The 40,577-nt window shown below is 42.0% G+C and carries 38 protein-coding genes and 2 pseudogenes; 18 read left to right on the forward strand and 22 right to left on the reverse strand.

What is annotated here, in order from left to right; genetic code table 11:
* The first annotated feature begins 336 nt into the window (after window positions 1-336).
* Window positions 337-720 carry a DUF4346 domain-containing protein gene (locus IQ246_RS13340; protein WP_194003761.1) on the forward strand — a complete coding sequence of 128 codons (384 nt, stop codon included), beginning with the start codon at window positions 337-339 and terminating at the stop codon, window positions 718-720.
* 43 nt (window positions 721-763) lie between these two features.
* Here the strand turns inward: IQ246_RS13340 and psb32 are convergent, their stop codons facing one another.
* A complete protein-coding gene (psb32, locus tag IQ246_RS13345) occupies window positions 764-1,501 on the reverse strand; it encodes a photosystem II repair protein Psb32 (protein ID WP_194003763.1) in 738 nt (245 codons plus the stop codon).
* 574 nt (window positions 1,502-2,075) lie between these two features.
* Here psb32 and surE point away from each other — a divergent pair.
* Entirely contained in the window at window positions 2,076-2,756 is a 681-nt protein-coding gene (surE, locus tag IQ246_RS13350) for a 5'/3'-nucleotidase SurE (RefSeq protein WP_194003765.1), read from the forward strand.
* A 372-nt stretch (window positions 2,757-3,128) separates the two neighbouring features.
* On the opposite strand, the gene IQ246_RS13355 is transcribed toward surE, so the two are convergent.
* A complete protein-coding gene (locus IQ246_RS13355) occupies window positions 3,129-3,425 on the reverse strand; it encodes a hypothetical protein (RefSeq protein WP_194003767.1) in 297 nt (98 codons plus the stop codon).
* A gap of 722 nt (window positions 3,426-4,147) precedes the next feature.
* Here IQ246_RS13355 and IQ246_RS13360 point away from each other — a divergent pair.
* Both IQ246_RS13360 and IQ246_RS13365 read left to right on the forward strand, forming a co-directional pair.
* On the forward strand, window positions 4,148-4,825 hold the full coding sequence (locus IQ246_RS13360; RefSeq protein ID WP_194003769.1) for a sugar transferase: 678 nt from the start codon (window positions 4,148-4,150) through the stop codon (window positions 4,823-4,825).
* Between the two features lie 354 nt (window positions 4,826-5,179).
* Window positions 5,180-5,464: a type II toxin-antitoxin system ParD family antitoxin gene (locus IQ246_RS13365; protein WP_194003771.1), complete on the forward strand. Its 285-nt coding sequence runs from the start codon at window positions 5,180-5,182 to the stop codon at window positions 5,462-5,464.
* Window positions 5,465-5,635: 171 nt separating this feature from the next.
* On the opposite strand, the gene IQ246_RS13370 is transcribed toward IQ246_RS13365, so the two are convergent.
* Window positions 5,636-7,387: an ABC transporter ATP-binding protein gene (locus tag IQ246_RS13370; RefSeq protein WP_194003773.1), complete on the reverse strand. Its 1,752-nt coding sequence runs from the start codon at window positions 7,385-7,387 to the stop codon at window positions 5,636-5,638.
* 119 nt (window positions 7,388-7,506) lie between these two features.
* Window positions 7,507-8,157: a hypothetical protein gene (locus tag IQ246_RS13375; RefSeq protein WP_194003775.1), complete on the reverse strand. Its 651-nt coding sequence runs from the start codon at window positions 8,155-8,157 to the stop codon at window positions 7,507-7,509.
* A gap of 249 nt (window positions 8,158-8,406) precedes the next feature.
* On the opposite strand from IQ246_RS13375, the gene galE reads away from it, so the two are divergent.
* Complete coding sequence (galE, locus tag IQ246_RS13380) at window positions 8,407-9,405, forward strand: UDP-glucose 4-epimerase GalE (protein WP_194003777.1); 999 nt, start codon at window positions 8,407-8,409, stop codon at window positions 9,403-9,405.
* A gap of 85 nt (window positions 9,406-9,490) precedes the next feature.
* Here galE and IQ246_RS13385 read toward each other — a convergent pair whose 3' ends face one another.
* The 3 genes from IQ246_RS13385 to IQ246_RS13395 all read right to left on the reverse strand — a co-directional run bounded on the left by IQ246_RS13385 (window position 9,491) and on the right by IQ246_RS13395 (window position 11,708).
* The gene (locus IQ246_RS13385; RefSeq protein WP_244142021.1) at window positions 9,491-10,165 is read right to left on the reverse strand and encodes a hypothetical protein; all 675 of its coding nucleotides are present in this window, start codon (window positions 10,163-10,165) and stop codon (window positions 9,491-9,493) included.
* Entirely contained in the window at window positions 10,143-11,366 is a 1,224-nt protein-coding gene (locus tag IQ246_RS13390; protein ID WP_194003779.1) for a sulfite exporter TauE/SafE family protein, read from the reverse strand. The genes IQ246_RS13385 and IQ246_RS13390 overlap by 23 nt, the downstream gene beginning before the upstream one ends.
* A 174-nt stretch (window positions 11,367-11,540) precedes the next feature.
* Window positions 11,541-11,708: a hypothetical protein gene (locus tag IQ246_RS13395; RefSeq protein WP_194003780.1), complete on the reverse strand. Its 168-nt coding sequence runs from the start codon at window positions 11,706-11,708 to the stop codon at window positions 11,541-11,543.
* 163 nt (window positions 11,709-11,871) lie between these two features.
* Between IQ246_RS13395 and IQ246_RS13400 the strand changes: the two genes are divergently transcribed.
* Window positions 11,872-12,954 carry a M28 family peptidase gene (locus IQ246_RS13400; protein ID WP_194003782.1) on the forward strand — a complete coding sequence of 361 codons (1,083 nt, stop codon included), beginning with the start codon at window positions 11,872-11,874 and terminating at the stop codon, window positions 12,952-12,954.
* 45 nt (window positions 12,955-12,999) lie between these two features.
* Here IQ246_RS13400 and IQ246_RS13405 read toward each other — a convergent pair whose 3' ends face one another.
* The 5 genes from IQ246_RS13405 to IQ246_RS13425 all read right to left on the reverse strand — a co-directional run bounded on the left by IQ246_RS13405 (window position 13,000) and on the right by IQ246_RS13425 (window position 17,906).
* Window positions 13,000-13,455: a hypothetical protein gene (locus IQ246_RS13405; RefSeq protein ID WP_194003784.1), complete on the reverse strand. Its 456-nt coding sequence runs from the start codon at window positions 13,453-13,455 to the stop codon at window positions 13,000-13,002.
* A gap of 611 nt (window positions 13,456-14,066) precedes the next feature.
* The gene (locus IQ246_RS13410) at window positions 14,067-14,924 is read right to left on the reverse strand and encodes an HIT family protein (protein ID WP_194003786.1); all 858 of its coding nucleotides are present in this window, start codon (window positions 14,922-14,924) and stop codon (window positions 14,067-14,069) included.
* Window positions 14,925-15,001: 77 nt separating this feature from the next.
* Window positions 15,002-15,832 (reverse strand): Uma2 family endonuclease, encoded by an 831-nt coding sequence (locus IQ246_RS13415; protein ID WP_194003788.1) that lies wholly within the window; start codon window positions 15,830-15,832, stop codon window positions 15,002-15,004.
* A 52-nt stretch (window positions 15,833-15,884) separates the two neighbouring features.
* Window positions 15,885-16,655: a 3-methyl-2-oxobutanoate hydroxymethyltransferase gene (gene panB, locus IQ246_RS13420; protein ID WP_194003790.1), complete on the reverse strand. Its 771-nt coding sequence runs from the start codon at window positions 16,653-16,655 to the stop codon at window positions 15,885-15,887.
* Window positions 16,656-16,742: 87 nt separating this feature from the next.
* A complete protein-coding gene (locus IQ246_RS13425; protein WP_194003792.1) occupies window positions 16,743-17,906 on the reverse strand; it encodes a two-component regulator propeller domain-containing protein in 1,164 nt (387 codons plus the stop codon).
* Window positions 17,907-18,816: 910 nt separating this feature from the next.
* Here IQ246_RS13425 and IQ246_RS13430 point away from each other — a divergent pair.
* The 6 genes from IQ246_RS13430 (at window position 18,817) to IQ246_RS13455 (ending at window position 24,414) form a co-directional block, all read left to right on the forward strand.
* Complete coding sequence (locus IQ246_RS13430) at window positions 18,817-20,247, forward strand: form I ribulose bisphosphate carboxylase large subunit (RefSeq protein WP_194003793.1); 1,431 nt, start codon at window positions 18,817-18,819, stop codon at window positions 20,245-20,247.
* 101 nt (window positions 20,248-20,348) lie between these two features.
* Complete coding sequence (locus IQ246_RS13435; RefSeq protein WP_194003795.1) at window positions 20,349-20,756, forward strand: chaperonin family protein RbcX; 408 nt, start codon at window positions 20,349-20,351, stop codon at window positions 20,754-20,756.
* Between the two features lie 43 nt (window positions 20,757-20,799).
* Complete coding sequence (locus IQ246_RS13440) at window positions 20,800-21,135, forward strand: ribulose bisphosphate carboxylase small subunit (RefSeq protein WP_194003797.1); 336 nt, start codon at window positions 20,800-20,802, stop codon at window positions 21,133-21,135.
* A gap of 212 nt (window positions 21,136-21,347) precedes the next feature.
* Window positions 21,348-21,950: a GDSL-type esterase/lipase family protein gene (locus IQ246_RS13445; RefSeq protein WP_194003799.1), complete on the forward strand. Its 603-nt coding sequence runs from the start codon at window positions 21,348-21,350 to the stop codon at window positions 21,948-21,950.
* 108 nt (window positions 21,951-22,058) lie between these two features.
* The gene (locus tag IQ246_RS13450) at window positions 22,059-22,766 is read left to right on the forward strand and encodes a Uma2 family endonuclease (RefSeq protein WP_194003801.1); all 708 of its coding nucleotides are present in this window, start codon (window positions 22,059-22,061) and stop codon (window positions 22,764-22,766) included.
* 391 nt (window positions 22,767-23,157) lie between these two features.
* Window positions 23,158-24,414: a ribulose bisphosphate carboxylase small subunit gene (locus IQ246_RS13455; protein ID WP_194003803.1), complete on the forward strand. Its 1,257-nt coding sequence runs from the start codon at window positions 23,158-23,160 to the stop codon at window positions 24,412-24,414.
* Window positions 24,415-24,441: 27 nt separating this feature from the next.
* Here IQ246_RS13455 and IQ246_RS13460 read toward each other — a convergent pair whose 3' ends face one another.
* Together IQ246_RS13460 and IQ246_RS13465 are read right to left on the reverse strand one after the other, a co-directional pair.
* Window positions 24,442-25,020 carry an NADPH-dependent FMN reductase gene (locus IQ246_RS13460; protein WP_194003805.1) on the reverse strand — a complete coding sequence of 193 codons (579 nt, stop codon included), beginning with the start codon at window positions 25,018-25,020 and terminating at the stop codon, window positions 24,442-24,444.
* 110 nt (window positions 25,021-25,130) lie between these two features.
* A pseudogene (locus IQ246_RS13465) lies at window positions 25,131-25,274 on the reverse strand (MvdC/MvdD family ATP grasp protein); the annotation flags it as partial.
* Between the two features lie 398 nt (window positions 25,275-25,672).
* On the opposite strand from IQ246_RS13465, the gene IQ246_RS13470 reads away from it, so the two are divergent.
* Both IQ246_RS13470 and IQ246_RS13475 read left to right on the forward strand, forming a co-directional pair.
* The gene (locus IQ246_RS13470) at window positions 25,673-26,260 is read left to right on the forward strand and encodes a hypothetical protein (RefSeq protein ID WP_194003807.1); all 588 of its coding nucleotides are present in this window, start codon (window positions 25,673-25,675) and stop codon (window positions 26,258-26,260) included.
* Window positions 26,261-26,396: 136 nt separating this feature from the next.
* Window positions 26,397-27,464: a DUF1350 family protein gene (locus IQ246_RS13475; protein ID WP_194003825.1), complete on the forward strand. Its 1,068-nt coding sequence runs from the start codon at window positions 26,397-26,399 to the stop codon at window positions 27,462-27,464.
* Window positions 27,465-27,622: 158 nt separating this feature from the next.
* On the opposite strand, the gene IQ246_RS13480 is transcribed toward IQ246_RS13475, so the two are convergent.
* The 3 genes from IQ246_RS13480 to IQ246_RS13485 are packed head-to-tail and all read right to left on the reverse strand — an operon-like array spanning window position 27,623 to window position 28,484.
* Window positions 27,623-27,994 (reverse strand): hypothetical protein, encoded by a 372-nt coding sequence (locus tag IQ246_RS13480; protein WP_244142022.1) that lies wholly within the window; start codon window positions 27,992-27,994, stop codon window positions 27,623-27,625.
* Between the two features lie 48 nt (window positions 27,995-28,042).
* Window positions 28,043-28,180 (reverse strand): hypothetical protein, encoded by a 138-nt coding sequence (locus IQ246_RS30370; protein WP_244142023.1) that lies wholly within the window; start codon window positions 28,178-28,180, stop codon window positions 28,043-28,045.
* Window positions 28,181-28,232: 52 nt separating this feature from the next.
* Window positions 28,233-28,484, reverse strand: a complete 252-nt coding sequence (locus IQ246_RS13485; protein WP_194003809.1) for a microviridin/marinostatin family tricyclic proteinase inhibitor — start codon at window positions 28,482-28,484, stop codon at window positions 28,233-28,235.
* Window positions 28,485-28,646: 162 nt separating this feature from the next.
* On the opposite strand from IQ246_RS13485, the gene IQ246_RS30885 reads away from it, so the two are divergent.
* Window positions 28,647-28,769: a hypothetical protein gene (locus IQ246_RS30885; protein ID WP_255515545.1), complete on the forward strand. Its 123-nt coding sequence runs from the start codon at window positions 28,647-28,649 to the stop codon at window positions 28,767-28,769.
* An 87-nt stretch (window positions 28,770-28,856) separates the two neighbouring features.
* Here IQ246_RS30885 and murD read toward each other — a convergent pair whose 3' ends face one another.
* The 4 genes from murD to IQ246_RS13505 form a co-directional block, all read right to left on the reverse strand.
* On the reverse strand, window positions 28,857-30,347 hold the full coding sequence (gene murD / locus IQ246_RS13490) for a UDP-N-acetylmuramoyl-L-alanine--D-glutamate ligase (RefSeq protein ID WP_194003811.1): 1,491 nt from the start codon (window positions 30,345-30,347) through the stop codon (window positions 28,857-28,859).
* A gap of 81 nt (window positions 30,348-30,428) precedes the next feature.
* The gene (gene glyS, locus IQ246_RS13495) at window positions 30,429-32,615 is read right to left on the reverse strand and encodes a glycine--tRNA ligase subunit beta (protein WP_194003813.1); all 2,187 of its coding nucleotides are present in this window, start codon (window positions 32,613-32,615) and stop codon (window positions 30,429-30,431) included.
* A gap of 149 nt (window positions 32,616-32,764) precedes the next feature.
* Window positions 32,765-37,003 (reverse strand): trypsin-like peptidase domain-containing protein, encoded by a 4,239-nt coding sequence (locus IQ246_RS13500; protein WP_194003815.1) that lies wholly within the window; start codon window positions 37,001-37,003, stop codon window positions 32,765-32,767.
* The gene (locus IQ246_RS13505) at window positions 36,987-37,325 is read right to left on the reverse strand and encodes a CU044_2847 family protein (protein ID WP_194003817.1); all 339 of its coding nucleotides are present in this window, start codon (window positions 37,323-37,325) and stop codon (window positions 36,987-36,989) included. The genes IQ246_RS13500 and IQ246_RS13505 overlap by 17 nt, the downstream gene beginning before the upstream one ends.
* A 232-nt stretch (window positions 37,326-37,557) precedes the next feature.
* Between IQ246_RS13505 and IQ246_RS13510 the strand changes: the two genes are divergently transcribed.
* The 3 genes and pseudogenes from IQ246_RS13510 to IQ246_RS13520 all read left to right on the forward strand — a co-directional run.
* Window positions 37,558-38,847, forward strand: a complete 1,290-nt coding sequence (locus IQ246_RS13510; RefSeq protein ID WP_194003819.1) for a glycosyltransferase family 4 protein — start codon at window positions 37,558-37,560, stop codon at window positions 38,845-38,847.
* Between the two features lie 2 nt (window positions 38,848-38,849).
* Window positions 38,850-39,191, forward strand: coding sequence for a transposase (locus IQ246_RS13515; RefSeq protein ID WP_194003821.1), 342 nt, complete (start codon window positions 38,850-38,852; stop codon window positions 39,189-39,191).
* 11 nt (window positions 39,192-39,202) lie between these two features.
* Window positions 39,203-39,529, forward strand: a pseudogene (locus IQ246_RS13520) (Uma2 family endonuclease); the annotation flags it as partial.
* Window positions 39,530-39,680: 151 nt separating this feature from the next.
* Here IQ246_RS13520 and IQ246_RS13525 read toward each other — a convergent pair.
* Window positions 39,681-40,490 carry a superoxide dismutase gene (locus IQ246_RS13525; RefSeq protein WP_304952581.1) on the reverse strand — a complete coding sequence of 270 codons (810 nt, stop codon included), beginning with the start codon at window positions 40,488-40,490 and terminating at the stop codon, window positions 39,681-39,683.
* Window positions 40,491-40,577: the final 87 nt, after the last annotated feature.

Here is a 40,577-nt window from a genome sequence, read left to right on the forward strand (position 1 = left end):
TTCCCGACCTACCTGTGTTGCGCTTTTTCCATTACATATCTCATACAGTGCCATCAAACGTTCGCGGGTACGAGCATGATTTGCTTTTAACGCCTCTTGTCTCAATATTGAGCTACTTTGATTCCAACGAGCGCACTCTACTTTAAGCATCCTCGTTTTGTTCTCTACTACACCTACTTCTTCAGAGTAATATTTCTTCTGGCAAAACTCCAGTTCTCAAGATGGATGAGGTTTAATAATATATTTAAAGATATAAAGAATGCTATGGAAGATAAGAATTACACTTGATATAAAGTGTAAAAACCTCAAGAAAGAAATTTGCTTTTTAGAATGCTTATGGATTTGATGGTTGAAGATTTAGCGGCAATTGATAATAAACTTTCTGGGCGTCATATTGACCTTGACCCTGGTGGATATTTCATTATCTACTTGGATCAACAGGCAAAGTTAATTTATGCCAAGCATTTCACAAATGTGATTGATGAGCGTGGTTTAGCTGTCGATCCAAAAACAGGAAAGGTAATTCCCGCAAAAGGAAAAGTGGAACGAACTCACACGACAGTTTTTAGTGGGAGGACGGCGAAAGAACTTTGCGTGAAGATTTTTGAAGAAACTCAGCCCTGTCCAGTAACTCAGTTAGACCATGCAGCCTATTTAGGTCGAGAATTTGTCCGAGCTGAGATGGCTTTAGTGGCAGGGCAAGAGTATATTCAAGATTAGAAAAAAGGATGAAATTTTATACTTCATCCTTTATCGTGTCACATTACCCATCAGATGACGGCTGATTTATCTGGTAGATATAGTAAGTTGCCATTGGGATAACAGTCGCGGCAATTAACAGTCCTACTACCCAAGCAGTGGCGTTACCTCGGTCGGTTTCTCCTGCTTTTTTAAAAGTGCCTTCTACCTGTACTTTATCAGCGATTTTGGGTGGGCCTGGATCAGGATTGCCAGAAAGGACGGCGACTAAGCGATCGCTAGCATCTAAAAATGCCTGATTGTATTTGTTACCATCCCGTAATGGCGCACTCAATGTTTCAGTTGCTACACTCTCGGCAATAGAGTCTGTTAGCAATGATTTGACTTTATCTCCGGTAATAATGGCGGTACCATTGGTAACTGTATCCAGCACCAATAAGGTTTGATTGGCTTGGGCTTCTTTAGTGGGAAACCATTTTTCAAATAATGCTTTGGCGAAGCTTTCGGGTGTTTCTCCGTAGTCTAGGCGGCGAATGGTGACGATTCTAGTTTCATTACCAGTTTGCTTTGCCAAATTCTCTAAGACGCTGCCAATTTTACCTTCATTCAGACGGCTGATAATTTCACCTTGATCTACAATCCAGGTGTGGTCATTAGCTACAAGGTTGGGCATTTGATACACACCTGTGGCTAAAGCGGGTGTGACAAACAGCGAAACCGCTAGAATGATTGTCACTAAGGGTAGAAGTAGCCTAATCAGGTGTTTTTGACTGTTAAATACTTGCTTGAGGAGCTGTTTCATTGTATAAACTCTAAGACAGACTTGCACCAAAAATACTATACAACTACTGTAAAAATCACCTTGTTCATGTTTTTCTCAAACAAGAAGTTTTTGATAGAGCTAGCAAATAGATATTATTCTGGAGTTTTTATTGCACAAATATTTCCTGATTGTCACTACAAACGTTAACTTCCAACGCCAGTTATAAAGCTAGTGACAAAAAATACCGCCCTTTTCGGGAATTAACCCAAATATTGAGGGCGGAATTTGCAAACCATCTAGAAATATTATCATAATTATGATGAAAATTTTTGGCGCAATTATCCACGTTTTTTTATATCTGCGACAAATCTTCCTGCGGGGCTGAATTAAGGCATGATAACTACATTCTTCTACTGAATGTAGCAAGCAATGTCTACGACGGGCGTAGATGCAGCACTTTGCAACAGCAAAATAATTTAGGAAGTGGCGATCGCAGCTATTACAGCAGGTTTTTTATGAGTAAATCACAGTATGGTGGGTATTACAATGCCCACCATACAAACTATTCCCTATCTCTACGAGTCAGTTCACAAATCAAATCGCATTACTATACATGACCCTAATTTTAACTAACGACGACGGTATCGATGCTCCTGGTATTCAAGCTCTGGCCAAAGCTGTGAACGACAAAAATGCAATTATCGCAGCTCCTAAAGACCATCAATCGGGCTGCGGACATCAAGTTACCACAACTCACCCCATCAACCTCCATCGGCGTTCTGATACCGAGTATGCGATCGCCGGCACTCCCGCCGATTGTGTCAGAATTGCAATTACACAAATTAGCAAAGATATCAAATTTGTTTTATCAGGTATTAACGCTGGCGGCAACTTAGGAGTGGATGCTTACATTTCTGGAACTGTTGCTGCTGTGCGAGAAGCCGCAATGCATGGTATTCCGGGAATTGCCATTTCTCACTATCGCAAAGCTAAGCTGAATTTTGATTGGGATATGGCTGCAAACTTAACCGCTGAAGTTTTAGTGGACTTACTCAAGCGTCCCCTGGAAGCAGGAAGCTACTGGAATGTGAATCTACCGCATTTGCAACAGGGAGAACCCTCTCCAGAAGTAGTGTTTTGTAAACCTTGTACTAAACCTTTGCCGATTAACTATCGCATTGATGGCGAAAACTTTTATTATGTGGGGGAATATAGTAAGCGCGATCGCACTCCTGGTAGCGATGTGGATGTATGTTTTTCTGGCAACATCGCCGTAACTCAGTTAAGGGTTTAACATCTGTTATCAGTAAATAGTAACTATAGGATTCTTATTTGATTTTTGAAAAAAATTCATTACACATTTATCGAAGAAGGCAGTCTTGCTGAGGGCAGCTTTGCTGGAGGAAAACTGCCCTCAGCAAGACTGCCGCGACCAGAGGGAGCAAGGGTTTAAGACCCCCTCCAAATTTTCAATTTGGTGGCTCTTTTTCAGGAGGGATTTGAATCCTATAAGTGAAAAAAAAAACCTTCTGCCTCCTGCCTCCTGCCTCCTGCCTCCTTCAATACTTATTCCATATTCCCTATTCCTAATTCCCTGTCTCTACGAGTGATTCAGTAATCAAACCAGATTACTACAGTTGTTAGGCTGATAACTGATAACTGCCACTCAATCTGACCCTTGAATTAATGACGTCAGCTGATCTAAAGTTTTTGTTAGTTGGTTGAGTTTTTGTAGTGAATTATCCTGAGATTCAGCAAGAATTTGTACAGCATCACATAAAGCAAAAATTTGATAGCCTTGTTGCTGAACTTGCTTTCCCTGTGCTTCGACTTGCACGCTGAGAGTCTCCAATCGTTCTGCGAGGCGTTCAATTGTCTCAGTTGTAGAAAGTACTGCTTCTCCAATTTGCTCAACAATGGATTCCAATCGACTGATTTTTGCTTCAATCCCTGCTGAAATCATTTCTTTACCACCCTAACTTTGAGAGATTATCTTAGTAGAATTACTAATAAAGTTTGGAATAATTTAATACTATTATAACTACCAAATAGCCACTACCATTCCTATACTAGTTTTGATTTTACTCTCGACTGACTTTTGCCTAATTATAGAGGCATTATTGTGTCACTAACTTATAATTTAGATGCCTTAACTTAACTTCTATCTATTTATATTTGTTATGTGGCAACACAGGTTATCTGATACTTTCTTCGGGAGATTTGTTTGGCTTACTTCTGATTATTATACGAAGTTATGTTCTAAGATATTACTTGTTGTTAAGACAGCAGCTTGATGCTAATTCAACTTTTAATATTACTTATTTAGTAGTTAAATTTAGTACTAAACCGCGTCTACCTTGAAAACCATAGTTTTTTGGAATTAGAGTAAAGCTCAGAACTCAAGCCACAAGAGAATAATACACTCTCCTTAAAAACTCCAGGTTTCAAAATAGACGGGGTTTAATAATTTTTTATTTAAACTTAGAATACTTAAGTCAAACTCCCTAAGACATACTTGTATTTGGTTTATCGTAAATTTATATAAAGCCGTGATCCCCGGAATATTGATGAAGATTAAGTAAATATACGGTAAAGATGAATCACTTTCAATAACGCTAAGTCTATAGTCATAATAAGCTAAGCAATTATACTTTTGGCACTAAATAATATTTATTTGACCTGACAATGTATCAAACACGAGTAACAGGTATTTGCACAAGCGCAAATTCTAAAACATGGGAATTAAAGTACACTGAGCATCCCTCGGTACAGTCTAAATTTAAGCGTTGTTTGGACATCACAGGGAGTTTGGTGGGACTATTGGTTTTGGCGATTTTGTTTGTGCCAATAGCGATCGCCATTAAAATCGATAGCCGTGGTTCAATTTTCTTCACTCAAGAACGCTACGGACTCCAAGGTCAACCCTTTCGGATTCGGAAATTCCGCTCAATGGTCAGTGATGCGGAACAATTAAAATCTTTAGTGAGTAACGAAGCTAACGGACTCATCTTTAAAAACAAGAATGATTTCCGAATAACAAAGATAGGGCGCTTTTTGCGAAGCACTAGCTTGGACGAACTACCTCAGTTTTGGAATGTCTTGGTAGGCGAAATGAGTTTAGTAGGGACACGTCCGCCTACGGGTGATGAGGTTATGAAATATACCCACCATCACTGGAAACGCTTAAATGTCAAGCCTGGTTTAACAGGTGAATGGCAAGTTAGTGGTCGTTCTCAAGTGAAAGATTTTGAACAAATAGTTGACTTAGATCTGCGATATCAAGAAAATTGGTATCCTCTGTATGATTTGTTGTTAATTGCAAAAACCTTCTACGTGTTATTTGGCCGAATTGGAGCTTTTTAAATGAAGAGTTCCAAATGGGTAATTGCTTAAACCTTTCCCCAAGAGCAATTACCCATCAGCTATTGCTGAAATCGAAAAAACTCGACCAATTGACATTACCAGCAACGAACTCAGCACGCTAATTATCCCTCTGCTAAGAAACCATTCTGTTTTCTTAGCAGAGGGATATCACTGGCAGGAAAAGGCGCAGAAAAAGAACAACTGTTAAGTAGTCAGATAGCAAAGAAGAGCGAATATGTTTATTGCGTTGTAGGTATTGGTATATCTGTTTTTTCAACTAGAGTAACAAAAATTGACAATTCTTGTTAATATTGACAGTATGGCTGTAGAGAAAACAGTTTCTAGAGATTGCTTATGAACGTACATCTAGGTCAGACATTTGATAATTTTGTCGCCGAACTCATTGCTAGCGGATTATATCAATCGCAAAGTGAGGTCATCCGCGATGGGTTAAGGCTACTCAAGGAACGTGAAGACATACGCAAACTTAGACTTGAAGAGTTGCGCCGTGAGGTTCAACTAGGAATAGATCAAATATCGCAGGGAGAATTTACTACTTATACTTCTACGAATGAACTGGCTGATGAAATCAAAGCAGCTAGTCGGCGGCGGCAAAAGAACTCAAAACAAAAGCACTAAAAAATGAAGCAGCTGCGAGTTACTGATGAAGCGAAGTCCGACTTTTGGAAGTAAGTACTAAATTGCTGTATATTTGCTATATACTTATGATGGCTGGAAACCTGCTTAATTCCAATGCTACGCCCAGGTGAGTTGGTAATTGTGGATAATGCAATCCAAATCTTCAAAAAACTAACGCAATAATTCTTCTACTTGATGCTGACTCCACAAAGTTCTGTAAAGACCCTCTTGCTGCACAAGTTCTAAGTGATTACCTATTTGGACAATTTTTCCCTTTTCCATTACAAAAATTCGATCAGCAGCAGCAGCAGCAGATAATTGATGTGTAATAAAAATTACTGTTTTGCGCTGTGTACCACTAGAGAGATTGTTTAGGATTTGTGTTGCTGTTTGATTATCTACGCTAGAGAGAGCATCATCCAAAATTAACAACTTAGCATTGACCAGCATTGCCCTAGCCAAGGCAGTACGTTGCCGCTGACCGCCAGAAAGAGTAATACCACGTTCACCAACGATGGTTTCATATTGCTGGGGAAAATTACTAATTTCTGCATCAATTTGGGCAAGTTTGGCGACGGCTTCTACATTTTCTTGTTCACTAACTGGGTCGCCATAGCGGATATTATTTTTGATTGTAGTGCTAAATAGAAAGCTATCTTGAGGAACATAGGCGATCGCACTTCGTAAATCTGCCAATGCTATCTTCGTAATATCCAAATCATCCAAAAACAACTGCCCCGCCTCAATATCCAACAAGCGCGGCAAAGCATTTGCCAAAGTTGACTTCCCAGAACCAATTGCTCCAACAATTGCCACTGTTTCCCCAGCAGCAATACTAAAGTTGACATTTTCTAAAGCCGGGGTAGTAGCACCAGGGTAAGCGTAGTTGAGATTTTTAGCTGTCAGTTCTCCTTTAACTTTATCCAGTGATAGATGTACGGCATCAGTTGCATCTTGAATTTTTGGTGTGACAGTGAGGATAGACTCAAGGCGGTCAATACTAACTTCACCTCGTTGGTAAGCAGTAATTGTGAATCCTAAAAGAGTAGTAGGAAAAACTAAACGCTCTACATAAATCAACAGTGCCAAAAAGTCGCCAACAGCAAGCGTCCCAGAAGACATACGCGTCGCTCCTAGCCAAATAATTACCAACGAACTGACATTGGCTAGTCCACCTATTAATGGAAACAGTGTATTTCGGCTTTTTGCCAGTTCCAAGTTAGCCGTCAATAGCTGTTGATTCTTCTTAGCAAAAGCTCGGCGCTCATTTTCTTCTTGAGCGTAGATTTTAATCAGGGCCATGCCACTGATATCTTCTTGGATGAGTTCACTGATATCGGAGAGTTTTTCCTGTACTGATGCTTGTTGTTTACGTAAGCGATTGCTAAACAGATGTACCAACAAGAACATTAGAGGATAAACTGCCAATGATGCTAACGTCAGATCTACACTAATCGATAGCATCACTGGTAGCGTCAGCGTATAAGCAAAAATCGTATTTGCCAAACTGAGTACGGCAAAACCTAATAACCGCCGGATATTATCCACATCACTGGTAGCCCTACTAATCAAATCACCGGCAGTGTTGCTGGCAAAATAAGACGGCTCCAGCTTGAGTAAATGCTGAAAAATCCGTTGTTTGAGATCAAATTCTACCTGACGCCCCACTCCGAACAGCCAGATGCGGGAAGCCATACGCATTAGCCACATCGCTGAACTAAGTAAAACGATTGGCACTACGTAATGTAGGACTTGATTCCATCTGAAGGTTCCCGATAGTTGGTCAACTGCTGAGCGAATCAACAAGGGTATGTAAACGCCCAGCCCATTGACAGACAACAGAGCAAGAATACCTAAAGTAGCCTCCCGCCAATGGGGACGCAGGTAAGCACCAAGTTTAGCGATTCTTCGAGATTTTGCCATTAAAGCAATTTTGCAACTTTATCATCCTAGACTAACTGCTGATAAGTCTGTGCTTGATAGCGGCGAGAGGAATAATATTCTGACTTTTGACTCCTTTGATAGTTCCTTTTTTAACTGGATTACCGCTGAACCCGCAAAAATCTGTAAACTTCGGTGAGATAACTTTCCCAAGTTCTCGTTGTAAATTGCAACGTTTCCGCACTGGGTACAAAGTCTTCAATCCGTAAACCACGTGTCCGAATATCTTGAGGATTTCCTTGCAACAAGTAGGGAGGCACTTTCATCTGAGAAAGGATGCTATCTCCTAATACATCTGAGATGCTTGCTGTAGTGGTTTGTTGACCTAATGCCACGAGTGTCCCCGATGTAGGTGTAGCAATTGCGTAGTTATCACCTGCCATTGTTACTAGAGGTGCCCTATACAAAAAGTAGGCGACAGCTGGTGTACTTGCCAACAGTAAAATTGTTAGCGCCCAACCTACTAAGTAACCTCCTGGTTTATCTATTCCTCCTCCTTTAATCCTCTGAGCAGCAAAAATCATCAGCAAAACAGAGGCTCCTAAAGGCTTGAGCGGGAAAGATACCATCTTCCACAACGACGCCACAGCTGGTTCATTGGGGTTGATAAACGACAGAGCTACGACTATCAACAGAATAACTAAAACTAATCGTCCTACAAAAGTTCCGGAAGGATAGAATCTCTGGAACAGAGAGTATACGATAGTGCCAATAAGCAGCCACAGCAATACCCGGCTTAGCAGTAAAAACATAGATTAACTCTCGAATTTTCTGGTGCAGTCAGCCTAGAGCGTTCGGGAAGTGGACTTATTTTATCGTCAAACTGTAATCGCACCATTACCTGACTTAAAATACCTCTAACCTCACACCAAAAGACTACCGTCGTAGTGATTTTAGTGCAATTTTTTGATACTGCGTCCATTATTTGAAATTTTCCACATGAGTAATGTGGCACCAGTGAATTAAATTAATTGAGTATTATCAACTCAAAAGGAAAAACTATGTCGTCTGGAAAGCCTACCATTCTAGTGACAGGGGGAGCTGGATATATTGGTTCCCATACAGTGCTTGCTCTCAAGCGAGCGGGTTATGACGTTCTTGTACTTGATAATTTGGTGTATGGACATCGGGACTTGGTAGAAAAGGTTTTACAGGTAGAACTGATAGTGGGTGATACAAGCGATCGCCCGCTGCTAGATCACCTATTCAAAACCCGCGATCTTGCCGCTGTGATGCACTTTTCTGCCTATGCCTACGTAGGAGAATCGGTTACTGATCCTGCCAAATACTACCGTAACAACGTTCTGGGTACTCTAACTCTGTTAGAAGCCATGCTCGCAGCCTCTGTGAAGAAATTTGTCTTTTCTTCTACTTGCGCCACTTATGGTGTGCCAGAATATGTGCCGATTCCAGAAAACCATCCCCAAAATCCGATCAATCCCTATGGCGCTACTAAGCTGATGGTGGAGCGGATTCTTTCTGATTTTGATGTTGCTTATGATTTTAAATCGGTGCGTTTCCGCTATTTTAATGCTGCTGGTGCTGATCCCAGTGGATTGCTGGGCGAGGATCATAATCCAGAAACCCATTTAATTCCCTTAGTACTGATGACAGCTTTAGGCAAACGGGATTCCATCTCGATTTTCGGCACTGATTACCCGACGCCTGATGGTACTTGTATTCGCGATTATATCCACGTGAGTGACTTGGCAGACGCTCACGTTTTGGGATTGGAATATCTATTAAAAGGTGGCGAGAGTGAAATTTTCAATTTGGGCAATGGTAACGGCTTCTCTGTTAGAGAAGTAATTGCATCTGCCCAGATGGTTACAGGAGTTTCGATACCAGTAGAAGAACGCGATCGCCGTCCTGGCGATCCACCAACTCTCATCGGCTCTAGCGAAAAAGCTAGAACCATCCTCAACTGGCAACCTCAGTACCCATCCATCAAAGATATAGTCGCTCACGCATGGCAGTGGCATCAACAGCGACATCAGTAGAGTCCTGCCTGAGTGCTGAGCTAAAAGACAGGAGTAGAGACGCAATTATACTCTTCCCCTGCTCTCTCTCTCCTGCACTCCTCCCCTACTCCCTACGCCCTCTCATACTTTGCAGGACGACAAACAAGATACCGACAAATCCCAAAATGGGGAGGGCGATCGCTAAAAGTGGTAACTGTCTAGATTCACTTTGTGTTACACCGCTATTGACATCTTGCAAATCTTGTGAACTATTAGAAGTTCCAGCGGCTACGGTAACTTCAAATTGGAACTTAAAAGGTTTGAAACTTGCTCCAGAGACTGGTTTACCATTCAGTTGCAGCTGATAAATCCCTGGCTTGGGGAAGACAATTTCTGCACCTGGTATGCCTTGATACCGCTCAGCCGCCACAGGGTTCAAGGATGGCTCCAGTAGTGGCGGCTCTCCTGGTGCATAGGGTTGGGCATAAACAGCTAGCTGGCAATTACACTGTGCTAGGGGAATCACCCTTCCGCCTTTGCGGGTAAGCGCGAACCAGGCTTGTGTGGGTTCCCCAGCACGGGGATTATCATTTGGTTCAATGTGGAGAGTACCGCCGACATCTGCTGCTATTTTCACACTATGGGCAGAGGCGGCGTGAATATTAGTTATCGATATAACTAAGCAATTCAACAATAATAAATACTTTATTGTTCCTTGGTTATGCCTTTGCTTTTGACTCGTTAGATGTTTGTTGGTTGAGTTAGGAAAGTGTGGTTTACCGGGATTTTGGGGGGACATAAAACTTTTCAAGAGTTAATTTTGACCAAAACAAGCGCGAACGCACTAGCAACACACCAAGGGTGACAATTCCCATCAGCACTGCCGCTAATTTATTCCCCCAATGTGATTGTAAGGAACCCAAGTAATGGGAACCAATTAGTACAGCATGAATGGCACTCAAGAGCAAAGCTGGCACACCCAATAGATGAATCTGTCGCCAACGCTTGCCCAAAGATTTCTGCAACGATTCCAAACTTGTGAAAGCAGCGGGGGTCATTAATATTAATGCTACAGCACCCGCAGCCATGCCCCACTGAAACTCTGACGGTAAGAAAAAGAAAGCGGCAAAATTCCATTGCAATGAGTGTTCCAGCATGTGGGCGGTGTGAACCACAGAAAGTACAAAAGCTCCCACTCCCAGAGCGCGACGGTAACGCAGAGGCGACGCCCACAACTTACTGATGGGGCGAGCGATTAGGGTCATTATTAAGCAGATCAATGCAGCGTGCCCGGTGTAGTCTACCATTGTGTCACCAGTTCGCAGCAAAGTAATGAGGCCAATGGTGATAGTAACCCAGCCACCTAGCCGAAATAACTGACTACGCCTGTCTTTATTTACCAATGACGTAGAGACGCCTACACCTAACATAGTGGGCAAGGTTCCTAAGCCAAAAGCTAGCATAGTTGCTGCGCCCATCCACCAATTCCCGGTTTCTGCGGCTTTAATCTGGGCAGTATATAGAAACCCACAAGGCATCAAACCCCAAGTCATTCCCAAAAGTGCTGGCGTCCACCATCTAGTTTGTAAGGAAAGCTTGAGCATTCCTGCACTCAGGCGATTGTGTAAACTGCCCTGTAATAAGGGATGTAACACGGGAATACGTGGTAGTAGCTCAGGTTTAATTTGTCCTAACCCAAACCAAATCAGCATCACACCAGTGATAATTGCCATCCAACGGCGTAAATCGCTGCCAACACCCGCTAGCTGTCCACTTTCTACTAATACCGAACCTAGTGCCCCAATGCCAGCACCGACTAGAGCATAGCTCAACATCCGCCCTAGGTTTAGCAGGGTGTGAAATTTAAATTGCTGTCGCCAATTGGGCGTTTTCTGCTGATGAGAAAGGGAAAACGCCACTGTTAGGGGGCCACACATCCCAAAGCAATGTCCGAAACTGCCCAGGAACCCCAGGGTAATGATGAGCAATAAATCTAGCATAGATAAAGTTCTTATACCAATTGGAGAAATGATTGCGATCGCGTTTTGGAAAGTTTATGTACGGAAGAAACTCTTACAAAGTCACCTCAGCTGATACTTTCCGCAAAATCCAAAATGGTATTAGTCCTGAGTCTTGAGAATAGTCTTGACTGCTCATAACTCAGAAATTTTTGATTAATTCATGGCATGTTGCACGTGCAACTCCAGTGATGGCACAGGTTGAGCGGGAGTAATTTCGATGATTTTGTGATTATTGACGCGATCGCCATCTAGAGTATCACTTCTAGCAATTGTCAAACTATTCCCTAGTATCGTGAGGAAAACTAATGCAGTCGATGCCAAGAAAAATTTTGGGAACATAGTAATTAACAGCAGCATCTTTGTGCGGAACTTTAATTCAAGTTTTCGCTTCTGTCAAAAGACAAGCGGTCAAACTTGCCTGTAGCGTGGCTTTTAGCAAAGAAGTTCGCGTTACCCTAAGTCTGGGAGACAGAAATAAATTCACATGAAAAAATGGATTTGGCTGATGCTATTGGTGTTGATAGCAGTTGCTGTAGTGGGTAGTAGGGGTACTGCCCTCAACGGGTTGTTTCAGCATCCCTCGCCTGAAATTGTTGAGAGCATTCCAGTAGAAACAGCCCAACCACAGCCAGAGTTGCAGAAAGTGAAAATTGCCCCGCAAGTATCTGCGGGGCAATTGGTAGCTCACATCGAAAAGTTAAATTTTCAGCGTTATACCATAGCAGAGCGATCGCGTACTCGCACTTATATTACAACTGAACTGAAAAAATTAGGCTGGAAACCCAAGCTAGAAAACTTCTCTGAAGGTGTTAACATCTTTGCCGAACGCTTGGGGACAGACAAAGCAGCCGGAGCTATTCTTGTAGCAGCGCATTACGATACTGTTGCTTTATCTCATGGTGCTGATGATAACGCCAGTGGTATGGCTGTGGTGTTGGAAGTTGCCCGACTTTTCGGTTCACGTCCAACGCCACGGACTTTGCAGTTAGCTTTTTTTGACAAAGAAGAAGCAGGACTTTTGGGTAGTAAAGCTTTTGTGAGCAAAGCGACACGCTTGCAAAATCTGCGTGGGGTAATTGTTATGGATATGGTGGGATATGCTTGCTACACTGCTGGATGTCAGCAGTATCCTGTTGGATTACCTGTTACTCCACCTAGTGACAAAGGCGATTTTTTAGCAGTAGTTGGTGATACCGAACATTTACCTTTGCTGAATGCTTTTCAAAACTCACAGATGAACCCTCCAACAGCTTTAAATAAGGAGGGATCAAATCTTCCACCAGTCCTAACATTGCCGATTCCTCTTAAAGGTTTGCTAGCACCTGATACTTTACGTAGTGACCATGCACCATTCTGGTATCAGGGAGTGGGTGCAGTACTGGTAACTGATACTGCCAATCTCCGTACTCCCCACTACCATCAACCCAGCGATATCCCAGCTACCATAGAGCGATCGTTTTTTAAGGGAGCAGCCCAGATTGTGGTAAACGCTACTACCACATTGCTAGAACAGAGTAAGGTTTTGCAAACTCAACTATCAACCTTACCGAAGAGGGGAAAAGGGTAAGGGTTAAAATAGGAAAAAGAATATTCTTCGCCTTTAACCTTTTCCCTACCCCAATGGTATCTGACTACTCTTTGATCGAGGAAAAGTTAAAGTCCAGTTTTGTTTATCATTGAGTTGAAAGTACAAACCTTGGAGAATGAGCCGCAAAGCAATGCGAGTTCTAACAAAGTATCTCACTAGATGAGTTCCCGGTTCAGCAGAGATGTCATCAAAGTTCTGGCTGTAGCCAAATGGTCTTGAGCAGTGGTTACTAGCACCTTTAACTGTCAACACAAAAAATGGAGTTTGCTTATATTCATTGGGAACTATAAAAATACCATATACTTGATGTTTTCCATGCCAGGGTTGAACAACAACCTTAGTAGCTTGTACTTGGAATTTTTGGGTTTTTGATGCCCAAAAAGCCTCAGAGTTACAATCAGAATCATTGATGGGCCACCAAAGTGTAATAATACTCAGTGAAAGCAGTAAAATTAGAATAAAGGTGAATTGGTGACGCATAAAGCCAAGAAAAAGTATTGATCCGGCTGTTATTATTTAGTGAACAATTGTATAGCAACAGCAGTAAAAGTATGTGCTATAAGCTATCACTACAAAAATTCCCACAGAGCAAAAAAAAGACATCGCCCACTTCGAGAACCTAATGACAGTATTAAAGGATGTTTGAAAAGTCCGTTTTCATGTATCTTGACCATTAGAAATCACGCGCCACTTGCTACAAGTCGGGGAATCCTTGACGCTCGTTCGCCCTTGGCGTCTCCCCTTGGGAGAAGACTCGCTACCGCTTCTCTACGAGACGCTGCGCGAACGCTAACACCAACACAGTGGCTTGGCTACACGAGACAAAACTAGCCTCCGCAGGTTAACAAACCCTTGATTTGGTGTTAGTTCATGCAGGTAGAATTTGCTTGTGTAGTAGCGAATTATATTCGGCGAAAACTTTTAAAACATCCTCTTAAACCTAAATTATAATCAAGTGTTTTTTTGTGGTTTTAAACACCGTTTTTTGTAAAATTATAGACGTTTTCACCACTTTTTTTAGTCTATATAAAAGTGTTCAAAGGTTTGTTTGACCACCTGCGTTTCAAGCCGCCTGTCATCTGATACCAAATTTAAAACCGCTGTGTAGGAATGACATTCCTGATTCCGCTTTTAGTACTGACAGTATCACCTTTGTAACGGGGAATGATATGAATACTGGTATGCATAATATTTTGACCTGCTTCTCGATTAATATTCATTCCAACATTAAAGCCATCAGGTTCAAATTCTGTTTTGAGAACTTCTTGTACCTTGTTCACCATAAACCAGCAAGCAGATTGTTCTTTAAATGGTAGTTCAAAATAACTACCAACATGACGTTTAGGAATTACTAAAATATGTCCTTTACTTATAGGATAACCGTCGAAAATAGCATAAGCAGTGGCTGATTCAGTTAATAACTTTAACTTTTTATAAGGATTACAAAATATACAATTATTCAATGAATTGCGTTGGTGATTATAATGAATATACTCATAAAATTCCCGATTTTCATCTAAATAAATTGAATGAAAAGGAAGCTTTACAATACATTGATACGTAGGCTTTTTGTGGACATAATGTTCCCTAAAACCTTCTTTCTTGATATCTCTTCTCACGATATAATAAGCTTTGCCACCTGGTTTTAATAAGTGCGACACTTCCATAAGAACATTAGCTTGTTCTTCAGGCAATAAAACATTTAAAACATAAAAGCAAATTATTGTATCGAACTTATCATGAGGATAATCCGGAAAATAATAAGGATCATAACCTGTAATATCACAACCTTTTTGGCGCAATACTTTAACATCGTTACCAAAGCCACAACCAAAATCTAAAATTTTGCCTTGAAGCAAGTTTTGATTTAATAAAAACTTTGCAGGGAATGATAGGTAAGTTCTTTCAATTGCTGTGAGATGACTAAATTGATTTTTTTGCTGTTTCATGGAATTTCAATGCTGATGTCTCCTTGACTGATGTCAGGAGATCAGGGAGCAATTATTATTTACTGTTATTTTTTTAATTACGCGATCGCATCAGGGTCAATATTTAGCTCACGTAACTTAGCTGCTAATATATCAGCGCGTTGGCGTTCTTGTTCAGCGCGTTGGTGTTCTTGTTCAGCGCGTTGGTGTTCTTGTTCAGCGCGTTGGCGTTCTTGTTCAGCGCGTTGGCGTTCTTGTTCAGCACGTTGGCGTTCTTGTTCAGCTTGTTCGCTGCTCCATAACAGCAAATTTTCTTCTCTGTCCCACCACCGCAGCCAATTCATAGTTTTGCACAATCTTTCACCTTGCCAATTTCCGAGAAATAACTCTAACTCAGGAATCCAAAAACGTCCATTAACATCTGCTTGCTGCAAATTATATTGTCCATTTTGCAAGCAGCGCACTTCTAAACTGGGTTCGTAGGGATCGTAGGTTACGTAGGTTGGAACCTTGAGAATCTGCTCATAAAAATAGAGCTTACCGTAGGGTGGACTTGAGCGGACTGATAATTCTCCACCCTCGGTGTCTGATAGAAATTCCATCACCACAGCCACAGCAGCGCCTTCTAAATTCGGGGTATAACTGCGACGAATCACATCGGCGGCTACAGGCTGCACTTGAGGGACGTAAAGCCAGTCTGGTGCTTTGACGACAATTTTTTTGTTGACTGTGGCTACGAGTCCAAAATTAGAGCCAATCAGCATCTGAGGTTGGATGCGTCCTGAGCTTCCCAAAGCATCGGTAAGCGCCGCAGCAAGAGATGGTTGCTGAATATTTTCCACTGGATCGTCAGGTAAAATGAAGTCGGCTGGAAGTGGCTCCCAAGTAACAGTTGGTTCTTTTTGGATCGGGTGAACTTGTAGAACCATAGAACTACTCCTAATATCAATTCACATTTAGAGAATGGCTTCTGATTATTTATTATGGAAACTTTCGCTCTCGCACTTCCATAGTATAATCTTGCACGGCTTTGGTAATCGTCTCCCGCAGATTTGTATAAACTTTGGCAAAGGGGGGATGCTTCTCTGCAAGTCCGAGGACATCAGAGGTAACTAAAACTTGTCCATCACAATTTTGTCCTGCACCAATACCAATAGTAGGAATGCTAAGTTTTTGGGTAATCTGCATTGCCAAATCTGCGGGTATATGCTCTAACACTAGAGAAAATACACCCGCTTGTTGTAGAGCGATCGCTTCATGTAAAATTCTCTCAGCCGTTTCCTGGGTCTTACCCTGTTGTCGCAAACCAAGTTGATGTACTGATTGTGGTGTCAAACCTACATGACCCATGACGGGAATTCCAGCTTCTACTAATCTGGCGATAGTTTCTGCGATCGCTGGATACCCTCCTTCTAACTTTACCGCTTGAGCACCTGTTTCTTTCAGTACTCGCCCAGCTGAGTGCATCGCTTGTTGCAGACTTTCTTGATACGTCAAAAATGGTAAATCTACCACTACTAATGCGCGTTTTACTCCACGGCGCACAGCTTTGGCATGATACAGCATCTCTTCTAGGGTGATTGGTAGTGTTGTTTCATACCCTAAAACTGCTGCCATTGAGTCTCCCACGAGGATTAAGTCTACACCAGCGGCGTCGAGGAGTTGAGCGATCGCGTAATCCCAAGCAGTTAACGCCACAATTGAACGTCCCTGTTGTTTCCATTGAATTAATTGCTGGGTGGTGACTACCATTTTTTTTTAGTGCTGAGTAATGAGTGCTGAGTAAAACAGATCAGGAGAAGGGGTAGTCTTTTCTTCTCATTCCCCATTCCCCAATCCCTACTTAACGGCGCGACTGAAAGCAATATGGGGTTTTGCACTGCCCATTTTGGGCATTAACCAAGCCAAACCTTCACTAGTCCCAATCCACAATTTGTTGCCAACATCAGACACAAGAGCAAGAACTCGACTAGAAGGAAGTCCGGTAACTTCTTCGTCTAACACAGCTCCTGTATTTGGATTTAATCGTAACAAACCATTGTTAGTCCCGACCCAGATACTACCATCTTTGGCAAAACGCACCGAAGTAACCTCACGCCCACGCAGACGGGTTACAGACCGTAACACAACTCCAGTTGTTGGGTTGATAACTAACAAATTATTGGGCATTCCCGCCCAAATTAACCCTTCTGGACTGATGGCTAAAGCTTGTACAGTTGTTCCTGGTAAATCACCAATCCGCTTCATTATCAAAGCATTGGCAGTATTAACCCGCACTAATCCATCAAGCGTGCCGACCCACAACTGACCTTCAGCATCTAAAGTTAGGGTGTTGGCGCTAACACCAGGTAGATTTTTTAATGTTGTCATCATCAAGCCTTGGTCGGGACTAATTAAAGCTAAGCCGTTATCAGTTCCAGCCCACAAATAACCCCGTTTGTCAAGTAATAGTGACAATACTCGTTTGGAAGGCAAAAATAAATTCTGCGCTGTAATTTCATTAGTGCGGGGTTCTACTCTTATCAGTCCCTCATAACTTCCCACCCACAGGCGTCCAACTTTGTCTTGGGCTAAAGCACCAATGGCAACATTCGGTAAATTAACACGAGCGATAATCTTGCCAGTATTAGGGTCAATCCGCGATAATCCTCGCCAAGAACCCACCCAGAGATTACCTGTAAAATCTGCCAGCAAGTTGCTAACACGATAATCGGTTTCTTGCGTATGCTCTTGCACTCCCCGCTGATTGGGTAAGGAATCTACTTGTGGTGGCGGTGGGGAAGCCGGATAAGCAGGAGTTAAATTAGACGGCTCCATGTCAGGGGTTTTTTGTGACGGAACACTATTACTTATTTTTTGTGCCTTCGCTGGAGTTACCATTGCTACAATACTCATGCTTGGCAAACCTATCAACCCCAGCAAGATAGAAGTAATCAATAAATTAGTACGCTTGCGAATTAATACCACGGTGACATTTCCTTGGGAGACAATACCCATAGCCATTACCTAAGCTGGCTTTGGATTAATTTCAGTGTTCCCCTAGCTTGAATTTTTTAAACGTCATAGGTAATTTTTCTCAGGCTCAAAGCTCCAAAAGCATCGCAATTATCTTCTCGCAGATCAAGAAACTCTTGTAAATAAAGGCTCCATACAGTTAGAGATGAACCTTTGTAAATCATTCTTAACAAAATGTTTAAATCTTTATGTAATAACAAATCTATATATTTAAGTTAAAAAGTTTCAAACAATAACTTATCGAATTCTTGATATATTGTGAAACAAGCTACAAATTACGTGGTGTGCAATTTTTTATCTTTACGCTCACAACTGTGTTAAATCTCTGTGTGGGAAAGTTTTGTTCGCCCACCGAAGTTAAAAGCGGAGGAAGCTCCCGCTCTGACTTCTTGGAAGTCGGCGCTTAGAGTTCTCAAAAACCTCAGTTCAGACTTTCCGCTGTCAAGTAAATTCTCTTGTAGTCTTTTTTCTGTCAAGGGAAAAGATAAGAGAAATACAGAGGCAAGAACGTGTGCCAGCCAGCCCACTCCCCTGAATGCCCCGATTTGTAGGAAAATTATCTAATATATTGCCGCACTTTGCGGGTAGTTTTGGTGGAATTCAAAAGGTTTAGTAGGGTGCGAGAAAAAGATAAAAAAATTTTGATACTAGCAGGACGAGGGGAAAGTATAAGCGCTAGGTCGTGTGCCCTTAGAAGGGGATTACACGGGTGAGGAGGCTTACCACCGCTACCAAAGTGTCCGCCGCAGAAAGACTGCTACCCTCTACTAAAGGCAACCCCTAGCAGGAAATTTCCCTGATATTCTCCTCGCTGGAGGGCGGAAAGAGCGGGGGTGAGGAGAAGTTGCACGGCACGTAATTTGATAAGTAAAAAGATGACTTCTGGGAAGGATAAAATATGTCTTACGCTCAAACTAAGACTCAGAGCAAAACTGGGTATCAAGCCGGTGTTAAAGATTACAGACTAACTTATTACACACCTGATTACACACCCAAAGATACAGATATTCTGGCGGCATTCCGGGTTACACCCCAGCCTGGAGTTCCCTACGAAGAAGCCGCAGCGGCTGTGGCGGCTGAGTCTTCCACTGGTACTTGGACAACTGTATGGACAGACTTGCTCACCGACCTAGATCGCTACAAAGGTCGTTGCTACGATATTGAACCAGTTCCCGGCGAAGATAACCAATTTATTGCTTACATTGCCTATCCCCTGGATCTGTTTGAAGAAGGCTCTGTAACCAACATGTTGACCTCTATTGTAGGTAACGTATTTGGTTTCAAAGCATTGCGGGCGCTGCGTCTGGAAGACTTACGGATTCCTGTAGCTTACCTCAAGACCTTCCAAGGACCTCCCCACGGTATCCAAGTTGAGCGTGACAAGTTAAACAAATACGGTCGTCCTTTGCTGGGTTGTACAATTAAGCCCAAATTAGGTCTTTCGGCTAAGAATTACGGACGCGCTGTATACGAGTGCTTACGCGGTGGTTTGGACTTCACCAAAGACGACGAAAACATTAACTCCGCACCATTCCAACGGTGGCGCGATCGCTTCTTGTTCGTTGCTGAAGCTATCCACAAAGCTCAAGCTGAAACCGGTGAAATCAAAGGTCACTACCTAAACGTCACCGCTCCCACCTGTGAAGAAATGCTGAAACGGGCTGAGTACGCTAAAGAACTCAAAATGCCCATCATCATGCACGACTACCTCACCGCAGGTTTCACCGCCAACACCACATTGGCTCATTGGTGTCGTGACAACGGTCTGTTGCTGCACATCCACCGTGCTATGCACGCCGTTATTGACCGTCAAAAGAACCATGGTATCCACTTCCGCGTTTTAGCTAAAGCGCTGCGGATGTCCGGTGGTGACCACATCCACACTGGAACAGTGGTTGGTAAGCTGGAAGGTGAACGTGGGATCACAATGGGCTTCGTTGACCTACTACGTGAAAACTATGTTGAGCAAGACAAGTCTCGCGGTATCTACTTTACCCAAGACTGGGCTTCTCTACCTGGTGTAATGGCAGTTGCTTCCGGTGGTATCCACATCTGGCACATGCCGGCACTCGTAGAAATCTTTGGTGATGACTCCGTACTGCAATTTGGTGGTGGTACTCTAGGACACCCCTGGGGTAATGCTCCTGGTGCTACTGCTAACCGTGTAGCTTTAGAAGCTTGTGTCCAAGCTCGTAATGAAGGTCGCAACTTGGCTCGTGAAGGTAACGACATTATCCGCGAAGCCGCTAAGTGGTCTCCTGAATTGGCCGTTGCTTGCGAACTTTGGAAAGAAATCAAGTTCGAGTTTGAAGCAATGGATACCGTCTGATAAAGGCTGAAGGTGGAAGGATAAAGGCTGAATGTTAAATTACTTTAATCACTTCATCCTTCATCCTTCATACTTCATACTTTTAAGGGCTGGGGTCAAGCATGAATCTCAAGCAAATTGCGAAAGACACAGCCAAGACTCTCCAAAGCTACCTGACTTATCAGGCTCTAAGGACAGTACTGGCACAGCTAGGCGAGACTAATCCTCCATTAGAACTTTGGCTGCATAACTTTTCTGCTGGCAAAATTCAGGACGGAGAAGCATACATTGAGCAACTGTTCCGAGAAAAGCCAGATTTGGCATTGCGGATCATGACTGTCAGGGAACACATTGCGGAGGAAATCGCGGAATTTTTACCGGAAATGGTTTGTACTGGCATTCAGCAAGCCAATATAGAACAGCGTCGCCAGCATCTAGAACGCATCACACTAATTGATACATTAAACCCCAGTCTGCAATCAGAACAGCAAACAACCTTAGATCAGAACTTGGATAACTCATCCAGTTAGTTAGTCAACCAGTAGTAAAAATCGCAACCCATCATCAACAGCTATGCAAACTTTACCAAAAGAGCGTCGTTACGAAACCCTTTCTTATCTGCCTCCCCTTTCTGACGCTCAAATTGCCAAGCAGATCCAATATATTTTGAGTCAAGGTTATATTCCTGCGATCGAGTTTAACGAAACTTCTGAGCCAACGGAATTATTCTGGACAATGTGGAAACTGCCTTTGTTTGGTGCTAAATCCACTCAAGAAGTACTGAGCGAAGTCCAAGGCTGCCGTTCTCAGTTTAGCAACTCCTATATCCGTGTTGTGGGTTTTGATAACATCAAGCAGTGCCAAGTTCTCAGCTTTCTTGTTCACAAACCCAACACCAGCAGATACTAAAGTTTACACGCTTTAAGTAATTAATATGAGAGGTGGAATTATCTGCCTCTCTTGTTTAATTTGTTTTAAACGCATAGGCGCTTCTCTACGAGACGCTACGCGAACGCCTTACCGCAGGGCAGGGTAGACACGCAGAGGTTTACGCAAAGGAACGCGGAGCTACTCTGCGTTTTCCTCCGCGTGTCTCTGCGTTTTTTTAGGTTCTACGATAAGTGAGAATTTGTTTTGTTGGTGACTCTTTTGTCAACGGGACTGGCGATCCAGAATGTCTCGGTTGGACAGGCAGAATATGCGTTAATGCTAATAAAAAAGGTTATGACATTACTTACTATAATTTAGGAATTAGGCGAGATACGAGTACTGATATAGCAAAGCGCTGGATACAAGAAGTATCAGCTCGATTGCCTCAAGAATATGACGGTAGAGTTGTGTTCTCTTTTGGGCTGAATGACACGACTCTGGAAAATGGTCAAATCCGTGTGAGTTTTACAGAGTCTATCAAAAATGCTAGCAAAATTTTAAGTGAAGCTAAACAGTTATATCCTGTGTTAATGGTTGGGCCTGCGCCTTATGTAGATGAAGAAGACCCTCAAAGAAAGCAGAGAACTACCAATTTATCCAAACAGTTTGCTTTGATTTGTCAAGAATTTCATATACCTTATTTAGACGTTTTTCCAATATTAGAAAATTCAAATATCTGGGTAAAGGAAGCAAAAAATCATGACGGGGTTCATCCCAGAGCAGGAGGCTATACAGAATTTGCCCAAATAGTAGAAAATTGGGACGCTTGGTTAAATTGGTTTTCTCTAATTTAATAAGGCGATCGCTTTTAGTGTACGCTTTGGGCGATCGCCTGCCTTGATTTTCCTCAGAACAATCATCGGTATACTAGATGTAAAGACATTCCTTCCAGGAATCTGCTCATGACGGCATCAATCAAGCATAACCTAGGCAAAAACTCACTTATCCCACCTTTAGAAAGTGGGGATAGACTCACTCGCCATGAATTTGAGCGTCGATATCACGCCATGCCACATACTAAAAAAGCAGAACTAATAGAAGGAGTCGTCTACGTGGCATCACCCTTACGTTTCAGAAGTCATGGAAAACCTCATGGTGACTTGATCATCTGGTTAGGAACTTATAAAGTTTCCACCCCAGGTGTGGAGTTAGGTGATAATACCACAGTCCGCTTAGATTTAGATAACGAACCTCAGCCTGATGTTGTATTGTTAATTGATGAAATATTGGGTGGACAAGCACGCATTAGTGAAGATGACTACATCGAAGGCGCACCAGAATTAGTTGCTGAAGTTGCCGCAAGTAGTGCCGCTAATGATTTATATGATAAAAAGAAAGCCTACCGTCGCAACGGAGTAAAGGAATATATTGTCTGGCAAATTTTAGAAAATAAACTAGATTGGTTTTGCTTAGAAAATGGTGAATATATATCATTGGAACCGGATAAAAATGGTGTGATTAAAAGTCAGGTTTTTCCGGGTTTGTGGTTAAATATACAAGCATTATATACTGGAGATATGACAAGAGTTTTGGCTATGCTACGACAGGGTTTGAGTAGTGAAGCACACAGTGATTTTGTGCAGCAGTTAGCAATAAAGTCTCAGTCATAAATTTCTAAATTGATTATCTTTAAATAGCAGATATAAGCATTGATATTTTTGAGCGATCGCACTCATTATCATCAAATATGAAAGTGCAAATTTATATTCGCCAGATCCTCTGCTGCTTTGCGCCGTGCTTCTGTTTACTGACGCGATCGCCTCTGTGACACAAGTACAATCTTAATTAAAATTATTTCTCACTTATTGGTGCGATCGCTTAACTTATGGGCAGAGTAAAGATTTTAATTGGGTGCTTTCTGCTCTGTCCGGTATTATTTTACGCTCAGTATGTTAGTTCAAAGACATAGAAACACGGGAACGCGGCGAGAAAGCGCGATCGCTGTCCCCAGAAAAACTTAACATTATATTTAGAAGTGCTAACTATTTATAAGACAGGCTAATGGCTTACTACATTGCTCCTCGCTTTTTGGACAAACTTGCTGTTCACATCACCAAAAATTTCTTGAAACTTCCTGGTATTCGAGTACCCATAATTTTGGGAGTTCATGGACGCAAAGGTGAAGGTAAGTCCTTTCAATGTGAGTTGGTCTTTGAGAAAATGGGTATCGAAGTGACTCACATCTCTGGTGGAGAGTTGGAAAGTCCTGATGCAGGAGATCCAGCACGTTTAATTCGTCTGCGCTACCGCGAAACAGCAGAACTGATCAAAGTGCGCGGTAAAATGTGTGTTTTGATGATTAACGATTTAGATGCGGGTGCTGGCCGCTTTGATGAAGGCACTCAATATACTGTAAACACGCAGTTGGTAAATGCCACACTGATGAATATTGCTGATAATCCCACAGATGTGCAGTTACCTGGAAGCTACGATTCCACGCCTTTACATCGTGTACCGATTATTGTCACAGGGAATGATTTTTCCACTCTTTACGCGCCATTAATTCGAGATGGTCGGATGGATAAATTTTACTGGGAACCTGATAGAGATGATAAAGTGGGCATTGTTGAAGGGATTTTTGAACCAGATGGACTTTCGCGCCGGGAAATTGAACAGTTAGTTGATACCTTTGCGAATCAATCAATTGACTTTTTTAGCGCTTTGCGATCGCGCATTTATGATGAACAAATTCGCAACTTCATCTATCAGATAGGTTTTGAACGCGTATCCTTGCGTGTAGTTAACAGTCTAGAAGGGCCACCAGAATTTAAAAAGCCAAATTTCAGCTTATCTCACTTAATCGAGTCTGGTAACTTGATGGTTGGCGAACAAAAACGGGTAGAGAATTCCCAGTTAGTTGATGAGTACAACCGACTTAATAGAGGCAGAAATTATCAAGCTGCACCACCTGTTGTCACACCAATTAGTCAGCCATCAACTAAAGAAGCAGCTAATAAATCTCAGCAACAGGAAGTATCAAATACCCATTTAAGCTTGGAGACACAAGCACAAATTAGACAATTATTATCTCAAGGTTACAAAATTAGCATTGAACATGTAGATGAACGACGTTTCCGTACGGGTTCTTGGCAAAGTTGTGTTAATAGTCATATTGATGCAGAGTCGGACGCAATATCAAATCTGGAATCATCTCTGGCAGAATATAGCGGTGAGTATGTGCGCTTAGTAGGTATTGATCCAAAAGCTAAACGGCGGGTTTTGGAGACGATTATTCAACGACCGAATGGTAAAAACTAAAAGCGTCACTTTTCGTGTTTACAATATTTAATTGAGCTTCAGCAATATATTTGCTAGCTTCTCACCTAGCTTCTCAATAGATTCTTGCTGTTTACCATCTTTTAACGTGCCATCGGCATTGAAAGCTTCGTAAGCTTTGGGTACAGCAACCTGATCGGGAAGTACCAAAACTCTAATATTTCCTAGGATAGCCCGTAAGTGAACCAAGCCCCGTAGACCTCCCAGACCGCCTGGCGAAGCGCTCATAATCGCAGCAACCTTGTCTACAAAAGCAGCTAACGGGGGTTCATTAGGAGATGGACGAGATGCCCAGTCGATGGCATTCTTCAAAACTGCTGTCAGTGAACTATTATATTCAGGTGAAGCAATTAGCAACCCTTGATGAGAAATCAGTAAATCCTTAAACCTGTGGGCATTGGCAGGTAGACCTTCTTGAGCTTCTAGATCCTCATCAAAAAGAGGTAAGGGTAAATCACGCAGATCTAGATAAGTTACTTCTGCACCAACTGCCTTAGCACCATTTGTGGCAATTTTCACCAGTTTTTTGTTGTAGGAATCAGTGCGTGTGCTGCCAGCAAAAGCCAAGATTTTGGGCTTATGTACCATAAAAGTATCCGTTTAAGGGAATGGATTAGCCAATTCAAGTGCATTATCCAGTTTTGTTGCGATCGCCTTTTGCTTTTTTTAAATTTTCTTTACAAGCACCTGCTTCATTTCAGAATCACTCGTTCAGATTCTTCACTACAGTAAACATCTAACTGTACTTCTGTAGGAAATCGGTCTGTGTCAAAACGAAACGCTTTCCCACCTTGAGCCGCTATTGCTTGGAGAACCAAGGAAATGCTTTCGTTATCTTCGCTTTAAAATAGTCATAATTGCTTTTTTATTACAAAGAAAGGCAGAGGGTCGAGGGCAGCTATGCTGAAGGTTAAAAGTATTAATTAAAACTAAAGTTGCAGGGTTTAAAGCTCAGTTTAAATCAATAATTATACGGAGACTGTTTGCAGCGAGGTATAAAACGTCTTTGTAACAATCCCACTCTTTTAAGGGTGGGTTCCCTTCAGCATAGCTGCCTTTCTTGCTAAAAACAAGAAAGCCCGGCCACGAAATAGATAATTTATGCAAATACAGATTTTTGGCTAAAAATGAGGCTAATTTTCCGAAATAGCACTAAACAGTTTTGAAGTAATTTTTAGACTTAGACAAAGTTTTCTAAAGTTCAACAATAATTGCACGTCAAAAATTCAAGGTGAAAATTATGCTTGTCTCTACTTTTGAGCTTCTCGTCAAACGACAATTTCCTAAACAGGAAGATATTCCTGTAAAAGTACCATTGGATTTAAAAGCTAAGATTGGCAAGCTTAGTCGTACAGTTATCCAAGGCTATTTTCTAACTATTAGTAATGTTAATGCCTTTGATGTAACTGTTTCTCTTGTCTTCACGATAGTATCTAATCCTCCTGTAGATATTCAGGAACTTGTCGGCTTTATTGATGTAGATGAGAGTAATATGTTGGCTACTATTGAGCCTGATTTTGCTCCTAATAAAATCAGATTTACGAGAACTATTCCAGCTAGCGACACAGGTTTATTTCTTCTACAGCCCAATATTCTTCAACCAGAATTATTAAAGAATGAAGAGTTTGAGGTTAGAGGTTATGTAGAAATTTTCATATCTTCTCTTTCGACGGGTTATAACTCTGCTAAATTACTATTGACTCCTGAGCATCGAGGAACATTTTACAAAAACTTAGATGTAGAAGGAACTAAAGTTCAGCTAGATCAAATTGCCTACTCTCTTCCTACACCTCATGGCGGTTCTCTGTTTGAACTTTCCTACCATTAAAATGTGAATTAACCTAACATAATTAGCTTTGTAATAAGCCTCATTCATGCATAAATTTATTTAATTTTATGAATGAATAAGGCTTATTTTCTCCTAAATATATATCTGTTTAGTGGCAAATTCAATCACGAATATGATGAATCTAAAGCTGAGATTTAAACCAGTTTCTTTTAGTTGGGTTGCTCTACACCCTCAACCTAAAGGAGTAATCCAATTCATTGGTGGAGCTTTTTTTGGTACATTTGTCCCCATGTTTTTTTATCGATATCTACTTGAATGTTTATTCAAGCAGGGCTATACAATAATTCTCTTGCCATTTAATTTTACTTTTGACCATTATAGAGAGGCGAGTTTTCTTATTAGAGAACAATATAAACTCATGCCAGAATTAGTGAGAATGGCAGAATTAGCAGGTTATGACTATAAAACTTACCTAGATGATTCTAACTTTAATTGGATAGGTCATAGTATTGGCTGTAAATACATTGCACTTTTAGAAGCTTTTAGTAATTTACCTAAAGAACGAGAGCAACTAGAAGTATTTATTTGGGAAATAGTCAGAAAAACTTCAGTTAATTTATCCCCAGAAAAACAAGCAAAAAGATTTCAAAGTGTTGTTGATGATTTAGAGAATCTAATTAATGAGCTTGAGGACAAACGTTCCGAGGCTAAAAAATTAACTTCCTATTATGTCAATCAAGATGTAGCTAAACTTCAAAATGTTTTTGATGAATCAGATGTAAAAATTAACAGCATCTTTATTAAAAGTCAACCATCTATACTATTAGCACCCGTAAATACTGGGCTTGATAGTGCCATTAAACCTAATGTCTTAGCAAATTTTCTGATCAATCTTGGTTTTAACGTCAAACCAACTCCTCAAGAAACCGAGGCTTTAATTGAAGATAGTAAATTCTTTAATTTGCTTGGCTTAGTTTATTTCCCTTTAGATAATATAGGCAAATCTACACGGGAATGGTTCTTCAATTACTTAAAAAAGCCCCCAGAAGATTTTCGAGCCAAACTCAAAGGAGGACATTTAAGACCTTTAGCATTACGTCTAGGGAATTTAGTTCTCAATTTCCCAGACAATTTTTTTGTTCCTCTTATTGAATCTGTCAACCAAAGAAATGCAGAATTTGAAGTTTACGTACTCCAACTGCTCAATTATTTAGAACAAAAGCGCAAAGATAATAACAAATAATTTCAATCTTTCCTTCTAGAACACTAATTAAGACTGAAGGTCGGGAAGAAGGAAGTGAAGGGAAAGCGCGTGAGATAGCTATCAATTTACTGGCGGAAGGAATGTCAGTTGAAATAGTTGCACGGATCACTGGTTTATCCGTTGAAGTAGTGCAACAGTTACCTCCGCCAACTAACAACTAAGTTCATGCTGCTACAGCTAGCTGCCCGGACTCCTAAGAACGTAATCGCCTCGTCTGCACTATTAGCAAATCTCTTCATCCCGTATGTGCGGGGTCTGGAATACCAGCCTTCTTGGTTACAGCCGATATAACCTACTAATTGGTTATTACGGTAAAGTTTAGTGCTAAAGGATACCCATTTAATTTTGGTATGCCATAGATTGAACTTGACGCAAGCTTCTTCTAATTCATCACTCAGACGTTTGTTCCATTCCCGTGGTGTTTCTGGTAGCGTTGCTTTAACCTCTAAAACTCTTGTAGCGAACCAGTCCCGGTCAAAGGGTAGCCGTCCGCCACTGACTAACTGCACCCATACCGTAATTCCGCCTTCAATCCAGATGGTGCGAACTGATTCGGGTTAAACTTGGATAATCTCGGCAATGATGCGGCGATCGCGAGATGTTAGGGGGTCTTGGGTTGGGGCTACAGCTTCGGTTTGGGCTAGCGCTGCACAGAGGTTTTTGCGTGAGCAATGAGTAACATATAGGGTGGGCATTGTATGCTCACCCTAGTGCAGTTTATTCTTAATCTTCAATCCCCAGTCCCTTCTACAATGTATCATCACCATCTGAAGGGTACTTTTGAGTCATAGCATATTCATCGCTATCAGATGGGTATTTCCTAGTGGCGGCATCTTCATTATCAGAAGGAAACTTCAGCGTCGTAACTATTCCACCACACCTGCCTCCTATTGCCTCCATTTCCTCTTCAGTCAACTCTTCAGGAGATTGTCCTTCTAAGAAGCGGGCAAAGAATGGAACTGCTTGCGAATCTAAATCTTCTACTTTGATGTTAGACATAACTTTAGCTCCTTTGGTCAAGTGAATTTAAATTTATACTCAATTTATGGTTTTTAAACAATAACCATAAATCATCATAATTAATGGACTTTTGTCTTTAGCAGTTTCTTATATAATTTTTCGGGACATAATTAATACACTATCGAGTGAACTCTACCAGACATGGTGAAAGCAAACGATATTGACCGAGCAGCAGAATTGGTTGACTTAGGTCGGGTTTTGGCACAGACGCTAGATATCACTTGTATACATAAATTTGTGGCTCTATTAGTTGAAAAAATTTAGGGACATAACTGTAATAGTTATGTCCCTAAATAATAGGAGCTTATGCTATCAATCAACTAAAAATCCCCATCAGGGAAGTACAGCCGACTATCGACTCCGGGCTATGGACTCTTGACTTGAAGTTTCAGAGTCTGAAAGTTTCGCTTTAGTAAACTTTTTGCCTGTTACCCAAGCAAGACATAACTGGCGGAAATGATCACCCCGCACCTCAAAATTTGGGTACTGGTCGAAACTAGCGCAAGCTGGAGATAGCAGTACCACAGATGCATGATACAACTGGGCTAATTCTGCCGACCTGATGACTGCCCTTTCCATCGTTTCCACAATTTCGGATGAATAATACCCTACCTCTTGGAGGCGTTGAGCAAACGCGGGTGCGGCAGAACCAATTAATAATACAGCAGCAGCCGAGGAGTGAATTTTTGCTAGCCAGCCAGTATCATCGCCTGCTTTGGCTTCTCCGCCAGCAATCAAAATCGCTGGATTTTTTACAGATGCTAAGCCAACTTCGGCAGCATCGTAGTTGGTGGCTTTGCTATCGTTAATAAAATCAATGCCTTCCCAGGTGCAGATATGCTCCAAACGATGGGCGACGCCAGGGAATTCCCGAATTGCACGCGTAATAGCATCACAACCAATACCTGCCAACCTCGCCGCTGCTACAGCCATGAGTAGATTTTGCTGATTATGTTCTCCCACCATCCGTAAAGCAGACACTTCCACAACAGTTGCTGGTGCTGACGATACAGTCAACTTTTCCACAACCCAGCCATTTTCAATGTAAAAGCCTCGTTCGCCAATCAAAGAATCTTTTCCTTTGACACTTGTCCAATAGGCATCAGGCCAATGACTTTGACCTAGCTTGCTCAAATAGCCATCATCGCCATTGAAAACTTGAAACTTAGATTGATGCAACAGTTTTGCTTTGATGTTGTAGTAGTTCTCTAAAGTCTTGTGGCGACTAAGGTGATCCGGTGTGAAAGTAGTCCAAATACCGATACGGGGAGCAAGAGTATTTGATGATTCTATTTGATAGCTACTGACTTCAGCAATTACCCAATCGAGTGAGGAGTTATCAAATTTTTCCCTAGTTTCCCTAGCTTCTCCAGTCCCCAATCCCCCCTGAGACAGAGCAACGTCGCAAGCAGCGTAGCCAATATTACCGCAGGCGGGTGCATTTAATCCTGCTGCTTGAAAAATGGCAGTAATTAAAGCTGTGGTAGTAGTTTTGCCGTTGGTGCCGGTAATTCCTACCCAAGGTAGAGATTGTAGATGTCGCCAGGCGAGTTCCATTTCCCCAATAGTTTCAATGCCTAGTTCTCGTGCCTGAATTAATACAGGAATATCCCAAGGCACGCCAGGACTAACAACTATTAATTGGGGTAAATTAGCACCATTCAATTCCAGGGATTGGCCTAGTTTAACGGTTATTTGCTCGGCAGAAAGTTCTTGTTGTTGCTGAAGGAGGGTTTCGGAGATGGTGCGATCGCTTAGCTCCACCTCCCAACCTTCCCGTTGCAACAATCTCGCCGCAGCAACACCGGACTTTCCCAATCCAATCACATGAGCTTTGGACATAGATTGCAGCAGAGTCCCTGGTTAAGCACTCCCTATAGTAGCGCTTATTGGCAAAATTACACAACTTTTTGTTAGCCTACGCTACAAATTTTTGACGATCGCCCCAAAATCAGCTAATACACGGGCATGATTACGAACTAATCCCAGCAAATGTAAGCGATTACGCTTGACTTCAGGATCCGTATCCATCACTAAGACGCTATCCGCCCCGTCAAAAAAGTTACTTACAGCCGGGGCAATATTTGCTAATGCTGCTACTAACAGTTGATAATTCCGTGTCTGCTGTGCTGCTTCAGTTTGTGGCACTAAGTCAACTAAGGCATTATACAAAGCAACCTCAGAAGATTTTTGGAATAGTTCTTGACGGACTACGGGTGTTGGTTCTAGCTGTTTGGTATCCAAATCACCTTGGGCCGCTAATCGCGTGGAACGGTTAACGGTTTCGTAGATGGTATCCAAGGTGTTGTCGTTACGGATTTGTTGCAAGTATAAGGCGCGATCGCGGACATCTAATAAATCCTTTAATGCCCGTTCTGTATATTCTGGGTCATTTTCTCCCAAAACCGCATTTACCAAATCGTAATCAATTTGTTTTTCTTCTTGTAGTAGGGTGCGGATACGTTGTAAGAAAAATTCTTGCAACGCTGCGGTTAATGATGCCTGATTTTTGTCAAATTTCGCTGCAAAGTCTGCTGATATTTGCGCCAATAAATCATCTAAATTTATCGGTAGATTATAAAACAAAGCAATTTTAACTACAGCATTTGCAGCACGGCGCAAGGCGAAGGGGTCAGAAGATCCAGAGGGAATTAAACCTAAGCCAAAGATACTCACCAAAGTATCTAATCTATCTGCCAAACCGACAATTTGACCTGTGAGTGTTTCCGGTAAAATGTCACCGGCTCCTGTTGGTAGATAATGTTGAAAAATTGCCTTTGCTACTTCGGCATCTTCACCACTGAGTAAGGCATATTTTTCTCCCATAATACCTTGCAATTCGGGAAATTCATATACCATTTGAGTGACCAAATCTGCTTTACATAATAAGGCAGCACGTTGGATTTTTTGGCTTTGATTTGCCTCTAATTCTAATTTGGTGGTAATTTGCTCGGCAATCTTAACTACTCTATCTACCTTGGCACGCAACGAACCCAACTCTTCTTGGAAAGTGACTTTTTCTAACTGGGGTAAAAAGCTTTCTAAAGGCTTGGTTAAATCAGCTTCGTAGAAAAATCTCCCATCAGCTAATCTGGCACGAATTACCCTTTCATTCCCTACGGCAACAATATCTGATTTAGTTGGATCACCGTTAGAAATGGTGATGAAATTGGGCAATAATTCTTGTTCAGAACTACCTATTTTGAATACAGGGAAATAACGTTGATGAGTCACCATAACTTCAGTAATTACTTCAGTTGGTAACTCCAAAAATTCTGGTTCAAATTTACCAACAACTGCGGAAGGATATTCTACAAGGTTGGTTACTTCCTCTAACAAATCAGGGTATATTACTGTATACCCGCCTAAATTCTCTGCTAGTGCATTTACTTGCTCTTTGATCACATTTGCTCGTTCATCAGGATAAACTGTGACGTAGGCATGACTTAGGGTTGTAAGATAATCAGTAGCCTGGGTAATTGTCACGGTTTCTGGATGTAAAACACGATGACCTTGAGAAATGCGATCGCTCTTTATCGTCTTTGAACCATTCACCAATTCAATCGGTAGCACCTCTGCATCTAACAAAGCTACCAGCCAGCGGATTGGTCGCGAAAACTTGGCATCCCCATCACCCCAACGCATGAACCGCTTACCTTCTAAACCCCAAATCCACTGGGGAACAAGTTCTGTTAAAATTTCCGCCACAGGACGACCAGGAATTCTTTTTTGTACAAAGACAAATTCCCCTTTATCTGTGGGACGGATTTCTAAAGCGTCTATTTCCACGCCTTGCTTTTTAGCAAAACCTACTGCTGCTGGTGTTGGTTTACCATCTTTAAAGGCGGCTTGGGCGGGAGGGCCTTTAATTTCTTCTTCGCGGTCTGGTTGCTGGGATGGTAGACTTTTGATGAGTACCGCCAAGCGTCTAGGAGTACCGTAAACTTCTACAGCTTCCGTTGTTAGACCATTGGCTTCTAGACTTTGGGGAATGCGCTTTTGCCATTGCGTTATAGCATTACTAAGAAAACTTGCAGGTAGTTCTTCTGTACCAACTTCTAATAAAAATGCTAAATTTCCTGATATATCAACACTCTTAACCTTTGTCATCAGAATACTACACGAAAGATATACAATATTAGACTAGTTAAGTAATAGCGTTGTTTTGAGTAATATTTATTACTCAAATGCTACACAAACTTTTGTACCACCAAAATTATATATCTCCTGGATATTGTAAAGTTGATTAGACAAATACTTCAACGACACACACTAAGTTTTTTTTCTTCTTCGGGATTAGTTACAAGGTAATCTTTGAGGCGATCGCACCCTTCAATCAAAAGTTCATCTAATCCCCGCATACGCCACACAATTACCGTCTTGTCTTTACTGGCTGTAGCCAGAAATTTACCATTCGGGCTAAAATCTGCACTTCTCACAAAGCCTTGATGACCTCTAAATTCTGCTACTTGTTGTCCTGATAAATTCCACAATTTGGTTGTGTAGTTTGCTGAAGATGTAGCCAGCAGTTTACCATCCCGGCTGAAACTTATTTGTGTGACTCTGCCTTCATAAGTCTTAAATTCTTTTAACTGCTTTCCTGCATAATCCCACAGCCTGACAGTACCATCATCTCCAGATGTAGCCAATTTATTCTCCTTGGGGCTAAAACCAACAGTGTTAACATAGCCCTTATGACCTATCAATTTTTTAGACTCCTTGCTACTAATATCCCACAGCAATGCTGTCCCTTTTTCTCCAACTGTAGCTAGCAGCTTGCCATCTGGACTAAATCTAGCGGTCTCAAGTTTACCTTCATGCAGAAATTCTTTTAACTTGTTTCCTTTGAGATCCCACACTTTTGCCATGCCATCATCTCCAGCAGTAACAAGCTTATCTTCTTGAGGATGGAAATTGATACTCCGTATTGCTTGAGAATGCCCCTCGAAGGGTTTCTGAGGCTTTAACGATTCTCCGGTGCGCGTCCAGAGCTTTATTGTGCCATCTTCTCCACCTGTAACAATTAGGTTTTTTGCTTTGTCTGGGCTAAAACGTACAGTATTGACACCACCTTGACCGGCTTTGAATTGTCTTATCAGCTTCCCTTTAAGATCCCAAAGCCTAATATAGTCATCATCTGAAGCTGTAACGAGTAAGTTGCCTTCTGGGTTAAAACGAACACTAGCAACAGCTTTTTCATGCCCCTCTAGTTTGATTAAGGGGTTTTTGGGTTTGATTAATGATTTTCCTGAAATTGCCCAGAGCCTTACCGTACCATCTTCTTTTCCAGCGGTGGCAAGCGTATCCCCCTGCTCATTAAACCGGATGCTGACAACACTACCCTGATGACCTAGAAATTCTGCTTGTAGTGTTGCCTTAAAATTATTCCATAGCCGGACTTTGCCATTGCTACCTGATGTAGCAATCAAACCATCGTTGCGAATACGAACTGTCTCAACACCTTCTTGATGAGCCTCAAATTTTGCCAGTTCTTCTCCAGCAAGATTCCACAGCCGAACTGTACCATCATCTCCAGCAGTAGCAACTTGCTTTTTCTTGGGGTAAAACCAGACACTGTTGACACTACATTTTTTAGTATCTTTGACACTGCATTCATGACCCTTAAATGTTGCCAATTCTGTCCCCTTGATATCCCAAAGTTTTGCCAAGCCGTCCTCTCCAGCCGTGGCAAATTGCTGAATATTATCAGGATTAGGATTGAGACTTTTGATACTTCCCTGATGGGCATCTATTGTTAAAATAGGTTCTCCAGTGAAACGCCACAATTTGACTTTGCCATCGTCTCCAGTTGTTGCTAGCAGGTTGCTCTTGGGAAGAAAACGCACATTGTTGACACTACATTTATCACCTTCTTTTGGTCGGTCGTATTCTCCTAATTGTTGTCCATTCACACACTTATGATACATGGATGTTATTAAATGAGGTGACTGCTGTGTTGAGACATTCCACAGTTTTACCCAGCCGTTAGTTGCACCTGTAGCTAGTATTGTTTGATCTTCACTAAAATCGATACTTTTGATACTGTTATTGTGCAGTTTAGGCTTTTTCAATTCTTTTCCTTGGAAATTTCGCCACGTAACTGTGCCATTTTCTCCACCAGCAACAATTACTTCCTCTTGTTTTTCCTTCTTAAGAAAACGAATACTGTTTATACCTCTTTGATAAGTATTGATTTGATTTGTTTGATGAATATTATCTAGAATTTTCTGCAAAGCTAGCAGTGGACTTGTGGCTGGACAGTCTTGTAAACATTGACTATTCCAAAAAACCATCTTTTTAACTTCTTGTCCGGCTTCCATTGCTGACACTAAAGCTTCGATTTCTCCCGCGCCAGATTCAAAATTTCTTAACGCGGTGACTCCAGAGGCTTCAACTTCAGCTGTCCATCGTAGCCAAAATGCAACCATAGCCAGCATTGAGACTACTACGAAACCACCTGTCAGCCCAAATAGAGTCAGTTTGCGGCGGCGTTCTTTTTGCTTGCGATCGCGATCGCGCAATGCTAAACTTTGCTGAATAAAATCTTGCTCTGCTTGACTCAATTCCTCTTGGCGTAGCTTGAGCCAATTTTCCGCCTGTCCTAGAGGGACACCTCGCAGTAATGGCCCTTCATCTTTGCCAGCATTTTCCCACTGACGCATTCTTGAGCGTAGTAATTCTTGCCAAGTACGGAAAGAGCGATCGCTTTCCATCCATCCGTACAGTCGTCCCCATTCCCGAATCAAGGTTTCATGGACAATCTCTACTGTTTCTTCACCATGCCCCATGCTCCATTCCCTATGCCCAAAAACTCCATCCCCTTGTGGATGGAGTTTTTCATCAAGTCCAGTCACCACTAACCGCGCATCCGCTAGACGTTTAACCAAATCCCAATTATTGTCTCCTACCTCATTTCTGGTAGCTAATCGGCGGGTGTCTTCTGTCCCTTCCCCAGGACGCACCAGTTGGACAAATATTTGCTGTGCTTGTTGTTGCTCCTCTGGTTTGAACTTATCAAACTCAGCTTCTGCATGGTTCGCCAACGACTTTTCGACACCGCCGATGGCTTCGTAAGCAGCATGAGTCATCTGGCGATTTTGCTGCTTTGCCCATAGTTGCGTCAAAGTAAACTCTAATAATGGTAAATTCCCTGGTGAATCCGCCACCGCGTTCAAAATCCGCTCTGCAAGACCCTCTTCTAACCTTACCTCTTGCTTGTTTGCAGGTTGAGCGATCGCCTGTTGCAATTCTTGTTGGTTCATCGGAGCAAGTTTTAAATCAGCATTCTGCAAAGCATCAGCAAAGCGACGATCAGAAAGCGCATACCCCAAAAAATCAGCCCGCAGAGTTAGCAAAAGGGTAAAATTCTGTACCAGTTCAGCGGCTTCTAGTAATTGATTTAAAAATAATTGACGCTCTTTAACATCTGAGCAAGAAGCGTAAAGCTCCTCAAATTGATCAACCACCAGTAACAGGCGCTTATCCTCGTTCTCTGACAAAATACGCGATAAAACAGTATGTGCTGCAACTTGTTGCGATCGCAACCCACGAGCTAATTTTCCTGCATCAATATCTTGTTGCGTCTTTCCCTTGTCTGGTTCACGCAGGCGCACAATTACTGCTGCGAGTTCATCTACAGGATGCGTTTTTGGGCGAAAGGACTCAATTAGCCAATTACCTTGCTGGCGTAAATTAGGAATCAAACCGGCAAACACTACACTAGATTTACCGCTACCAGAAGCCCCAATTACCGCTACTAATGATTGTTTTTGGACTGTATCTACTAGTTTCTGGGTGAAAATATCCCGCCCGAAGAAAAACTGTGCATCAGCTTCCCGGAAAGGAAATAAACCGCGATAGGGACAACAAGCAATAGCTTGCTCACGCAACACAGACCATGCGTTTACCAACACCTGTGTGGGAATCATAAACCCAACTTTGGCTTCTGGTCGGTTGATGTCTACTGCTACTGCTATTCCTGCTATACCTTGAAGCTCATCATCCCATATCGGCGCACCACTAAAACCAGGCTCTAGTCTATAACCTGGTTGTTTTACATCCTCTAGCTGCACCCAACCTTTAGCTGTGCGTCCACGTAAAACGCCAGTAGCCCAAACACCATCTGGTTGTCCCGCCGGAAAACCCAATACTCGCAAAGGATGTCCCCCCCAATCATCAGATGTAATTAATGGTGCTTGAGCCTGATTTCGGGGAAAATGTGCTAATTCTAATCCCGCAATATCTTCTACTTCCACATTAGGATTCACAGGTAGCCAGAAAACAACTTTAGCTTTGAGCAGTTGTTTAGCTGCAACTAAAGGAAAATCCACGGTGATTTCTGCATCTGGCATTTGGGTAGTTTTTCTCGGAAGTCCCAAAGCATCAGCAATCACATGGGCGCAGGTCAGGATATACTTTTGGGATAAGAAGCCAGCACCTATTACTTTGCCACTATTTGAATAAATTCTGACAACAGATAACTCAAACGGTGCGGTCATCAGATGACTCCCGTTTCCACTTCAGAGTAATTTCATAATTGACCTCACCATTACCAGAAGCCACAACTGCACCTAGTTGAGCGCTGATTTTAATGCCAAATTTGACTTCGACTTCATCTGCTGGCTGGTGAAGGCTACTCATTTTAGCAATGATTGCATTAGCTACAGGCTTGACGGTTGACAAAGCTGACTCGAAAGTCTGCGTAGCTTTTTCCACAACTTGATCTCGCAAACCAATGCGATCGTCAATTTGTGCAGGTTCATCAACTTCTATAAGGATGGATTCGCCACTTTCTAGAGGAAATTCTACTATGCGTTTCACAATAAACTTATTTTAAAAACATTCCATGTGCCAGTTTCAAGGGCGTAATGTAGATTACATGCATAAGTCTGAATATAATGCTACAATCCCCCAAGTGTAAATTAAGGCATTAGCCAAGATCAACTAGATTAAATATTGTCATTCTAAATTATAAAAAAAGTAGCAGCCTCTACTGAAATTAGGAATAAATCCGACTATCTCAGGCTGTCTTCACGAAATTCAAAAATAGCTCATGCACATTCTGATTTATTCCTATAACTATCATCCAGAGCCAATTGGAATTGCTCCCTTAATGACTGAACTAGCAGAAGGACTGGTGGAGCGAGGTCATGAAGTGCGGGTGATTACAGGAATGCCTAACTATCCTCAGCGCGAAATTTATGATGGATATCAGGGGAAGTGGTATGTTACTGAGCAAAAAAATGGTGTCACTATTCAGCGAAGTTACTTACGGATTAAGTCTAAACCAAATCTTGTGGATCGGCTCCTTTTGGAGTTGAGCTTTGTTTTTTCCAGCTTGCCACAAGCCCTCAAAGGCAGACGACCCGATGTCATTATATTAACAATTCCACCTCTGCTAGTTACGATGCCGGCAACCATACTTGGCTGGTTATACAACTGCCCAGTAGTGCTGAATGTGCAAGATATTTTACCAGAAGCTGCCGTGCGCGTCGGGCTGCTGGAAAATAAGAAGATGATCCAAGCGCTTGCAGTTCTAGAGAAATTTGCATATCGGACTGCACACACGATTAGCGTGATCACCGATGGGTTTAGTGAGAATTTAGTGAATAAGGGAGTACCTGTTAATAAAATTGTTTGTATTCCTAATTGGGTAAATGTAAATTTCATCCAACCCTTACCCGAGGAGAACAACTCTTGGAGAACAGCCCATCAACTGAATGGGAAGTTTGTGGTACTTTATTCGGGCAACATTGCTCTAACACAAGGTTTAGAGACAGTAATAGAAGCAGCAGTCCGCTTGCGTCAAATCAGAGAAATTGTCTTTGTCATCGTCGGTGAATCAAGAGCATTGCAAAGGTTGCAGAAATATTGTCTATTGAAAGGGGCGGATAATGTTTTGCTACTACCGTTGCAGCCGCGAGATAAACTACCCCAAATGCTCGCAGCAGCTGATGTGGGGTTAATTGTGCAAAAGCGCAATGTGATTTCATTCAATATGCCTTCCAAAATACCACTGCTGCTAGCGAGTGGTCGCCCAATTGTGGGTTCAGTCCCTGATACTGGCACTGCTGCTAAAGCAATTCAACTTAGTGGTGGTGGTATAGTTGTTGAGCCAGAATCACCCGATGCTTTAGCAGGTGCAGTGCAGGATTTATATAATAATCCAGCTCTAGGGAAGAAGCTAGGTAACAAAGGAAGACAGTTTGCTGTAGAAAACTATTCCTTGGAGCAAGCACTTGATCGATATGAAGGACTATTTTCTCATGTTGTTGCCAACCGAGCACCAAGTTTAAGTCTCTTGTCCAAATTGGATTCTCACAAATCTGTTGTGGATATTTGAAAATGGTAGGGCTACCACAAGTGAGCCAGTGCATTGGGCGGATTAAGAAACTTGAAGCAACTGGCGAACCCGCAAGGGTATTAACTAAATCTGCCACAATTAGCCTTCAAGCGGATAGATGGTTTATCAGTTTTGGGTTTGATGTAGAAATAACTGAATCAATCTCAGACAGCGTTGTCGGCGTTGACATTGGTGTTAAAAGTCTTGCCACATTCTCTACTGGTGAGGTAGTCTTAGGTGCAAAGTCCTATAAAAAGTACTCAGCCAACTTAAGTAGAATGCAGTGGTTTAACCGCCATCAAATCATCGATTCAAACAAGATGATCCGGCTTTGTAGATTGTGATTAAAAAACTATTTGTTCGGGCAGAACGACTCAAGAAAACTCAGCGTGACTTTGTGCAGTTAGTCCCCGATCTCACGGTTGAGGTGAAATCTAAAAGCGAGAGTCCTTCGGACACGCTTTGCGATCGCATCAAACCATTGGAAGATAAAATTAAACTATTCCTCGAACTTGGCTCTACGGTAGGTATTCTCATTGACCCTGACAAACTTTTAGTTACAGTTTATCGCCCTAATCAGGAACCTGTTATTTTGAAAGATAACCAGAAATTGACAATACCAGAGTTACTTCCAGGTTGGGAATTAGCTCTAGCAGAACTTTGGCCACCTGAATTTGAGTAACTCATCTACCTTAATTCAACCAGTTTGTAGAGTTGAGCAAATATTCGGTTTGCACCTATAAGCTGCCCAACTCAGTTTGATGCATTATCGAACAGCAAGATTTAAAGTCAGTCGTCAGAATAAAGCCAGAATAAGTCTTGTCTAACTTCTTCTAAGCCTTTTGGCGTGAGGCTTCGTCGCGTTTGTTGATTTCTGGCCAGTTCACTACATTCCACCAGTTATTTAAATAGTCAGCACGGCGATTTTGATATCTCAGGTAATAGGCGTGTTCCCACACATCATTACCCATAATTGGGTATGAGCCTTCGGTAATTGGGCTATCTTGATTTGGCGTACTGGTGATTTGTAATTGACCTTGAGGATTACGCACCAACCAAACCCAACCACTACCGAAGCGATCGCCTCCCGCTTGATTAAACTGTTTCTTAAATGCATCAAAACTACCAAAGCTTTGATTAATTTCTTGGGCAATTTCTCCTGTTGGTTGTCCACCACCTTCAGGACTCATAATTTGCCAAAAAATTGTATGGTTGAGATGACCACCGCCATTGTTACGTACCGTTGTCCGAATATCCTCAGGAACGCTATTTAAATCGCGCAGCATTGATTCCACACTGCTATTTTGCAGTTGCGGATATTTTTTTAAGGCATTGTTGAGGTTATTGACATAAGCTGCATGATGCTTATCATGATGTAGTTTCATGGTTTCTGCATCAATGGCTTTCTCTAGTGTGTTATGAGCATAAGGTAATGGCGGCAACTGGGCAGGATTTACACTTAGCTGGCTAGCAAGATTAGCCACAGGGCGTGTGTCTATTATGGGTGCAGTAGTTTGTATAGGAGTTGCTGTGGTGGTTGAGGGCGACTCTGCTATCTGTTGAGGTTGACAAGCCAATAGAGTAGATATTAGTAAAACGCCTGTGAAAAACCAAATAATTGGTTGCCATAAAAATGATTTCATCAACTATTTTTTCCTACTGAAGAGGGTGTTTTTTCATATTACATTTTCTTCAGGCAATTTGGGCATGGGGAATGGGGCATTGGGGAT

It is taken from the genome of aff. Roholtiella sp. LEGE 12411 (assembly GCF_015206995.1).
GTDB lineage: Bacteria > Cyanobacteriota > Cyanobacteriia > Cyanobacteriales > Nostocaceae > Komarekiella.

What these genes read in the sequence shown, in the direction of transcription:
- IQ246_RS13340 (WP_194003761.1), top strand. Translation starts at nt 337, where the DNA reads ATGGATTTGATGGTTGAAGATTTAGCGGCAATTGATAATAAACTTTCT.
- psb32 (WP_194003763.1), bottom strand. Translation starts at nt 1,501, where the DNA reads ATGAAACAGCTCCTCAAGCAAGTATTTAACAGTCAAAAACACCTGATT.
- surE (WP_194003765.1), top strand. Translation starts at nt 2,076, where the DNA reads ATGACCCTAATTTTAACTAACGACGACGGTATCGATGCTCCTGGTATT.
- IQ246_RS13355 (WP_194003767.1), bottom strand. Translation starts at nt 3,425, where the DNA reads ATGATTTCAGCAGGGATTGAAGCAAAAATCAGTCGATTGGAATCCATT.
- IQ246_RS13360 (WP_194003769.1), top strand. Translation starts at nt 4,148, where the DNA reads ATGTATCAAACACGAGTAACAGGTATTTGCACAAGCGCAAATTCTAAA.
- IQ246_RS13365 (WP_194003771.1), top strand. Translation starts at nt 5,180, where the DNA reads ATGAACGTACATCTAGGTCAGACATTTGATAATTTTGTCGCCGAACTC.
- IQ246_RS13370 (WP_194003773.1), bottom strand. Translation starts at nt 7,387, where the DNA reads ATGGCAAAATCTCGAAGAATCGCTAAACTTGGTGCTTACCTGCGTCCC.
- IQ246_RS13375 (WP_194003775.1), bottom strand. Translation starts at nt 8,157, where the DNA reads ATGTTTTTACTGCTAAGCCGGGTATTGCTGTGGCTGCTTATTGGCACT.
- galE (WP_194003777.1), top strand. Translation starts at nt 8,407, where the DNA reads ATGTCGTCTGGAAAGCCTACCATTCTAGTGACAGGGGGAGCTGGATAT.
- IQ246_RS13385 (WP_244142021.1), bottom strand. Translation starts at nt 10,165, where the DNA reads ATGTCCCCCCAAAATCCCGGTAAACCACACTTTCCTAACTCAACCAAC.
- IQ246_RS13390 (WP_194003779.1), bottom strand. Translation starts at nt 11,366, where the DNA reads ATGCTAGATTTATTGCTCATCATTACCCTGGGGTTCCTGGGCAGTTTC.
- IQ246_RS13400 (WP_194003782.1), top strand. Translation starts at nt 11,872, where the DNA reads ATGAAAAAATGGATTTGGCTGATGCTATTGGTGTTGATAGCAGTTGCT.
- IQ246_RS13405 (WP_194003784.1), bottom strand. Translation starts at nt 13,455, where the DNA reads ATGCGTCACCAATTCACCTTTATTCTAATTTTACTGCTTTCACTGAGT.
- IQ246_RS13410 (WP_194003786.1), bottom strand. Translation starts at nt 14,924, where the DNA reads ATGAAACAGCAAAAAAATCAATTTAGTCATCTCACAGCAATTGAAAGA.
- IQ246_RS13415 (WP_194003788.1), bottom strand. Translation starts at nt 15,832, where the DNA reads ATGGTTCTACAAGTTCACCCGATCCAAAAAGAACCAACTGTTACTTGG.
- panB (WP_194003790.1), bottom strand. Translation starts at nt 16,655, where the DNA reads ATGGTAGTCACCACCCAGCAATTAATTCAATGGAAACAACAGGGACGT.
- IQ246_RS13425 (WP_194003792.1), bottom strand. Translation starts at nt 17,906, where the DNA reads ATGGCTATGGGTATTGTCTCCCAAGGAAATGTCACCGTGGTATTAATT.
- IQ246_RS13430 (WP_194003793.1), top strand. Translation starts at nt 18,817, where the DNA reads ATGTCTTACGCTCAAACTAAGACTCAGAGCAAAACTGGGTATCAAGCC.
- IQ246_RS13435 (WP_194003795.1), top strand. Translation starts at nt 20,349, where the DNA reads ATGAATCTCAAGCAAATTGCGAAAGACACAGCCAAGACTCTCCAAAGC.
- IQ246_RS13440 (WP_194003797.1), top strand. Translation starts at nt 20,800, where the DNA reads ATGCAAACTTTACCAAAAGAGCGTCGTTACGAAACCCTTTCTTATCTG.
- IQ246_RS13450 (WP_194003801.1), top strand. Translation starts at nt 22,059, where the DNA reads ATGACGGCATCAATCAAGCATAACCTAGGCAAAAACTCACTTATCCCA.
- IQ246_RS13455 (WP_194003803.1), top strand. Translation starts at nt 23,158, where the DNA reads ATGGCTTACTACATTGCTCCTCGCTTTTTGGACAAACTTGCTGTTCAC.
- IQ246_RS13460 (WP_194003805.1), bottom strand. Translation starts at nt 25,020, where the DNA reads ATGGTACATAAGCCCAAAATCTTGGCTTTTGCTGGCAGCACACGCACT.
- IQ246_RS13470 (WP_194003807.1), top strand. Translation starts at nt 25,673, where the DNA reads ATGCTTGTCTCTACTTTTGAGCTTCTCGTCAAACGACAATTTCCTAAA.
- IQ246_RS13475 (WP_194003825.1), top strand. Translation starts at nt 26,397, where the DNA reads ATGAATCTAAAGCTGAGATTTAAACCAGTTTCTTTTAGTTGGGTTGCT.
- IQ246_RS30370 (WP_244142023.1), bottom strand. Translation starts at nt 28,180, where the DNA reads ATGCCCACCCTATATGTTACTCATTGCTCACGCAAAAACCTCTGTGCA.
- IQ246_RS13485 (WP_194003809.1), bottom strand. Translation starts at nt 28,484, where the DNA reads ATGTCTAACATCAAAGTAGAAGATTTAGATTCGCAAGCAGTTCCATTC.
- IQ246_RS30885 (WP_255515545.1), top strand. Translation starts at nt 28,647, where the DNA reads ATGGTGAAAGCAAACGATATTGACCGAGCAGCAGAATTGGTTGACTTA.
- murD (WP_194003811.1), bottom strand. Translation starts at nt 30,347, where the DNA reads ATGTCCAAAGCTCATGTGATTGGATTGGGAAAGTCCGGTGTTGCTGCG.
- glyS (WP_194003813.1), bottom strand. Translation starts at nt 32,615, where the DNA reads ATGACAAAGGTTAAGAGTGTTGATATATCAGGAAATTTAGCATTTTTA.
- IQ246_RS13500 (WP_194003815.1), bottom strand. Translation starts at nt 37,003, where the DNA reads ATGACCGCACCGTTTGAGTTATCTGTTGTCAGAATTTATTCAAATAGT.
- IQ246_RS13510 (WP_194003819.1), top strand. Translation starts at nt 37,558, where the DNA reads ATGCACATTCTGATTTATTCCTATAACTATCATCCAGAGCCAATTGGA.
- IQ246_RS13515 (WP_194003821.1), top strand. Translation starts at nt 38,850, where the DNA reads ATGGTAGGGCTACCACAAGTGAGCCAGTGCATTGGGCGGATTAAGAAA.
- IQ246_RS13525 (WP_304952581.1), bottom strand. Translation starts at nt 40,490, where the DNA reads ATGAAATCATTTTTATGGCAACCAATTATTTGGTTTTTCACAGGCGTT.